Source organism: Bifidobacterium leontopitheci (assembly GCF_009193355.1).
GTDB classification, from domain to species: Bacteria; Actinomycetota; Actinomycetes; order Actinomycetales; family Bifidobacteriaceae; genus Bifidobacterium; species Bifidobacterium leontopitheci.
On the sequence record NZ_WBVT01000001.1, the window covers coordinates 57,424 to 115,094 of the forward strand.

At 67.2% G+C, this 57,671-nt stretch carries 49 protein-coding genes and 1 riboswitch (2 of these 50 only partly in view); of the genes, 30 read left to right on the plus strand and 19 right to left on the minus strand.

Features of this window, described 5'->3' with window-relative positions; translation table 11 throughout:
• The 3 genes in view from F7D09_RS00250 to F7D09_RS00260 are tightly spaced (at most 19 nt apart) and all read left to right on the plus strand, a layout consistent with a single transcriptional unit that may run on beyond the window.
• Positions 1–369: the end of an ABC transporter permease gene (locus F7D09_RS00250; protein WP_152233440.1), read on the plus strand. Its footprint begins 558 nt before the window's first position; the window shows 369 of its 927 coding nt (coding positions 559–927); the start codon falls outside the window, past its left edge; its stop codon occupies positions 367–369.
• 19 nt (positions 370–388) lie between these two features.
• Positions 389–1,378 carry an ABC transporter permease gene (locus tag F7D09_RS00255; protein WP_152233441.1) on the plus strand — a complete coding sequence of 330 codons (990 nt, stop codon included), beginning with the start codon at positions 389–391 and terminating at the stop codon, positions 1,376–1,378.
• A gap of 15 nt (positions 1,379–1,393) precedes the next feature.
• Complete coding sequence (locus tag F7D09_RS00260; RefSeq protein WP_152233442.1) at positions 1,394–3,409, plus strand: dipeptide ABC transporter ATP-binding protein; 2,016 nt, start codon at positions 1,394–1,396, stop codon at positions 3,407–3,409.
• A gap of 117 nt (positions 3,410–3,526) precedes the next feature.
• Here F7D09_RS00260 and F7D09_RS00265 read toward each other — a convergent pair whose 3' ends face one another.
• A complete protein-coding gene (locus tag F7D09_RS00265; RefSeq protein ID WP_193312238.1) occupies positions 3,527–4,954 on the minus strand; it encodes a C1 family peptidase in 1,428 nt (475 codons plus the stop codon).
• A gap of 124 nt (positions 4,955–5,078) precedes the next feature.
• On the opposite strand from F7D09_RS00265, the gene F7D09_RS00270 reads away from it, so the two are divergent.
• The 7 genes from F7D09_RS00270 to acnA all read left to right on the plus strand — a co-directional run bounded on the left by F7D09_RS00270 (position 5,079) and on the right by acnA (position 15,026).
• A complete protein-coding gene (locus F7D09_RS00270; RefSeq protein ID WP_152233443.1) occupies positions 5,079–5,936 on the plus strand; it encodes an exodeoxyribonuclease III in 858 nt (285 codons plus the stop codon).
• A 114-nt stretch (positions 5,937–6,050) separates the two neighbouring features.
• The gene (locus F7D09_RS00275) at positions 6,051–6,920 is read left to right on the plus strand and encodes a DUF3710 domain-containing protein (RefSeq protein ID WP_152233444.1); all 870 of its coding nucleotides are present in this window, start codon (positions 6,051–6,053) and stop codon (positions 6,918–6,920) included.
• Between the two features lie 28 nt (positions 6,921–6,948).
• Positions 6,949–7,701 (plus strand): DUF3159 domain-containing protein, encoded by a 753-nt coding sequence (locus F7D09_RS00280; protein ID WP_152233445.1) that lies wholly within the window; start codon positions 6,949–6,951, stop codon positions 7,699–7,701.
• 76 nt (positions 7,702–7,777) lie between these two features.
• Positions 7,778–9,043 (plus strand): class I SAM-dependent RNA methyltransferase, encoded by a 1,266-nt coding sequence (locus F7D09_RS00285; protein ID WP_152233446.1) that lies wholly within the window; start codon positions 7,778–7,780, stop codon positions 9,041–9,043.
• A gap of 66 nt (positions 9,044–9,109) precedes the next feature.
• Positions 9,110–9,676, plus strand: a complete 567-nt coding sequence (locus F7D09_RS00290) for a type 1 periplasmic-binding domain-containing protein (RefSeq protein ID WP_152233447.1) — start codon at positions 9,110–9,112, stop codon at positions 9,674–9,676.
• A gap of 88 nt (positions 9,677–9,764) precedes the next feature.
• Positions 9,765–12,257 carry an HAD-IC family P-type ATPase gene (locus F7D09_RS00295; protein ID WP_152233448.1) on the plus strand — a complete coding sequence of 831 codons (2,493 nt, stop codon included), beginning with the start codon at positions 9,765–9,767 and terminating at the stop codon, positions 12,255–12,257.
• A gap of 69 nt (positions 12,258–12,326) precedes the next feature.
• Entirely contained in the window at positions 12,327–15,026 is a 2,700-nt protein-coding gene (acnA, locus tag F7D09_RS00300; protein WP_152233449.1) for an aconitate hydratase AcnA, read from the plus strand.
• A gap of 144 nt (positions 15,027–15,170) precedes the next feature.
• On the opposite strand, the gene ilvD is transcribed toward acnA, so the two are convergent.
• The 4 genes from ilvD to F7D09_RS00320 form a co-directional block, all read right to left on the minus strand.
• The gene (gene ilvD, locus F7D09_RS00305) at positions 15,171–17,036 is read right to left on the minus strand and encodes a dihydroxy-acid dehydratase (RefSeq protein WP_152233450.1); all 1,866 of its coding nucleotides are present in this window, start codon (positions 17,034–17,036) and stop codon (positions 15,171–15,173) included.
• 103 nt (positions 17,037–17,139) lie between these two features.
• On the minus strand, positions 17,140–18,207 hold the full coding sequence (locus tag F7D09_RS00310) for a Fic family protein (RefSeq protein WP_152233539.1): 1,068 nt from the start codon (positions 18,205–18,207) through the stop codon (positions 17,140–17,142).
• Positions 18,208–18,319: 112 nt separating this feature from the next.
• On the minus strand, positions 18,320–18,994 hold the full coding sequence (locus F7D09_RS00315) for a YczE/YyaS/YitT family protein (protein ID WP_152233451.1): 675 nt from the start codon (positions 18,992–18,994) through the stop codon (positions 18,320–18,322).
• 1 nt (position 18,995) lies between these two features.
• Positions 18,996–19,466 (minus strand): MarR family winged helix-turn-helix transcriptional regulator, encoded by a 471-nt coding sequence (locus tag F7D09_RS00320; RefSeq protein ID WP_193312239.1) that lies wholly within the window; start codon positions 19,464–19,466, stop codon positions 18,996–18,998.
• 99 nt (positions 19,467–19,565) lie between these two features.
• Here F7D09_RS00320 and F7D09_RS00325 point away from each other — a divergent pair, with 99 nt between their 5' ends.
• The 6 genes from F7D09_RS00325 to fmt all read left to right on the plus strand — a co-directional run bounded on the left by F7D09_RS00325 (position 19,566) and on the right by fmt (position 27,039).
• Positions 19,566–20,774: a glycerate kinase family protein gene (locus tag F7D09_RS00325; protein WP_152233453.1), complete on the plus strand. Its 1,209-nt coding sequence runs from the start codon at positions 19,566–19,568 to the stop codon at positions 20,772–20,774.
• Positions 20,775–20,918: 144 nt separating this feature from the next.
• A complete protein-coding gene (gene rpoZ / locus F7D09_RS00330; protein WP_152233454.1) occupies positions 20,919–21,242 on the plus strand; it encodes a DNA-directed RNA polymerase subunit omega in 324 nt (107 codons plus the stop codon).
• A 170-nt stretch (positions 21,243–21,412) separates the two neighbouring features.
• Positions 21,413–21,474: riboswitch (SAM riboswitch) on the plus strand.
• Positions 21,470–22,711, plus strand: coding sequence for a methionine adenosyltransferase (gene metK / locus F7D09_RS00335; protein ID WP_152233455.1), 1,242 nt, complete (start codon positions 21,470–21,472; stop codon positions 22,709–22,711). (Overlaps the previous riboswitch by 5 nt.)
• Positions 22,712–22,820: 109 nt before the next feature.
• Positions 22,821–25,148, plus strand: a complete 2,328-nt coding sequence (locus F7D09_RS00340; RefSeq protein WP_152233456.1) for a primosomal protein N' family DNA-binding protein — start codon at positions 22,821–22,823, stop codon at positions 25,146–25,148.
• Positions 25,149–25,300: 152 nt separating this feature from the next.
• Positions 25,301–26,005 (plus strand): HAD family hydrolase, encoded by a 705-nt coding sequence (locus tag F7D09_RS00345; protein WP_152233540.1) that lies wholly within the window; start codon positions 25,301–25,303, stop codon positions 26,003–26,005.
• A gap of 59 nt (positions 26,006–26,064) precedes the next feature.
• On the plus strand, positions 26,065–27,039 hold the full coding sequence (fmt, locus tag F7D09_RS00350) for a methionyl-tRNA formyltransferase (protein ID WP_152233457.1): 975 nt from the start codon (positions 26,065–26,067) through the stop codon (positions 27,037–27,039).
• Positions 27,040–27,302: 263 nt separating this feature from the next.
• Here the strand turns inward: fmt and serB are convergent, their stop codons facing one another.
• Positions 27,303–27,911 (minus strand): phosphoserine phosphatase SerB, encoded by a 609-nt coding sequence (serB, locus tag F7D09_RS00355; protein WP_264371962.1) that lies wholly within the window; start codon positions 27,909–27,911, stop codon positions 27,303–27,305.
• A gap of 203 nt (positions 27,912–28,114) precedes the next feature.
• Here serB and F7D09_RS00360 point away from each other — a divergent pair, with 203 nt between their 5' ends.
• The 6 genes from F7D09_RS00360 (at position 28,115) to F7D09_RS00385 (ending at position 34,951) form a co-directional block, all read left to right on the plus strand.
• Entirely contained in the window at positions 28,115–28,816 is a 702-nt protein-coding gene (locus F7D09_RS00360) for a DedA family protein (RefSeq protein ID WP_152233459.1), read from the plus strand.
• A 5-nt stretch (positions 28,817–28,821) separates the two neighbouring features.
• Positions 28,822–30,468 carry a proteasome ATPase gene (gene arc / locus F7D09_RS00365; RefSeq protein WP_193312240.1) on the plus strand — a complete coding sequence of 549 codons (1,647 nt, stop codon included), beginning with the start codon at positions 28,822–28,824 and terminating at the stop codon, positions 30,466–30,468.
• Positions 30,469–30,560: 92 nt separating this feature from the next.
• Positions 30,561–32,183 carry a depupylase/deamidase Dop gene (gene dop, locus F7D09_RS00370; protein ID WP_152233541.1) on the plus strand — a complete coding sequence of 541 codons (1,623 nt, stop codon included), beginning with the start codon at positions 30,561–30,563 and terminating at the stop codon, positions 32,181–32,183.
• A 143-nt stretch (positions 32,184–32,326) separates the two neighbouring features.
• Entirely contained in the window at positions 32,327–33,160 is an 834-nt protein-coding gene (locus F7D09_RS00375; RefSeq protein ID WP_193312241.1) for an inositol monophosphatase family protein, read from the plus strand.
• A gap of 67 nt (positions 33,161–33,227) precedes the next feature.
• On the plus strand, positions 33,228–33,425 hold the full coding sequence (locus F7D09_RS00380; protein ID WP_152233462.1) for a ubiquitin-like protein Pup: 198 nt from the start codon (positions 33,228–33,230) through the stop codon (positions 33,423–33,425).
• Positions 33,425–34,951: a proteasome accessory factor PafA2 family protein gene (locus F7D09_RS00385; protein ID WP_152233463.1), complete on the plus strand. Its 1,527-nt coding sequence runs from the start codon at positions 33,425–33,427 to the stop codon at positions 34,949–34,951. The genes F7D09_RS00380 and F7D09_RS00385 overlap by 1 nt, the downstream gene beginning before the upstream one ends.
• Positions 34,952–35,096: 145 nt before the next feature.
• Here the strand turns inward: F7D09_RS00385 and F7D09_RS00390 are convergent, their stop codons facing one another.
• The 12 genes from F7D09_RS00390 to F7D09_RS00445 all read right to left on the minus strand — a co-directional run bounded on the left by F7D09_RS00390 (position 35,097) and on the right by F7D09_RS00445 (position 48,164).
• A complete protein-coding gene (locus F7D09_RS00390) occupies positions 35,097–35,378 on the minus strand; it encodes an HU family DNA-binding protein (protein ID WP_003812492.1) in 282 nt (93 codons plus the stop codon).
• Positions 35,379–35,635: 257 nt separating this feature from the next.
• On the minus strand, positions 35,636–38,242 hold the full coding sequence (locus F7D09_RS00395) for a lysylphosphatidylglycerol synthase transmembrane domain-containing protein (protein WP_376863619.1): 2,607 nt from the start codon (positions 38,240–38,242) through the stop codon (positions 35,636–35,638).
• A gap of 174 nt (positions 38,243–38,416) precedes the next feature.
• Positions 38,417–39,853 (minus strand): adenylosuccinate lyase, encoded by a 1,437-nt coding sequence (purB, locus tag F7D09_RS00400; protein WP_152233464.1) that lies wholly within the window; start codon positions 39,851–39,853, stop codon positions 38,417–38,419.
• A 69-nt stretch (positions 39,854–39,922) separates the two neighbouring features.
• Entirely contained in the window at positions 39,923–41,455 is a 1,533-nt protein-coding gene (locus F7D09_RS00405; RefSeq protein ID WP_152233465.1) for a PGAP1-like alpha/beta domain-containing protein, read from the minus strand.
• Positions 41,452–41,835 carry a hypothetical protein gene (locus F7D09_RS00410; RefSeq protein WP_152233466.1) on the minus strand — a complete coding sequence of 128 codons (384 nt, stop codon included), beginning with the start codon at positions 41,833–41,835 and terminating at the stop codon, positions 41,452–41,454. Before F7D09_RS00410 ends, F7D09_RS00405 begins: the two co-directional genes overlap by 4 nt.
• Positions 41,836–41,994: 159 nt before the next feature.
• A complete protein-coding gene (locus tag F7D09_RS00415) occupies positions 41,995–42,624 on the minus strand; it encodes a DUF6466 family protein (RefSeq protein WP_152233467.1) in 630 nt (209 codons plus the stop codon).
• On the minus strand, positions 42,621–43,643 hold the full coding sequence (locus F7D09_RS00420) for a vWA domain-containing protein (protein ID WP_152233468.1): 1,023 nt from the start codon (positions 43,641–43,643) through the stop codon (positions 42,621–42,623). Before F7D09_RS00420 ends, F7D09_RS00415 begins: the two co-directional genes overlap by 4 nt.
• Complete coding sequence (locus F7D09_RS00425; RefSeq protein ID WP_152233469.1) at positions 43,640–44,707, minus strand: vWA domain-containing protein; 1,068 nt, start codon at positions 44,705–44,707, stop codon at positions 43,640–43,642. The genes F7D09_RS00420 and F7D09_RS00425 overlap by 4 nt, the downstream gene beginning before the upstream one ends.
• Positions 44,704–45,267 (minus strand): hypothetical protein, encoded by a 564-nt coding sequence (locus F7D09_RS00430; RefSeq protein ID WP_152233470.1) that lies wholly within the window; start codon positions 45,265–45,267, stop codon positions 44,704–44,706. Before F7D09_RS00430 ends, F7D09_RS00425 begins: the two co-directional genes overlap by 4 nt.
• A complete protein-coding gene (locus tag F7D09_RS00435; RefSeq protein ID WP_152233471.1) occupies positions 45,264–46,229 on the minus strand; it encodes a DUF58 domain-containing protein in 966 nt (321 codons plus the stop codon). Before F7D09_RS00435 ends, F7D09_RS00430 begins: the two co-directional genes overlap by 4 nt.
• Entirely contained in the window at positions 46,226–47,332 is a 1,107-nt protein-coding gene (locus F7D09_RS00440; protein ID WP_152233472.1) for an AAA family ATPase, read from the minus strand. Before F7D09_RS00440 ends, F7D09_RS00435 begins: the two co-directional genes overlap by 4 nt.
• A gap of 112 nt (positions 47,333–47,444) precedes the next feature.
• A complete protein-coding gene (locus tag F7D09_RS00445; RefSeq protein WP_152233473.1) occupies positions 47,445–48,164 on the minus strand; it encodes a uracil-DNA glycosylase in 720 nt (239 codons plus the stop codon).
• A gap of 121 nt (positions 48,165–48,285) precedes the next feature.
• Here F7D09_RS00445 and F7D09_RS00450 point away from each other — a divergent pair, with 121 nt between their 5' ends.
• The 3 genes from F7D09_RS00450 (at position 48,286) to groL (ending at position 51,685) form a co-directional block, all read left to right on the plus strand.
• On the plus strand, positions 48,286–49,050 hold the full coding sequence (locus F7D09_RS00450) for a LytR C-terminal domain-containing protein (protein ID WP_152233474.1): 765 nt from the start codon (positions 48,286–48,288) through the stop codon (positions 49,048–49,050).
• Positions 49,051–49,216: 166 nt separating this feature from the next.
• Positions 49,217–49,420, plus strand: coding sequence for a cold-shock protein (locus F7D09_RS00455; RefSeq protein ID WP_152233475.1), 204 nt, complete (start codon positions 49,217–49,219; stop codon positions 49,418–49,420).
• Positions 49,421–50,059: 639 nt separating this feature from the next.
• Positions 50,060–51,685 carry a chaperonin GroEL gene (groL, locus tag F7D09_RS00460; protein WP_152233476.1) on the plus strand — a complete coding sequence of 542 codons (1,626 nt, stop codon included), beginning with the start codon at positions 50,060–50,062 and terminating at the stop codon, positions 51,683–51,685.
• A 122-nt stretch (positions 51,686–51,807) separates the two neighbouring features.
• On the opposite strand, the gene F7D09_RS00465 is transcribed toward groL, so the two are convergent.
• Positions 51,808–52,101, minus strand: coding sequence for a WXG100 family type VII secretion target (locus F7D09_RS00465; RefSeq protein WP_152233477.1), 294 nt, complete (start codon positions 52,099–52,101; stop codon positions 51,808–51,810).
• A 243-nt stretch (positions 52,102–52,344) separates the two neighbouring features.
• Here F7D09_RS00465 and F7D09_RS00470 point away from each other — a divergent pair, with 243 nt between their 5' ends.
• The 5 genes from F7D09_RS00470 to F7D09_RS11265 all read left to right on the plus strand — a co-directional run.
• Positions 52,345–53,025 (plus strand): TPM domain-containing protein, encoded by a 681-nt coding sequence (locus F7D09_RS00470; protein WP_152233478.1) that lies wholly within the window; start codon positions 52,345–52,347, stop codon positions 53,023–53,025.
• Between the two features lie 186 nt (positions 53,026–53,211).
• Positions 53,212–53,949 carry a response regulator transcription factor gene (locus F7D09_RS00475; RefSeq protein WP_152233479.1) on the plus strand — a complete coding sequence of 246 codons (738 nt, stop codon included), beginning with the start codon at positions 53,212–53,214 and terminating at the stop codon, positions 53,947–53,949.
• Between the two features lie 8 nt (positions 53,950–53,957).
• Positions 53,958–55,856: a HAMP domain-containing sensor histidine kinase gene (locus tag F7D09_RS00480; protein WP_376863612.1), complete on the plus strand. Its 1,899-nt coding sequence runs from the start codon at positions 53,958–53,960 to the stop codon at positions 55,854–55,856.
• A gap of 102 nt (positions 55,857–55,958) precedes the next feature.
• Entirely contained in the window at positions 55,959–56,348 is a 390-nt protein-coding gene (locus F7D09_RS00485) for a cold-shock protein (RefSeq protein WP_152233480.1), read from the plus strand.
• A protein-coding gene (locus F7D09_RS11265; RefSeq protein WP_226835784.1) for a DUF3027 domain-containing protein crosses the window boundary here: on the plus strand, positions 56,345–57,671 show its 5' portion. It continues 47 nt past the right edge of the window; only the first 1,327 of its 1,374 coding nucleotides appear in the window; its start codon is at positions 56,345–56,347; its stop codon lies off the right edge, out of view. Before F7D09_RS00485 ends, F7D09_RS11265 begins: the two co-directional genes overlap by 4 nt.

A 57,671-nucleotide genomic window follows, 5' to 3' on the forward strand; every position in this document is an offset into this window, starting at 1 on the left:
ATGGCCTCGATCATTCGACTGTCCCGCACCGAGATCACCTCCAACATCGCCGAAGATTACGTGCGCACCGCGCGCGCCAAGGGCATGAGCAACAGCTCCGTGACCGTGCGCCACATCCTGCGCAACTCGCTGATCCCGGTCGTCACCTACCTGGGCGCCGACCTCGGCGCGCTCATGGGCGGTGCCATGATCTCCGAACGAATCTTCAACATCCAGGGCGTCGGCAACACGCTGTACCAGGCCATCCTGCGTGGCGAGGGCACGCTGGTCGTGTCCATTGTCACCATCATGGTCCTGATCTTCGTGGTGTGCAGCCTGTTCGTCGACCTGCTGTACGCCGTGCTCGATCCGCGAATCCGTTACGCGTGAGAGGTTTGGTGAATTACCTATGACAGATCAGAATTCCGCAATCGAAGAGCAGGGCAAGGAGCTCTTCGTCGATCCGCTGCCCGGTCAGGAGCGCTTCGTCGCACCTCTCGAGGAGACCCCGCTCAAGGAGGTCGACTACCTCGACGAGTCCGTGCCGCCGACCAGCATGTGGGCCGACGCATGGAAGGTGCTGCGAAAGAACCCGCTGTTCATCATCTCCTCCATCGTCGTGGTCTTCGTGTTCATCGTGGCGCTGTTCCCGCAGCTGTTCACCAAGGTCGACCCGCTCAACTGCGTGCTCGACAACTCCCTCGAGGGCGCACGCGCCGGCCACCCGCTCGGCTTCGACCTGCAGGGCTGCGACGTGTACGCGCACGTGATCTACGGCGCCCGCACCTCGGTGAGCATCGGCATCCTGACGACCATCATCGTCACGCTGCTCGGCGGCTTCATCGGCGCCATCGCCGGCTTCTTCGGCGGCTGGGTCGACGCGATCCTGAGCCGTATCACCGACATCTTCTTCGCCATCCCGTTCCTGCTTGGCGCCATCGTCGTGCTGCAGATGTTCCGCACCTCCTCCTCCATCTGGAAGGTCGTCTTCGCCCTGGCCATCTTCGGCTGGGTGAGCATGGCGCGTATCGTGCGTGGTTCCGTCCTCGAGGCGAAGAACCTCGAGTTCAACACCGCGTCGCTGGCCCTCGGCTCCTCGCCGATCCGCAACCTGTTCCAGCACATCATCCCGAACTCGCTCGCCCCTGCCATCGTCATGGCCACGATGTCGCTCGGCAGCTACATCGTCTCCGAGGCGACGCTGAGCTTCCTCGGTATCGGTCTGCCGTCGTCCGTCGTCAGCTGGGGCGGCGACATCAGCAACGCGCAGCCGCTGCTCACCACCAATCCGTCCGTGCTGTTCTGGCCGTCGCTCGCGCTGGCCATCACCGTGCTCGCCTTCATCATGCTGGGCGACTGCGTGAAGGACGCCTTGGATCCGAAGAGCCGTACGGCCTGAGCGTGAGGGGAAACAATGACTGAAACAACCAACATGAAGGAAAAGCTGGCCGAGATGCAGCGCGCCCAGGGCCCGCTGCTCGAGGTCAAGGACCTCAAGGTCGACTTCACCACCGACGACAAGCGTGCGGTGCACGCCGTGCGCGACGCTTCGTTCAGCGTGTACCCCGGCCAGTGGGTGGCCATCGTGGGCGAGTCCGGCTCCGGCAAGTCCACGTCCGCCATGGCCGTGCTCGGCCTGCTGCCCGGCACCGGCAAGGTAGTCGGCGGCTCCATCAAGCTCGAAGGCCAGGAGATCGCCGGCCTCAAGCCGAAGGACTACCAGAAGCTGCGCGGCAGCAAGATGGGCCTCGTCCCGCAGGACCCGATGAGCAACCTCAACCCGGTGTGGCGCATCGGCACCCAGGTCAAGGAGGCGCTCAAGGCCAACGGCATGGACGTCGCCCATGAGAAGCGCTCCGCCCTCGCCAAGGCCCTTGCCGGCGATGAGGTCGCCGTCAAGACCAACGACGACGAGACCTTCATCGGCTCCCAGGAGCTTCCGGCCCTCTTCGATGCCGCCAAGGTCGCGCTCAAGGCTGCCGGCAAGAGCGACGAGAAGATCGCCAAGCTCATGGAGCGCTTCAAGGAGGAGTGGGTCCCCGGATCCGAGACCCGTTGGCGTGTCGCCGACGACCTCATCAAGGCCGGCGTGAAGGACGATGACGCGTGGGTCGTCGCCAAGGAGCACGTCACCGGTTCCACGATGAACGACCGTATCGCAGGCCTGCTTTCCGAAGCCGGCCTGCCCGACGCCGCCACCCGCGCCCGCCAGTTCCCGCACGAGTTCTCCGGCGGTATGCGCCAGCGCGCGCTCATCGCCATCGGCCTGGCATGCCGCCCCGACCTGCTCATCGCCGACGAGCCGACGTCCGCACTGGACGTGACCGTGCAGAAGAAGATCCTCGACCACCTGCACATGCTCACCGACAACCTCGGCACCGCCGTGCTGTTCATCACCCACGATCTGGGTCTGGCCGCCGAACGCGCCCAGCACATCGTCGTGATGTACAAGGGCCAGGTCGTCGAGTCCGGCCCGAGCCTCGAGGTGCTCCAGCACCCGCAGCACCCGTACACCAAGCGTCTGGTCGCCGCGGCACCCTCCCTGGCCTCCCAGCGCATCATCTCCGCGCACGAGCGCGGCGAGGACGCGAAGGCGCTCATGGAGCACCAGGTCAAGGGCGAGGACGCGCTCAAGAAGAGCGAGCACATCATCACCGTCGAGCACCTGACCCGCGAGTTCAAGCTGCCGCGCAAGAAGGAGCTGTTCAAGGCGGTCGACGACGTGTCGTTCTCCGTCAAGCGCGGCACCACGCTGGCCATCGTGGGCGAGTCCGGTTCCGGCAAGTCCACCGTCGCCAACATGATCCTCAAGCTGCTGGAGCCGACCTCCGGCAAGGTGATCTACGAGGGCCAGGACATCGCCGGCTTCAAGGGCCGCCAGCTGCTGGACTTCCGCCGTCACGTGCAGCCGGTCTTCCAGAACCCGTACGGTTCGCTTGACCCGATGTACTCCATCTACCGTTCGATCGAGGAGCCGCTGCGCATCCACAAGATCGGCGACAAGAAGAGCCGCGAGAAGCGCGTGCGCGAGCTGCTCGACATGGTCGAGATGCCCGAGTCCGTGATGACCCGTTACCCCAACGAGCTGTCCGGCGGCCAGCGCCAGCGCATCGCCATCGCGCGAGCCATGGCGCTTGACCCGGACGTGATTATCTGCGACGAGGCCGTGTCCGCACTGGACGTGCTCGTGCAGGATCAGGTGCTCCGCCTCCTCAACGACCTGCAGGCCGAAAAGGGACTGAGCTACCTGTTCATCACCCACGATCTCGCCGTCGTGCGTCAGATCGCCGACGAGGTGGTCGTCATGCAGCACGGCAAGCTCGTCGAGCACGCGACCACGGATGAGGTCTTCGACCATCCGAAGATGCAGTACACCCGTGACCTGCTTGACGCCATCCCCGGCGGCAAGCTGCAGCTGGGGCTGGACTGATCCAGCGCATCAGCCGATAACGATTGAGGCCCCGACGAACCTAGTGTTCGTCGGGGCCTCAATCGTTATCGGCTGCGACGTCACGTGACGTCCATAACGTGACGTCGGCGGCCGACGTCAGCGGCAGATCCTCGAAATCGGCTGCCACGGCTGCAGCGTCACCGGCTCGCCGGCAAGCGCCGCCAGCGTCCGCTCGTCCAGGAACTCCTTGCGGATGATGATCTCCTGCGTGTACCGGTCGAACCACGGAGCCGAGGCGACGAAGTAGCCGTCACGGCCGTTGTCCTTGCCCCAGCTGTTCTCGATCTTCCACCGGTCAGGCTGCCCGTCGGCGCCGATGTTCACGCCGGTCAGCGTCATCGCATGGTTGCTGGGGGAGTCGCCGTACTCCAGGCCGTGCGCCTTGTCGGACGTGAACTCGGTGCCGAACAGCTCGTCGACGCGCACGCTCGCACGGTCGAACACGCCCTCCTTGCGCAGCGCGAACTGCATGCAGTCGCATGCGAACCAAATCGGGTGACCGGCGGACAGCTGGTCCACGGCCGCCTTGCGGAACACGTCCAGCGGCACGTTGACGAACTGCATGAGGCCGGCTTCCGCCACATTGCCCTCGTAGTCGATCTGGTAGCGGCGGTAGTACGGGGTGGAGGCGAGCGGGGAGTTCGTCAGGCAGATGAAATCGTCCAGGTCGACGCCCACATAGCGTTTGTAGAAGTCCTGCGGCGTGATGCCGCGCTCCACAATCTGCTTGCGGCCGTCGATGCCGGAGTGCGCGGCGGACTGCGGCTTGTCGACGTTGTCCGTCTTGCCGTCCGTCTTGTCGTCGTCGTCCTTGACCTTGAGCAGCAGGTCGAACGTGGCCGGCGGCTCGCCCATGGACACGGCGCAGATGCGGTAGACCGTCGCCATCTGCTCGTCCTTCATCGCGCGCAGCTCGTCGATCGTGCGGCCGGACTTGTGCGCGTCGCGCAGCTTGGCGGCGAACTCGCGCAGTTTCGTGTTCAGATACTGGGCGAAGGCGTCCGAATCGCGCGAGTTCGCCGACTCCGGGTACGCCTCCTTGGACACCAGGCCGTACTTCTTCACCAGCGGCACGAACATCTGCCACCAGCCGCCGTCGTCTGCCGGCGACTCGTTGATCGCCTGGAAGACGCGGCCGTCGGTCGGCTCGTCCAGCGTTGCCAGCACGTTCTCCAGATAATGGTTCGACTTCTCCAGCTTGTCGTAGAAGAACAGGTAGCTTTCCGAGAACTCGAAATCCTCGAGGTTCCAACGGTGCATGAGCTCATAGCGCAGCGTGTTGAGCGACGCGAACATCCAGCAGCGGCCCGAACGTTCCTGATTGGTGATCGTGCCCTGCTTGAGCTCCACAGAGAAGGTGCGTGGCAGCTCGCGAAGGCCGCGATACGAGGTCGCGGCCTTCAGCACGCCGCCTGACACCGCGGCGTTGGCCGCCACCAGGTTCGCACGGTCGCCGTTGAATCGCGTCGAGTACTCATGAAGACGTTCCGGGGTCAGACCCCGCTCTGACTGGCTTTCGGCCATATGAAGTCGTCCTTTCGTGACGGTGTGCATGAATGACACCGCAAGTCTACTCCCGCGCCACCATCGTCATGCCGTTGCCGCCGGCATAACCGTCGCGGGCGTGTCGGCGGCTATCATGGCAGCCATGATCACCATCACCACAACGAACGTCAACGGCATCCGCGCGGCGAAACGCAAGGGCCTGCCAGACTGGGCGTACGACAACGCCCCCGATGTCTGGTGCATGCAGGAGGTGCGTGCGCCCCAGCCGGATGTCGACGCCATCATGGGCGAGCTCGCCGAGCGGTACGTCGAAGCGGACGCTGCCGCCGGTCCCGACGACGTCACCGCCATGAACGAGGTGTGCCGCGTCAAAGGGCGCGCCGGCGTCGCACTGCTCGCCGACCTGCCCGTCACCGCACGCCGGTACGGCCTGCCCGGCCTCGGCGAGGATGTCGACTCCGGACGTTGGATCGAGGCCGACGTGCGTACGCCGCAAGGCTACGAGATCACCGTCGCCAGCGTGTACGTGCACTCGGGCAACGCCGACGATCCGGTCAAGATGCGGCAGAAGTATCGGTTCCTCGACGCGATGAACGAACGGCTGGCGGCGCTTCGTGACGAGGCGGCTCGCGGCGGCCGGCAGTCGGTGCTGTGCGGCGACTACAACATCGCGCACACGCCGCTCGACATCAAAAACGCGAAGGCGAACGTCAAGCACGCCGGATTCCTGCCTGAGGAGCGCGCCTACATGGACCATTGGCTTGGCGACCTGGAGTTCGTCGACGTGATGCGCGCGCTCGCCGGCGACATCGACGGCCCGTACACGTGGTGGAGCCAACGTGGCCGCGCTTTCGACAACAACGTCGGCTGGAGGATTGACTACCAGCTCGCCACCCCGGAACTGGCCGAAACCGCGCGCGGGTTCGTCATCGACAAGGCGCCCAGCTACGACGCGCGATGGTCCGACCATGCGCCGCTGACGATTCGCTACGACGTGTGAGCGCGGCCGTTCCCAGCGAAACGCAAGGGCAGGTGCTACGCTAGTCGCTAGTCACGGATGCGCCGGCACCGGCGCCCGTCACCGAAGCAACGTCACAACGAAACGAGGATACCCATGGGACTGTTCGGATTCGGCAAGAAGAAGCGTGAGCGCGAGGCCGAGGAGGCCGCCGCGAAGGCCGAGGAGGAGAGCGCGAAGGCCGCCGAAGCCTCGCAGTCCGAGGATGAGGACGACGAGTCCGGGGACGCCGCCGCCGAGGCCGCGCCGACCGTCGCCCGCGACACCTATGAGGGCCGCGGCGAGACGTGGGGCCCGTGGGACGTCGACGACGAGGACGTGCCCGACTACGACGACTACCTCGACATGGGTTCCTATTATCTGCCGTATCTGCCGGGCCTGCAGCTGCGCATCAAGGCGAACCGCGCCACCCAGGAGGTGCTGGGCACGACCATCACCTACGGCGCATCCAGCCTGGAGATCGAGGCGTTCGCCGCGCCCAAGACGCTCGGCCTGTGGGACGACGTGCGCGCCGACTTGATTGAAGGCAACGAGAACGCCGAGGAGCAGCCCGGCGTGTTCGGCACCGAGCTGCAGCTGCCGGTCACGCTCAAGGGCGGCCGCACCCTGCGCACGCGCATCGTCGGCGTCGACGGCCCGCGCTGGATGCTGCGTGGCATCTTTTCAGGCAAGGCGGCGACCGATCCGGACGCCGACGAGACCAAGGCGCTGAACAAGTACTTCGCTGACATCGTGGTCGAGCGCGGCGAGGAGCCGCTCGCCCCGCGCGACCTCATCCCCATGCACCCGCCCGTCACCCCCGCCCAGCGCAAGGCCGCCGAGGAGATGGCCGCGGCCGACGAGACGGAAGGCAAGGAGCATCTCAAGGACATTCCGAACAAGCCCGACGGCCCGTTCGACTCCGACCAGCAGACCGAAGTGAAGACCACGCTGGCCCGCGGCCCGATGTTCTCCGAAGTGCGGTGACGGCGGACCCGGCAATCAAGGGAGAACGATGGCCGAAGGCAAGGACCAGCGCAGGCGCACCGGCATGGCGGCGCTCGCACAGGCGGGGGAGGACGACGACTTCTCCGTCATCGATGCGATCGGAGGACCGCGTGGCGTCGTCGAATCGATGCTTCCCGGCGTCCTGTTCGTCGTGCTGTTCGTCGTCACGAACAACCTCAACCTCACCATCGGGGTGTCGGCCGCGCTGGCCGCGCTGCAGGTGATCGTCAGGCTCGTGCAGCGGCAGTCGGTGATGGGTGCGCTCAGCGGCCTGCTGGCCGTGGGCATCTGCCTGGTCTGGGCATGGAAAAGCCACGAGGCGCGCAACTACTATATGTTCGGCTTCCTGACCAACGCCGTGTACCTGGTGCTGCTGTCGCTGTCGCTGGCCGTGCGCGTGCCGGGGCTGGGCCTGATGGTCGAGTTCATCCGCAGCCTGCCCACGGAACGGTTCCGTGCATGGTTCGATGACTGGATGGGCGACCGGGCGCTCAAACGCGCCTACATGCGCGCGACCGCACTGTGGATCGGCGTGTTCGCGCTGCGTCTGGCGGTGCAGGTGCCGTTGTACCTCACCGACAACGTGGTGTGGCTGGGCACGACCCGTCTGCTCATGGGCATCCCGTTCTGGGCGTTGGCGATCTGGGTGTCGTACCTGATCATCGCCACGCCGCTGCACCGGCACAAGGCCGCGGCGAAGGCGGCCGCGCAGGACGTTGCTGTGAAGGACGCCGCCGCTCCCACAGACAGCAGGAAGTGACGGACCACATGCCGGCGGTCGCCCATGACGGACCGTGCCGGCGCCGATAAGCCAAGCGAAAGGAACAACAACCCCCATGGATGTTCGCATGCGCATCGAACGATACGCCGATCAGGGACGTTGCGTCGGCCACATCGACGGCCGTGTCGTGTTCGTACGGTTCGCGCTGCCCGGCGAGCTGGTCGACGTCCGTCTCGACGAGCCGCATGACCGCGACGACCGCTACTGGACCGGCGAGGTCGTCAACGTGCTGGAGGCAGGCGACGACCGCGTGGAGCCCGCATGGCCGCTTGCCGGCCCGCTCGCCATGGGTGGGGGAGTCGGCGGCGCCGACCTCGTGCACGTCAGCCTCGACGGGCAGCTGCGCTGGAAGACGGCGACGATCAACGAGCAGATGAGCCGACTCGGCCATGTGACCACGGACGTGACGGTCGACCGCATGCCCGGCGACGAACAGTCCGGCGGACTGCACTGGCGCACCCGCATCGAGATGATCGCCGACGAGGACGGCCGCCCCTCCATGCGCCGCCGCGGCACCCATGTGCGCGTGCCGCTGGACACCATGCCGCTCGCCTCCCGTGAGCTGCTCGATGTCGCCGACGCCGAGCATGTCTGGGATGGCGGATTCGAGCCGGGCGCGCAGATCAGGCTGTCCGTCCCCGAGCCGCGCGAGAACGGCAAATCCGACGACAACTATGCGGTGCTCGTGGACGGCCGTCTGCGGGCGGGCCGTCAGGAGCTGACCGAAACCGTCACCGTCGCCGGCCGCGCGTTCCATTATCAGGTCGACGCCAACGGCTTCTGGCAGGTGCACCGGCAGGCGCCGCTGGCGCTCACCGGCCACGTGATCGACCTCGCGCGCCGGCAGATCGGCGACGCGGCGTCCGCATGCGTGTGGGACCTGTTCTCAGGCTCCGGACTGTTCACCCTGCCGCTGGCCACCCTGACCAGCCCCCGTACGCGCATGCTCAGCGTCGAAGGCGGCAAACGGGCCGTGCACCACGCGCAACGCAACCTGCGCGCGCTGGACCTCGCCGACGTCGACGCGCGATGCGGCGACGTGGCGGCCACGCTCGCCCAGGTGCCCGCCAACCTGGCACGGCCCGATCTGGTCGTGCTCGACCCGCCTCGCGCCGGAGCGCATGCCAAGGTGTGCCGCCAGATCGCCGCGGCAGGCGCCCGCTCGGTCATCTACATCGCCTGCGACCCGACCAGCCTCGCCCGCGACACCGCCACGCTTGTCGCCGAAGGATACACGCTGCGTGACATTCACGCGTTCGACATCTACCCGATGACCCACCACGTCGAGACGGTCGCGCTGTTCGTCCGGGAAGGCCGCTGACCGATGGGCGCGCGCAGGCGACATCCGCACCGGGCCAGGACCGCCGCGTGGGGAGTGCACCACGTCATGCGCAGGATCGCCGCCATCCTGTGCACGCTGGCCGCCGTCAGCTCGCTCGCCGGCTGCGTCCCCCAAGGCAAGGCGGTCGGCGACACGCAGGAGCGCGAGCCGGCGGTGGCGCACGAGGGCATCGAACAGCCCGACATGATCATCGGCGTCATCGGCTCGAAGGACACCGACGTCGACGCGCTCGTGCTCGACGCCTTCCACGACGCCGACCTGCAGGCGCCCTACATCTCGACCAACGCCGTCACCGACCCCGTCAAGGCCGCCTGCCAGGGGGTGGAGACGATGACCGTGCGCAAGGTGAGCGTCATCATGGTCAGCGGCATCGACGTCACCGACGCCGACCGCGACGACTGGGACATGGCGCTGACCGGTGCGCGCGAGGCCGGCATCCCGGTCGTGCTGCTCAACCCGGTCCATCCGCCAATCGACGATACGCTGTTCGCCGCAACGTTCGTCATCAACGACCGCGACGCCGAGGCGACGCCGCTGAACGAGGCCATCGCCACCATCATCGACGACAAGCCGCATCCGCGGCAGGTCACCGTCTCCACGATCGTCTCCTGACCCGTTCCGTTCCAGCTGACAGGTCGGCGGGCGATATCATCCGCGCGCCTGATGCTGCCGGCCGATACCCGCGGCTATGGTGGAGACCATGAGCGAACAGCTGAACCTCCCACACGTCGAAGAGACCGGCCTGACCGACGCGCAGGCGCAGATGGCCGTCGAAGCGGGCCGCGCCAACACGGTCAGGCAGACCACATCCCGTTCCATCGCCGACATCGTGCGCGCGAACGTGTTCACGCTGTTCAACGGCATCATCGTCGCCGCGATGATCCTCGTGCTGCTCGCCGGATCATGGAAGGACGCCGTCTTCGGCTTCGTCATCATCATCAACACCGGCATCGGCATCGTCACCGAGCTCAAGGCCAAGCGTACGCTCGACCGGCTGTCGATCCTCGTCGCATCCGACTATGTGGTGCGACGTTCGGGACGCGACACGCGGGTGCCGTCCGCTGGCATCGTGCTCGACGACCTGCTGTGGGTGCGCTCCGGCGAGCAGGTGCCCGCCGACGCCCGCGTCGTGCGCACGTGGGGACTGGAGCTCGACGAGTCCATGCTCACCGGAGAGTCGCGCACCGTGCGCAAGCGTGAGGGCGACGAGGTGTATTCCGGCTCGGCCGCGGTCTCCGGAGTCGCGCTCGTCCACGTCAACGCGGTCGGCGAGCACAGCTATGCGGCCACGCTCACCGCCCGCGCCAAGGTGTACAAGAAGACCGTCTCCGACCTGAACAAGGGCATCAACACGATTCTCAAGTTCATGACGTTCCTCGTCGTGCCGCTGTGTGCGCTGCTGATCTGGTCGCAGGTGCGCACGGTCGGCGGATGGGATTACGCCGTGGCCACAGGATCTTGGCGGCAGGCGGTCATCTCCGCCGTGGCCGGCGTGGTCGGCATGATCCCCGAAGGTCTCGTGCTGCTCACCTCGCTGAACTTCGCCGTCGCCGCGATGCGGCTCGCCCGCAAGAACACGCTCGTCCAGGAGCTGGAATCCGTGGAGACGCTCGCGCGCGTCGACTGCCTGAACCTTGACAAGACCGGCACCATCACCGACGGCGGCATCGCGTTCGACCGCATCGTGCCGCTCGACCGCGACGCACCGGTCTCGCCGCGGACCATGCAGGCCCTGTACGACCTTGCGGACGAGGGGCAGCCGAACGCCACCGGACGGGCGATCCTCGACGCGCTGGGCGCGCAGGGCGTCCTCTCCGGCGCGGTCGCCGCGCGCGTGCCGTTCTCCTCCGCCCGCAAGTGGAGCGCCATCGCCTATGGTCCGTCGGCCGACGAGCCGTCGCAGGGCGGCGCCGGTGTATGGTACATGGGCGCGCCCGAGGTGCTGCTCGCCGCGCTGCCCGGCGACCATGCTGCCGTGCTCGCGCAGGTGAACGATCATGCGGCGGAAGGCAGCCGCGTCGTCCTGCTCGCCCGCGCCGACGGCCCGGCGCCGCAGGATTTCGCCGACGATCCGAGCCTGCTGGCCGATGCGCGGCCCGTCGCGCTCGTCCTGTGCTCGGAACGGATCCGCGACGACGCGCAGCCGACGCTCGCCTGGTTCCGCGACCAGGGGGTTCGCTGCCGCATCATCTCCGGCGACAACCCCGTCACCGTCGGCGCGATCGCCGCTAAGGTGCGGCTCACCGGCTCGCGCAAGCCGGTCGCCATGGACGCCCGCAAGCTTCCTGAGGACGTGGACGAGCTGGCGCGCGTGCTCGAGGACGTCGACGTGATCGGCCGCGTGCTGCCCGACCAGAAGAAGGCCATCGTCGACGCGCTGCACGTCGGCGGGCACGTGGTGGCGATGACCGGCGACGGCGTCAACGACGCGCTCGCCATCAAGGAGGCGGACCTCGGCATCGCCATGGGCAACGCCGCTCCGGCCACCAAGGCCGTCGCGCAGGTCGTGCTCGTCGACTCGAAGTTCTCCCACCTGCCCGACGTCGTCGCCCGCGGCCGTCAGGTCATGGCCAACATGGAGCGCGTCGCCAGCCTGTTCCTCGTCAAGACCGTCTATTCGGCGCTCATCTCGCTCGGCGTGGTGCTCACCGCGATACCGTTCCCGTATCTGCCCCGGCACATCACGTACGTGGGCGCGCTGACCATCGGCATGCCGGCGTTCATCCTCGCGCTCGCGCCGAACACGCGGCGCTACATCCCCGGGTTCCTTTCGCGTGTGATCCGGTTCGCGCTGCCCGGCGGCGTGGCCATCGCCCTGTCGGTGCTGCTGTCGTCCTGGCTGCTGCCGGACATCATGGGGTGGGACGTGTCCCGGCCCGCCGATCTCGCGGCGCTGCGCACCACCTGCGCGATCATCGTGTTCGCGCTCGGCGTGTTCGTGCTCGCCCGCGTGGCCCGGCCGCTCAGCTCGTGGCGCGGCATACTGGTGGCCCTGTTCGCGGCGGCCGGCGTGATCGGGCTGTTCATCCCGTTCGTCGCCCGGTTCTTCGCGCTGAGCCTGCCGACCGGCCGCGTGCTGACCGCTACGCTGATCGCACTGCTGCTGGCGGCGCTGCTGTTCGGCGTCTGCCACGTGGCGATCGGGTTCGTGGGGCGAATTTTCTCACATGACAAGCCGACACGCCAGAGCTGAAGTAACGTATCGTTATCGTTGTGCATGGATAATCACCCGTATAAGCGATTTCTCAAGCTCGGAGGAAGCATGTCTGTGCGCGACGACCAGCTGGCGACGTTATCCGCCGCCGGCAAGGACTATGACTATTACCGTATCGCCGACCTGCCCGGCGTCGACCACCTGCCGTACTCGCTCAAGGTCCTCGTCGAGAACCTCGTGCGCAACATCGACGGCGCGAACATCACCGACGACCATGTGAAGGCGTTGCTGGACTGGGACCCGGCCGCACAGCCGAGCCACGAGATCCAGTTCACGCCGAGCCGCGTCGTCATGCAGGACTTCACCGGCGTGCCCTGCATCGTCGACCTCGCCACCATGCGCGACGCCGTGAAGTCGCTCGGCGGAGACCCGGAGGTCATCAACCCGCAGGTCCAGTCCGACATGGTCATCGACCATTCCGTGCAGATCGACAAGTACGCGCTGCCCAACGCGGTCGAACTCAACATGGACATCGAATACCAGCGCAACGGCGAACGCTACCAGTTCCTGCGCTGGGGACAGCAGGCGTTCCGCAACTTCCGCGTCGTGCCGCCGGGAACCGGCATCATCCATCAGGTCAACATCGAATACCTCGCCAAGGTCGTCATGACCAAGGCGGGGGAGCGCGGCCGCCAGCTCGCCTACCTCGACTCGTGCGTCGGCACCGACTCGCACACCACCACCGAAAACGGCCTCGGCGTGCTCGGCTGGGGCGTCGGCGGCATCGAGGCGGAGGCCGCGATGCTCGGCCAGCCGATCTCCATGCTCGTGCCGCGCGTCGTCGGCTTCAAGCTCACCGGCTCCATTCCCGAAGGCGTCACCGCAACCGACGTGGTGCTCACCATCACCGACATGCTGCGCAAGCACGGCGTCGTCGGCAAGTTCGTCGAGTTCTACGGCGAGGGCATCGCCTCCGTGCCGCTCGCCAACCGTGCCACCATCGGCAACATGAGCCCCGAATTCGGCTCCACGTGCGGCATCTTCCCGATCGACCAGGTCACCCTCGACTATCTGCGGCTCACCGGTCGCAGCGACGAGCAGGTCGCGCTCGTCGAAGCCTACGCCAAGGCCAACAAGCTCTGGGGCGACGCCAAGGACCCGGAGTATGTGGAGCCGCAGTACTCCGAATACATGGAGCTCGACCTCGGCGACGTGGTGCCATCCATCGCAGGCCCCAAGCGCCCTCAGGACCGCATCGTGCTGTCCGAATCCAAGAAGACGTTCGAGGACACGCTGCCCGCCTATGAGACGCCGAAGACCGTCAAGGAGCCCGTGGCCGTGTCCACCGACTTCCGCGGCGACTTCGACCTGACCAACGGCGACGTGGCCATCGCGAGCATCACGTCCTGCACCAACACCTCCAACCCGTCCGTGATGATCGCGGCCGGCCTCATCGCCCGCAACGCGCACGCGAAGGGACTCAGCCCCAAGCCGTGGGTCAAGACCTCGCTCGCCCCCGGTTCGCAGGTCGTCGCCGACTACCTCAAGGCGGCCGGGCTGCAGGACGACCTCGACGCGCTCGGCTACGAGCTCGTCGGCTTTGGCTGCGCCACCTGCATCGGCAACTCTGGCCCGCTGCTGCCCGAGATCAGCGAGGCCATCAACGCGAACGACCTGACCGTGACCGCCGTGCTGAGCGGCAATCGCAACTTCGAGGGCCGCATCAGCCCGGACGTCAAGATGAACTACCTCGCCTCGCCGCCGCTCGTCATCGCCTACGCGCTCGCCGGCACGATGGACTTCGACTTCGCCACGCAGCCGCTCGGCACCGACAAGGACGGCAACGACGTGTACCTCAAGGACATCTGGCCGACCAACGAGGAGGTCGCCGCCGTGGTGAACGGCACCGTCAGCCGCGAGATGTTCCTCAAGGACTATGCCAGCGTCTTCGAGGGAGACCGCCGCTGGAAGGGCCTCGACGTGCCCGAAGGCGAGCTGTTCGCCTGGGATCCGAAGTCCACGTACGTGCGTCGTCAGACGTTCTTCGACGGCATGAGCGCCATGCCCGATCCGGTCAAGGACATCCACGGTGCCCGCGTGCTCGCGCTGCTCGGCGACTCCGTGACCACCGACCACATCTCGCCCGCGGGCGCGTTCAAGGCGTCCAGCCCGGCGGGCAAATACCTGACCGAGCGCGGCGTCGAGCCGAAGAACTTCAACTCGTACGGCTCGCGTCGAGGCAACCACGAGGTCATGGTGCGCGGCACGTTCGGCAACATCCGCCTGCGCAACCAGCTGCTCGCTTCCACCGGCAACGAGGTGACTCCGGGCGGCTACACCTACGACTTCACGACCGGCAAGCCGTCGACGATCTTCGACGCGTCGCTCAACTACAAGGCCGCGGATATTCCCCTGGTGGTGCTCGCAGGCAAGGAGTACGGCACCGGATCCTCGCGCGACTGGGCGGCAAAGGGCACGCTGATGCTTGGCGTGAAGGCCGTGATCACCGAGAGCTTCGAGCGCATCCACCGCAGCAACCTCATCGGCATGGGCGTGCTGCCGCTGCAGTTCCCGGCCGGCGAATCGTACGAGTCGCTCGGCCTCGACGGCACGGAGGTCTACGACATCGCCGGCGTCGAGCAGCTCAACGAGGGTGAAACCCCCAAGACAGTGCACGTCACCGCCACGCACAAGGACGGCACGACGACTGAGTTCGATGCGGTCGTGCGCATCGACACCCCCGGCGAGGCGGACTACTACCGCAACGGCGGCATCCTCCAGTACGTGCTGCGCAACCTCATGAAGTAAGGGATATGAGCGGCTGAGGCCCCTCGGCCATCATCGCCGAGGGGCCTCTCGCGTTTGTGGATGCCTGCTGGATATCGAAACAGGCCGTTCCATCGCGTGGCTTGCGGTGGAACGGCCTGTTATGTCGTTCTAGGGGAGTCCCAATCAGGCGAGGCCCGAGAGCTTATTGATAAGCTCCGGGTCGCGCGTAGCGCCCTTGTCGGCGGAGCGGGCGAAGGCGGCGTAGGCCTTGAGCGCCTGGCTCACCTTGCGGTCGCGGTGCGCCACGTAGCCGTCGCCGGCTTCGAGCTCGGCGCGGCGCTCGGCCAGCTGTTCGTCGGTCAGCTCGACGTTCACCTGACGCGCTTCGATGTCGATGTTGATGATGTCGCCGTTCTTGATCAACGCGATCGGTCCCTTGTTGGCCGCTTCGGGGGCGATGTGGCCGATGGCCAGGCCCGAGGAGCCGCCGGAGTAGCGGCCGTCGGTGAGCATGGCGACCTGCTTGCCGATGCCCTTGCCCTTGACGAAGGAGGTCGGGTAGAGCATCTCCTGCATGCCCGGGCCGCCCTTCGGGCCCTCGTAGCGGATCACGAGCGCCATGCCGGGCTTGAGCGTGTCGTCGAGGATGACCTTGATGGCCTCCTCCTGCGATTCGACGACCAAAGCCGGTCCGCGGAACTTCCAGATCTCCTGCGGCACGCCGGCGGTCTTCACCACGCAGCCGTCGGGCGCGAGGTTGCCGCGCAGCACGGCGAGGCCGCCCTCGTGAATCTCCGGGTGGTCGATGTCGTGGATCGCGCCGTGCTCGCGGTCCGTGTCGAGCGCGTCGAACAGCGTGGTGTGCGTCCACGGTTCGGGGGAGATGATGTGGCCCGGGGCAGCCTTGTACATCTGCTTGGCTTCCTCGGTGCAGGTGGGGCGCATGATGTCCCAGTCGTCGAGCTTGTCCTCGAGCTTGCGGTAGTCGATGGAGTGCACGTCGCGGTGCAGCTTGCCGGCACGGTCGAGCTCGCCGAGGATGCCCGTGATGCCGCCGGCGCGATGCACGTCGGAGATCTCCCACTTGCCGGAAGGGCTGGCCTTGCAGATGCACGGCACGGTGTGGCTGATGCGTTCGATGTCGTCGAGCGTGAAGTCCACGTCGGCCGACTGGGCCATCGCGAGGATGTGCAGCACGGTGTTGGTGGAGCCGCCCATGGCCACGTCCATGGTCATGGCGTTCTCGAACGCGTGCTTGGTGGCGATGGAGCGCGGCAGCACGGAGTCGTCGGAATCGTGGTAGTACTGGTTCGCGATCTTGACGACCTGCTGCGCGGCGCGCTTGAACAGGTCCTTGCGGTAGGAGTGCGAGGCGAGGATCGTGCCGTTGCCGGGCAGGGCAAGGCCGATCGCCTCCGTGAGGCAGTTCATCGAGTTGGCGGTGAACATGCCGGCGCAGGAGCCGCAGGTCGGGCACACGGTCTTCTCGTAGTTGAGCAGGTCCTCCTCGGAGACGTTGTCGTCGGCGGAGGCGTACATCACGGAGATGAGGTCGGTGTTCTTCTTCACGGTGCCGTCGGCGAGCACCGTGGTGCCGGCCTCCATCGGGCCGCCGGAGACGAACACGGTCGGGATGTTCAGTCGCAGCGCGGCCATGAGCATGCCGGGGACGACCTTGTCGCAGTTCGGGATGCAGATCAGGGCGTCGGCGCAGTGCGCGTTCACCTGGTATTCCACGGTGTCGGCGATGATGTCGCGGCTGGGCAGCGAGTAGAGCATACCGGTGTGGCCCATGGCGATGCCGTCGTCGACGGCCATGGTGTTGAACTCGCGCGGGATGCCGCCGGCCTCCTTGATGGCCTCAGAGACGATGCGGCCGACCTTGTTGAGGTGGACGTGGCCGGGAAGGAACTCGTCGAAGGAGTTCGCGATGGCGATGATGGGCTTGCGGCCCATGTCGTCGCCGCTGACGCCGGCGGCGCGGTAGAGGGCGCGTGCGCCTGCGAAGACGCGGCCGGACATGAGTTTTGCAGATCGCATTTCAGTCATGGTTCTATTGAAGCCCTTGCAAGGGACACCCGTTTTGTCAAGAGTCAATATGTGGAATTCACACGGATGTTACGTTCGCCACGGCCTGAGTCGGATGCCTCGCTCAACGTCGTCTTGCGTAACGGGTGGCGCGCCCTGAACCGATTTTCATGATGACGCCGTCGTCCTGCAGCGCTTTCAGCGTGCGTTCGACCGTGGTGACGCTGATGTCGGGCAGCTTGGCGATGATGTCGGCTTTGGACAGAGGGGCCAGCGTATTGTCGATCAGGCGCGCAATGCGCTGCGCCTTGGTCGGGCGACTGCCGTCCGACGTATGGCCGGGGCCGGATGCGATGGAGATGCGCGTGTCGAACTCCTTGTATGCGGCGAGGATCACGCCCAGCAGGTAATTGGCGAACGGGGCGTAGTCGTTCGTGCCGTCGTTCCAACCCGTGGTGCTTGCCGCCAATGCCTCGTAATAGGTGTCCTTGCTCTTCTCGATGAGATGCTCCACGCTGATGTACTTGCCGACGTCGTATCCGTTGCGGTAGAGCAGCAGCAGCGTCAGCAGGCGGCTCATGCGTCCGTTGCCGTCGTTGAACGGATGGATGCAGGTGAAATCGAGGGTGAACATGGCCGTGACGAGCAGCGAGTCGGTATGCGCGTCCCGGAGCGCTTCGGCGTAGGCGTCGCAGATGCGCGAGACCAGCTCCGGGGTCGCCAGCGCCGACAGCGGTGCGAACCGGACGCGGCTTTCGCCGGTGGCGTCGCGTTCGACGATGATGTTATCGGTGTCCTTGAACCGTCCTGCGAAAGCCAGCGGGGTGTGGCGGAATAGGTCACGGTGAAACTGCAGGATGACGTTCGGGGTGGGTGGAATGTAGTCATGGCTTTCGTGGATGACCGCGAGCACGTCACGGTATCCGGCGATCTCCTCTTCCGCCCGATTGCGGGGGGTGACTTTGTCTGCCACGATTGCGTCGAGCCGCCTGTCGCTTGTCGAGATTCCCTCGATGCGGTTGGATGTGTCGATACTCTGGACGCGTGCGACCGTGGTAAGCGTCGCCAGGATGTCCGGACGAACCGATTGCGTGTTCCGGCGTCCCTTTTCTTCGTGGATCGCGGTCAGCAGGCTTGTCGTGCGCGGGGTGAGCAGGCTCGCCGCCGAAGCGATGTAATCGAATCCTCTCAATGGCGTGGCTCTCCGTTTCTGCATCATCGTCACGTTTTCTGCATCATATAGTTTTTAATGATGCAGAAAACGTGACGATGATGCAGAAACGGGCGTGAGTCTCGTCCGGCTGTCACACGCTCGCCTTCACAGTGCCGGCTGCGGCTGCGTGCGGGTCGACGGGCTGGACGAAGCGGCAGTGGCGGTTGATGAGGTTGACGAACACCCCGGTGATGGCCGCCGCGACGACCGTGCCGACGCCGAGGCCTCTGATTTCACCGAAGAAGATGAACGACAGGATGCCCGCGGTGACGATGAGCGTCACGTCGAAGCAGACCTTGAGCGTGCCGAACCGGATCCTGGTCACGATGGCGAGCGCCTTCACGACGCCTTCGCCGGGCACCATGATGAGCCCCGGGGCGACCTCCATGCAGATGCCGAGCGCCAGGGTCGCGATGCCGAGCAGCAGTCCGACGCCCTGCTCCCACCAGGTGGCCGGGCGGAACCAGCCGAGCAGCAGCATGCTTGCGTCGAGGGTCGCGGCGAACCAGAACGTGACCGCCAGCTGCAGGTACTGCGCTGGTTTGAAGTCGCGGCGCAGCAACGCCACCTCGATGGCGACGAACAGCGCGTTCACCACGAACGCGGTCACGCCGAAGCTGATCTGCGGCCACCTGAGCGTCACCACCCACGCGATGCTCGAAATCGGCGAGGTGCCGAGCTCGCTCTTGGTGATGAGCGCGATGCCGAATGATTCGACGGCGAGACCGGCGAGCAGACAGATGACGCGTTTGATGAAGTACGGCATGTCAGCCCTCCTTCTCGGCGTCTTGTTCGGCGGCGTCTTGCTCAACCGCGTCGGCGACCTCCAGGTTGGCGATGACCTGGCGCAGGGCGGTGTTCAGGGCCACGGCTTCGACCGGAGCCATGCCGCGCGTCGCCTGGGCGTCGGCGTCTTGCATGATGGCCGCGATGCGTGCGGCGTAGTCGCGTCCAAGCTTGGTCAGAAAGACCCGGTATGAGCGTCTGTCGGTCTCGCTCGCCTCGCGTCTGACGAGCCCGCGCGTCTCCATGCGTTTCAGCAGGCCGGTCATCGTGGATTTGTCGAGGATGCACCGCGTGCAGATCTCCTTGGCGGTGAGGCCGTCCTGCTCGGCCAGGCATTCGATGATCTTCGGCTGCCCGGGCAGGAGCCCGATGCGGCGGATCGCCGCGTCGATACGGCGGTTCGAGTGGTTGAATGCCTTGAGCAGCAGGAAGTGCAGTTCGTCATCCAGCATGTGGCCCCCTTGTGACATCACCGACCATACCACATAGTTTGCATACAAACTAAAAAGTGTGGGGCGTTTCACGGATGGCGTGATGATTATGCTGAAGCCATGACACGATACGTTTGCGCCCCCGATTCGTTCAAGGAAAGCCTGACCGCGCCGCAGGCCGCGCAGGCCATGGCCGAAGGCATCCGCAGGGGCGACCCCGCCGCCGAGATCCGTCTGAAACCGATGGCCGACGGCGGCGAGGGCACGGCACGGGCGCTCGTCGACGCCACGCATGGCGTGATGCGCTCCGTGACGGTCCGGGACCCGCTCGGCCGGCCGGTGCGCGGCGAGTACGGACTGCTTGGCGATGGGGAAGACGTTGCCGGCGGTGACGTTGCCGGCGCAGCCGCCGGACGGACCGCCGTGGTCGAAACCGCCAGCGCGAGCGGTCTGTCGCGGCTCGCCGCCGATGAGCGTGATCCGCTCGTCGCCTCGTCATACGGCACCGGCGAGCTCATCCGCGCCGCCGCCCATGCCGGCGCGACGCGCATCATCGTCGGACTCGGCGGCTCGGCCACCAACGACGCGGGAAGCGGCCTGCTCGCCGCCCTCGGCGTACGGCTGCTCGACGGCTCCGGCCGCCCGCTCGCCCCCGGCGGCGCGGCGCTCGCTGACCTTGCGACGATCGACATGAGCGGCCTCGACGAGGCCGTGCAGCAGGCCGAGATCGTCGCCGCGTGCGACGTGACCAATCCGTTGACCGGGCCGCATGGAGCCAGCGCCGTGTTCGGCCCGCAGAAAGGCGCGTCCCCGGCCGACGTCGAACGGCTCGACGATGCGCTCGCCCGGTTCGCGCGCATCGCGTCGGCCACGCCGGGACTGGCTCCGGCGCTTGGCGAGGCGACGGATTTCGCGGCGTCGCCGGGTGCGGGCGCGGCGGGCGGCATCGGCTTCGCGCTGCTGGCGTTCCTCGGGGCGAAGTTCCGTCCCGGCGTCGATCTGGTCGTCGAGCAATCCGGGCTTGACGCTGCCGTGCGATGGGCCGATGTCGTGCTCACCGGCGAGGGTTCCGTCGACGCGCAGACCGCGTTCGGCAAGACGCCGGCCGGCGTCGCCTCGGTGGCGAAACGGCACGGCAAACCGGTGGTGGCGCTGGCCGGGCATGTCGGCGACGGCATCGACGGCCTGTACGGGCTTGGCGTTGATGCCGTCTTCGGCATCGCGCCGGGGGCGTCGGACCTGCAGACGCTGTTGCATGGCGCCGCGGGCAACGTGTCACGCACGTGCGAGCAGGTCGCGCGGCTGGTCGCGCGCGTTCGGCATGGGTGAGATCTGCACGCGGCCGTCATCATCGCCGGCATCTGCCCGTACGCATGTCGGTTCGCATCCTCCCGCTCGGCAAGTCGCCGTGTTTCGCTATACTTGCTGCGGTTGAGATAGATTTCCATCGTTCTGATTTGGAGACTTGTGAATATGGCAGAAGATACCAAGGATACCGAGGTCAAGGGCAACGAGGAGTTCGGCACCGCCCCCGTTCCCGAGGGTTTCGCGAACCCGCCGATCGACGACCTGATGAAGCACGCCGATTCCAAGTACGCGCTGGCCATCTTCGCCGCCAAGCGTGCTCGTCAGATCAACTCGTACTTCACCCAGCTCAACGAGGGCCTGCTGCAGAACGTCGGCCCGCTCGTCGAGTACCAGAACAACGAGAAGCCGCTGTCCATCGCCTTCCGCGAGATCAACGACGGCCTGCTCGAGGAGACCCTCGGCGAGGACGACCTGAGCGAGGGCAACTGATCGCCGGTTCGGCGATTGGCCGGCAATTCCGGCGACACGCTTGCCCCTGATGGCCCGAACGGGTACAACTGAACATCAGGAGCGAACAACCTGAGGCTCGCGCCGACCGTATGGTCAGCACGGGCCTTTTTCATGGCCGGAGTCGGTCCTTACAGCAGAAAACAACCAACCGTATCATTGTGCCAGGCCGGTGACGAGCCTGGCGATAAGTCCGAAAGAGGGATGATATGACCACTCAGGAGCGCAAGCTCATCTCCGCAGAATCCGTGACCGAAGGGCACCCGGATAAGGTCTGCGACCAGATCTCCGATGAAATCCTCGACGAGCTGCTGCGGCAGGACCCGCAGTCGCACGTCGCCGTCGAAACGTCCGCGGCCACCGGGGTGTTCCTCGTCTTCGGCGAGGTGACCAGCGAAGGCTACGTCGACGTGCAGTCCAAAGTGCGTGAGACCTTGCGCCGCATCGGCTACACGTCCTCCGAGGTCGGCCTCGACGCCGACTCGTGCGGCGTGATCGTGGCCATCACCGGTCAGAGCGCCGAGATCAACCAGGGCGTGGCTCGTCTGAGCGGGGCCGAGGAGTCCGCCGCCAGCCGCGAACAGCGTTACGAGGCGCAGGGCGCCGGTGACCAGGGCGTCATGTTCGGCTACGCCACCGACGAGACCGACGTGCTCATGCCGCTGCCCATCTATCTGGCCCACCGTCTGGCCTTCCGTCTGGCCGAAGTGCGCAAGAGCGGCGAGGTGCCGCACCTGCGCCCTGACGGCAAGACCCAGGTGACCATCGAATACGACGAGAACGAGCATCCGCTGCGCGTCGACACCGTGCTCATCTCCACGCAGCACGACCCCGAGGTCACGCAGGACTGGCTGCGAGACCAGCTCAAGGCCCACGTCATCGACCCGGTGCTCGACGACGTGCTCGGCAAGGATGTGAACGGCGCCGCCGTCAAGCACGACGACTACCGTCAGCTCGTCAACCCGACCGGCTCGTTCGTGCTCGGCGGCCCCGCCGCCGACGCCGGCCTGACCGGGCGCAAGATCATCGTCGACACCTACGGCGGCGCCGCCCACCACGGCGGCGGCGCGTTCAGCGGCAAGGACCCGTCCAAGGTGGACCGTTCCGCCGCCTACGCGACGCGCTGGGTGGCGAAGAACATCGTCGCCGCCGGGCTCGCGCACCGCGTCGAACTGCAGGTCGCGTACGCGATCGGCGTGGCCGAGCCGGTGTCCGTGAACGTGGAGACGTTCGGCACCGAGATCGGCGGCGTGACCCGCGAGCAGATCCAGCAGGCGGTGCGCAAGGTGTTCGACCTGCGCCCGGCCGCCATCATCGATGAGCTCGACCTCAAGCGCCCGATCTACGCGAAGACCGCCGCATACGGCCACTTCGGCCGCGTGGACGTCGAATTCCCGTGGGAGCGCACCGACAAGGTGGACGAGCTGAAAGCCGCCGTCGCCGCGCTCTGACGACGCATACAGACGGCGTGTCGCGCGGCGGACCCGTGCGACACGCCGTCGCCGACAAGGACCGGTAGATATCTGCCGGTCCTTTTTTCATGCCGTTACCATGGTCGATATGAACGACATGAACGCACAGCAGCTGACGCTCGACGGGCTCGCGCCACGCAAGCGGAAACGCCGCGCGCCCGCGCAGCGCAAGGTCGCCGCCGAGAACCCGATCGCCCAGGTCGTGCTCGACGTCCAGGCGACGCATCTGGGAAGGTCGTTCGACTATCTGGTGGAGGAACGGTTCTCCGAGACCGCGCAGCCCGGCGTCATGGTGCGGGTGCGGTTCGGCGGGCGTCTGGTAGACGGCATCGTCTGGGGCAGGGTCGCGGCAAGCGACACGCCCAGGTCGGCCCTGCGGTTCATCGAACGTGTCGCCAGCCCGCACGTGCTGGTGAGCGCCGCGATGCGCGATGACGTCACACGCATCGCCGAAGCGTACGGCGGCACTCGCGCCAACATCCTGCGCCTCGCCGTTCCGCCGCGCGTCGCGCGGGTGGACGACGAGCAGCGGTTCGCCGCACGCGGGCGCTGGATCGGCTCGCACGGCACGCCGGCCATCCGGCAGCATTCGCTGGAGCAGGGGTTCGCCGCCATCCAGCGCGCCTATGACGGCTCCGCGGCGTTGCGGGCGGGCATCGAGGGGCGTGCGTTCGCCGCGTTCGTGATGGACGCGCGGCCCGGCGCCGCCGTCTGGGCCGACGACGCGGCATGGATGATCGCCGACGCCATCGCCGCGGGCAAGCCGTGCGCGGTGGTGCTGCCCGGCATGCGGCAATGTGACGACCTTGCGTCGGCACTGCAGCGCTACGGGCTGCGACGGTTCGCGCCGGACGGCTCCAGCCGCGGCGGATACTCCGGTGATTTCGTCGTGCTGGCCGCCGGACTGCCGCCTGCGGAACGCTACCGCGCCTATCTCGCCGCCGCCACCGGCCAGGTGGGCTGCGTGATCGGATTGCGCGCCGCCATGTATGCGCCGATCGAAAGCGCAGGATTGTTCATGGTGGTCGACGACGCCGCATACCAGCAGGCGGACGGCATGATGCCGTACGCGCAGGCCCGCGGCGTGATGCGGCTGAGGGCCGAAAGCCATCATGGCGTGTTCGTCGCGCTGTCGTTCGCGCGCAGTGCGCTCAGCCAGTGGGAGACCGGCGACGAGACGACGGTCACGCCGGTCAGCGGCCCCAGCATGGCGATGTCGTTGCTGCCGACGGCACGCCGCGACGACATGCCATGGATCCGGTGGCTCAACCGTGAGGAGCTGGCACGGCTCGCCGACCCGAGCATCGGCGCGCGCGTGCCGCATACGGCGGTCGCCACCCTGTCGGCGGCGTTGCAGACCGGACCGGTGCTGCTGTCCATTCCGGCCGACGGCATCAGTGAGGCGTTGAGCTGCGCGGCCTGCCACGCGCAGGCGAGGTGCGCGAAATGCACCGGCCCATTGGAACGTGTCGGCGACGGTGTGCCGCGATGCCGCTGGTGCGCCGCGGCCGCGGTCGGGTGGACCTGCCCGCACTGCGGTGGCGAACGCATGCGCGTGGTGCGGGTGGGCGCGGCAGGCACGGCCCGCGAGCTCGCCGGCCTGTTCCGCGGCGTGCCGGTCGTCATGTCGTCGCCAAGCCAGCCGCGCGGCATCGTCGAATTCGTGGACGACTCGCCGCGCATCGTCATCGCCACCCCCGGGGCGGAGCCGCGCGTCATCGCGACCCGCGCCGCACGCACGTCGCGGGCGCAACCGGAGCCGGCGGGCCCTGCGCCCGGCAGGAGCCCGGCGCATGAGCCGGACGCGGGGGAGCGGACGGCAGACATGCCGGAACGCGGCGAATACCGGGCAGTCGCCATACTCGACGCGTGGACGAGCCTGTACGCGCCGGGCGTGGACGCGCGCGCCGACACGCTGACCGCGTGGATGCGCGCGATGTCCCTGTGCGCGCCCCGCTCGCGCGGCGGGCAGGGACTGATCCTCGGGGAATGCGACCGGTATGTCGCCCAGGCGCTCATGCTGTGGGACTCCTCGTCTCTGGCCGCGCGCGAGCTGGCCGAGCGCCGAGAGACCGGCATGCCGCCCATATGCTCCGTAGCCTGCGTGTGGGGCCGGCGCGATGCGGTGATGGCCGCATTGGACGAGATCGGCGTGCTGCACGGCGACTGGGCCGAGCTGCAGATCGACGGCGAACCCATGCCCGGCCTGCTCGGGCCGGTGCCCATCCCGCCTCCGGTGACGGTCAGCGCCCGTGAGCTCGAAAGCACGGCGGATCGCGTCAAGGCGCTCGTGCGGGTGCCGGTGAAGCGGCGTGCCGAACTGGCCAGACGGCTGCAGACGACGGTGGCCAGGCATGTGGCGTCACGCCATCCCGGCGAACTGCGGTTCCAGGTCGACCCCAAGGACCTGATCTGACGTGTCGACGCCGTGCAGTCGCCCGGTTGCACTGGTCGGCGGCTGTGCCAATCGTCGTGATGGCATGGAACGATGGAACCGACAACCGCGAAGATGATGGCGGATGCGCCCTCAAGGCGTCGCATCCGCCACCGCGCAAGGATGGAGGCATCATGAAGGGTTGGCCGGGCGAACCGGATATGCAGCATGACGTGCTGGTGGCCGAAGGGCCGGCGGCCGCGGCGCAGGGCAAGCCGATCGAGAACGTGATCTTCGACTTCGGCAACGTCCTGATTTACTGGGATCCGTCTGCGGTGCTGCTGCCTCGGTACAAGCAGGAGACCATCGACCAGTTCCTCGACAACGACGTGTCCGGATTCTACGACGGCAACGACCTCATGGACGGCGGCCTGAGCCCCGCGGAGGGCGTCGCCTGGATGCGCAGGACCCACGGCGACAAGTGGGCCGACATGCTGCAGTACTATCTCGACAACTTCCAGGATTCCCTGGTCGGCATCGTGCCCGGCGCCCGCGTGCTCGTCAACGACCTGAAGGCCGCCGGCATCGGCGTGTGGGGCCTGTCGAACTGGGAGAAGGAGCTGTTTCCGATCGCCGAGAAGCAGTGCGCGATCCTCCAGGAGCTCGACGGCAAGGTCGTCTCCGGCTACGTGCACATGCGCAAGCCACACAAGGACATCTACGAGAAGGCGCTTGAGGAGTTCGGCATCAGCGCCGACACCAGCGTGTTCATCGACGACAAGGCGATGAACATCGTCGGCGCGAACCAGGCGGGCATCCGCGGCATCCGCTTCTCGGACTCCCGCAAGCTGCGCGAGATCCTCATCGGCCTCGGCGTCAACATCCCCGGCCTCAAGTAACGCCAGCCGGTAACGTCGCGCCAGTAAAGCCTCCAGAAGACCCAAGAAGAAAGGTGACCATGCTCAAGATCCTGTTCGCAGGCACGCCGGATGTCGCGGTGCCCTCGCTGCGCGCGCTCGTCGCCGACAGCGAGCACGTCGAGGTCGTGGCGGTGCTCACCCGCCCCGACGCGCCCACCGGACGCGGACGCCGGCTCACGCCCAGCCCCGTCAAGCAGGCGGCGCTGGAACTCGGCCTGCCCGTACTGGAATCCGACCCCGGCGAGCCGGCGTTCCTCGACGAGCTGGCCGCCACCGGAGCACAGGCCGCCGCGGTGATCGCCTACGGGCGCATCCTCAAGCAGTCCGTGCTCGACGCCCTGCCGTTCGGCTGGTACAACCTGCACTTCTCCCTGCTGCCGTATTGGAGGGGTGCGGCCCCCGTGCAACGCGCCATCTGGGCGGGCGACGCCACGACCGGCGTGAGCGTGTTCCGCATCACCCGCGCCATGGATGCCGGCCCGATCCTCCAACAGTCCGAAACGCCGATCGGCGAGCATGAGACCGCAGGCGACCTATTGGCCAGACTCGGCGAATCCGGCGCATTCGTCCTGCGGGACGCCCTGCGCACGGTCGAGGACGGCAGCGACGCGCCGGTCGAACAGGAACCGGGTACGTACCCGGTCGCCGACAAGATCCGCGTCGAGGACGCGCACATCGACTTCACCGCCGACGCCGCCGCGGTGGACCGCCAGATTCGCGCCTGCACGCCGAACCCGGGCGCGTGGGGGCGGCTGCATCCCGACGGCGAGAACGGGTCGGAAGATGCGCTGGTGCTGCACGTGCTGCGCGCGCAGCCGGCCGATCCGGCGAATCCGAACACGCCGCAGGAGCTGGCGTCGGGGTCGATCAAGGCCGGCAAACGCAACGTTTGGGTCGGCACCGGCAGTACGCCGTTGGAACTGCTTGAGGTCAAGGCCCAAGGCAAGAAGGCCATGCGTGCCGCCGACTGGGCGCGAGGCGCACGCCTGACCCCCGACGCCCTCTGCCGCTAAGCCGTACGGATGGGAGCGTCAGCGGCGAGACGGTGTTAGTCCTGACTCGGCCCCCGTCGGTGGAGGACGCCGTCAGCGTAGCTGACTGGGGGGAACGTCACTCGTCGACCGACCGTACTCGTGAGGGCTGCTAGAGTACGTTTTGTCAAAAATAATTGACCGACCGTACTCGTAGTCGTTCGTAGAGTACGGTTCGTTGTCCTGACTTGGCCCCCTCCACTGAGGGGGCCGAGTAGTCGGTGCCAAGTGGCAGGACCGTTCACTCAGCGCAGGAAGTCCAGCACCTTCGTCAGGTCGCGCTCGTTGATGGACTCGTGCGCCGCGAGCTGCGTCTTCGGCTTCGCGCAGAACGCGATGCCCAGCCCCGCCGCCTGGATCATCGGGATGTCGTTCGCGCCGTCGCCCACCGCGACGGTCTGCGAGGACGGCACGCCGCAGCGCTTCGCCCACGCCTGCAACGCGTGCAGCTTCACCGTCTTGCAGACGATGTCGCCGACAACGCGGCCCGTGAGCCGTCCGTCCTCGACCTCAAGCCGGTTCGCCAGCCAGAAATCCAGCTTGGCCTCCGCGGCCAGACGGTCCACCACCTCGTGGAATCCGCCGGAGACCACGCCCACCTTCCAGCCGTGACGGTGCAGCTCGTCGATGAGCGCAAGCGCGCCGTTCGTGAAATGCAGCCGGTCATGCACCGTGTCGAACACGGAGGCCGGCAGCCCCTTCAGCAGCGCCACACGGGCGCGCAGCGCCTCGCAGAACTCCAGTTCGCCGCGCATCGCGCGCTCTGTCACCTCGGCGATCTCGTCACCGCATCCCGCCGCGTCGCCGAGCTCGTCGATCACCTCCTCGTCAATCAGCGTGGAGTCCACGTCCATGACGAGCAGGCCGGGGCGCTCCAGCGTGGGGCACGCCGGCACGTCGGCCGCGTCCGCCTGCCAGTCGCTCGCGGCCGCGGCGGCGTCCACCTCGGCCGTGTCGAAGGAGCCGGCGCCGAGCCGATCACGGGATTCGTCAGAAGGTTGCAAAGTTTCGTCGACCATACCGTCGATTGTCTGAAATCACTGGGACAATGACCCCTATGCATGAAACCGTAATGTTCCTGGCCACCGCGTCCGACTCCGTCTGCCAGACCGGCGAAACCGGCATCATCGGCGCGATCACCGAATGGCTCGTCGACGTGATGGAGACCGTCGGCGGGCTCGGCGTGGCCTTCGCCATCGCCCTCGAATCGATCTTTCCCCCCATCCCCAGCGAGGTCATCCTCCCGCTCGCCGGCTTCACCGCGGCGCGAGGCGAACTCGGCTTGGTCGAAGCGGTCGTATGGGCCACCGTCGGCTCCGTGCTCGGCGCGTGGGCGCTGTACGGCATCTCCCGTCTCGTGGGCCTGCACCGCATCCACCGTGCGGCCGACGTCATCCCCGGCGTCAGCCGCAAGGACGTGGACAAGGCGAACCGGTGGTTCACCAAGTACGGCACATGGTCGGTGCTCATCGGTCGCGTGATCCCCGTCGTGCGTTCCCTGATCTCCATTCCGGCCGGATTCAACCGGATGGGCTTCCTGCGGTTCACCGGCTGGACGGCGCTTGGCTCGCTCGTGTGGAACACGGTCCTCGTGGGCACCGGCTACCTGCTCGGCGACCAGTGGTGCTCGATCCTCGGCGTGCTGAACGTGTTCGAGGATGTGGTGATCGTCGTCTTCGTCGTGGTCATCGTCGTCTTCGCCGTGCGATGGGCGCGTACTGTAATACAGGAACGGAGAACACGAGGAAACGAGGACTGACCGACATGCGGCAGGAGGATGACGCGGCCATCGCGAACGAGCGGCTCGCGGCCGACAACGACCGACTGATGGCCAAGAACCATGCGTTGGCGCAGGCGCTGACCCGCGCCGGCAAGGAGCTGACGAAGGCGAAGGCGCAGCTGGCGCAGATGGCGGCGCCTCCGAAGACCTATGCCACGATGGTGAAGGTCGACTCCTGCATCACCGACGAGCTGGGAGTGCAGCATGCCGGCGCCGAGATCATCAGCGGCGGACGCCGGCTCATCGTACCGGTCGCCGCGAACGTGAACGCCGCGCGGCTGGCGACCGGGGCCACCGTGCTGCTCAACGAGAACATGACGATCGTCGAACAGCGCGGCGCCGACACGCTCGGCTCGGTCCGCACCGTCAGGCAGGTGCTGGACGACGGCAGGCTCATCGTCGCCGACCAGGGCGGCAACGTGAGCGTGATCCGCGCCGGCAGCGCGATCGCACGCACCATGCCATCCGTCAGCCAGCGTGTGCTCGTCGACGCGTCGGGGCGCATCGCCCTTGAGACGCTGCCCGACGAGAACACCGCCGACCTGGTGCTCGAGGAGGTGCCCGACGTCACCTTCGCCGACATCGGCGGCCTCGACGACCAGATCGACCGCATCCGCGACGCCGTGCAGCTGCCGTTCCTGCACCGCGGCCTCTACGAGCGCTACGACCTCAAGGCGCCCAAGGGCGTGCTGCTGTACGGGCCTCCGGGCAACGGCAAGACGATGATCGCCAAGGCGGTCGCGCACGCGCTGTCCGAAGGGTTCGGCCATGGCTCCGGCGTGTTCCTGTCGGTCAAAGGCCCCGAACTGCTCAACAAGTTCGTGGGCGAATCCGAACGGCTCATCCGCCAGATCTTCAAACGAGCGCGCGAGCGCGCGGCCGACGGCAGCCCTGTCATCGTGTTCATCGACGAGATGGACTCCCTGCTGCGCACCCGCGGCACCGGCGTCTCCAGCGACATGGAGACGACGATCGTGCCCCAGTTCCTCGCCGAACTCGACGGCGTGGAAAGCCTCGACAACGTGATGGTGATCGGCGCGTCGAACCGCGTCGACATGATCGACCCCGCCGTGCTGCGCCCCGGACGGCTCGATGTGAAGATCCGCGTGGACCGCCCCGGTCCCGCGCAGGCCACGTCGATCATCCGGCACTATCTGACCGACGACCTGCCGCTGCAGCCCGGCCTTGACGCCGACGACCTGGCGCGCGTGCTGGTGCGCGACATCTACACGCGCTCCTCGCGCCGCCATCTGTGCGACGTGTGCGACGACCAGGGGCAATGGTCGGCGATCTTCCTCGCCGACGTGACCTCGGGCGCCATGCTGAAGAACATCGTCGACCGGGCGAAGACCAAGGCGGTGAAGGCGTCCATCATCAGCGGGGCGAGGGGCGGCGTTGTGAAAGACGTTGCCGTGAAAGACGTCGCGCTCGACGTGGACATGCTCGGCGAGGCCGTCGACGACGAATTCCAGGAGACCCGCGGCTCGGTCACCGACGTCGACCCAGTGCAGTGGTCGCGGATCAACGGCATGGACAGCGGCAGGGTGACCCGCATCCGCCCCGTCTCGCGCAAGGAGCGGGACAAGGCGGCCGAAGCCGCGGCACGTAGCCGCCAGGGAGGCATCGAATGAGCGAGAACATGGCGTCAACCGCAGCACAGTCAATCACGTCACCGGCATCCGCGGGCGCCGAACCGACCCGTCTGGACGGCGTCTGCCGTGTGATGGGCACCGAAACCGAATACGCGGTGTCGCTGCCCGGCGAAAGCCGCTACAACCCCGTCCGGCTGTCGTTCGACGTCATCGAAGGCGCCGCCGACCCGGACCGCGCGCACATCCGTTGGGACTACCGTCAGGAGGACCCGGTCAACGACGCGCGCGGCATGAGGCTCGAACGCGCCGCCGCCCGTCCGGACATGCTCACCGACGCGCCGCAGCTCAACATCACCAACGTCATCGCCCCCAACGGCGGCCGCATGTACGTCGACCATGCGCACCCCGAATACTCGGCGCCGGAGACCTGCGACCCGTTCGAGGCCGTACGCTACGACCGCGCCGGCGACCTGCTCATGCAGCAGGCCGCCGAACGCGCCGCCGCCAAACTCGGACGCCCCATCGCCATCCACCGCAACAACGTGGACGGCAAAGGCGCCAGCTGGGGCACCCACGAAAACTACATGATGCTGCGCAGCGTGCCGTTCGACACCGTCGCCGCGCTCATGACCGCCCACTTCGTCAGCCGCCAGATCTACACGGGGTCCGGCCGCGTCGGCATCGGCGAACACGACGACCAGGCCGGCTACCAGCTCAGCCAGCGCGCCGACTACGTGCACATGCGCATCGGCCTGCAGACCACGTTCGACCGGCCGATCATCAACACGCGCGACGAGCCGCACGCCGACGCCGACCATCGGCGCCTGCACGTGATCGTCGGCGACGCCAATCGCATGGACGTGCCGCAGACGCTCAAACTCGGCGTCACCTCCATGCTGCTGTGGCTCGCCGAACACGCCGAAACGGCCGGATACGACCTCGACGCCCTGCTGGCCACGCTCGAACTCGACGATCCGGTCGACGCCATGCATGCCGTCTCCCACGACCTGACGCTCGGCAGGGCGTTGCGTCTGGCCGACGGCACCGAGACCACCGCGTGGAACATGCAGGTGCGGCTGCGCGCCGCAGTCTACGAAGCAGCCGCCCTGACGTACGGCGTCGACACGCTCGGCGAGCCGCTGTGGCCGAACAAGCCCACCCGCGCGATCATGGCGATGTGGGGGCAGGCGCTCGCCGACGTCGCCGCGGTGCGGCACGCCGACGACGAGACACGCCTGACCATGCAGGCCGAGGCGTCACGGCTGGAATGGCTGATGAAATGGCAGCTGCTGGAACGGCTGCGGCGCCGGCTGAGGAGCGGCTGGGACGACATGCGGATCCGCGCGGTGAACCTGCGGTGGGCGGCCCTCGACCCGGCGCAGTCGGTCTTCGCGAAGGTGGAACGTTCGACGGAACGAACGGTGAGCGACGCTGACGTGCAGGCCGCCATGAGCCGGGCGCCGCTGGACACGCGGGCATGGCTGCGCGCCGCGGTCGTCGACCGGTATCCGGCCCAGGTCGTGGCCGCCTCATGGTCCCATCTGACGGTCCGGCGTCGCACCTCGGGCGACGAGCCGCCGGCGACATACGGCAACGCGAGCCGGACGGTGACCAGACCGTCCGACCTGTGCTCGCTGGACATGTCCGATCCGCTGGCGTTCACGGCCGCACGCATGGGACCGCTCACACAACGTTCACGAAACGCCGAGGAACTTATCGAGGAAATCACCGCGCAGCTGGCCGCCGACAGGTAGCCTGACGGGTAATATCGTAACCAATGGCCGATGCGCGTGGCTGCATCGGGGACATCGAACGAGCAGGACAACGACCGGCAGACGCTCCGCCACGACGGCGGACGGCGGCTGCCGGCATGGACGAACAAGGCAGTGTGACGGATATGGATTTGCGGGAACTGGCGCAGGCCGCCGCCCAGGTGGCCCAGAATGCGGGAAGGCATGCGCTGCAGGATCAGGTCAACCCCCACGACCTTTCCTGGGTGATGGTCTCGCCCGGCGAGACGAAGTTCACCGTCGAGGTCAACACGAGGCTCAGCCGCTACATCAGGACCAGGCTGAGCCAGATCGAACCGTTCAACGGCTTCTGGGACGAGCGGCCCGAACAATGCCGGCCGGGGGAGCGGTACTGGTGCGCCGGCAACATCGACGGCGCCATCAACTTCATCCGCAACATGGCCGAATGGACGGTGACCATCACCCTGTTCGAGTTCGACCAGAACTGCCATGCGTACCCCATCCTCGGCGTCGTCCACGCGCCGGCCCTGGGCATCACGTATCTGGCGGCGCAGGGGCGCGGTGCCATCCGCATCCGCCGCAACCCGATCGGCGGCGAGAAGCGCGAGAAGATCATGCCGTCGATGACGCGCACGCTGTCCGGCTCGGTCGTCAGCTACGGCATGTCGTACGTCTCCGAGGAGTCCAAGCGCGCCCTGTCCGTGGTCTCCGCCATCGCCGGCAAGCCGGCCGACATCAAGCGAGTGGGCCCCGCCTCCATGGACCTGTGCAAGGTGGCCGACGGCACGTATGACGCCTACTTCGAGCCGCACCTGCACAAATGGGACGTGCCGGCGGTGGCGGCGGGCGCCATCGTGGTCTGGGAGGCGCAGGGCAGGCTCAGCCAGTGGAACGGCGAGATGATCCACTGGCGTCGCGAGAACGATGTCGTCGCCTCGAACGGCCTGATCGATGACGAGTTGCGGCCGTACCTGATCTGACCGTTCCGGCATAACGGCGGCAGCCCGGCAGCACAGCACATTAGCAACAAAGGACGAGAGATACACCATGCCACAGCAGTTCATGCACGCACAGAACGAGGCCACGAACCAGCAGGACGACCAGTCGCATGAGACGGTACTGGCCCATGACACCGCCGCCGTACAGGACGACGCGCTCGACGCCGTGCTTGACGACATCGAATCCACGCTGGAGACCAACGCCGAAGACTATGTGAACAGCTTCGTGCAGAAGGGCGGCGAGTAATGCCGCAGCTGCGCGACAGCGGCGACCACGGTGCCACCCGGCAGTTCGGGATGTCGCCGCAGTTCGAGGGGTTCGCGCGCATCTTCGGCGTCGAGACCGAATACGGTGTATCCGTCACCGGCGCAGGCCAGCCGGTCGATGCGGCGCAGGTCGCCATGATGATGTTCCAGCCGGTCGTCTCGCGCGCCCGCTCCACGAACACCTATCTCGTCAACGGCTCGCGGCTGTACCTTGACGTCGGCTCGCACCCCGAGTACGCCACCGCCGAGGCGAGGGACCCCATGGACGCGCTCGCCCAGGACCTCGCCGGCGAGCTGGTCATGACCAGGCTGGCAGTGCAGGCGCAGCACCGCCTGCGCGAACGGTACGGCGACGGCGTGGCGGTGCACCTGTTCAAGAACAACGCCGACTCGGCCGGGCACTCGTTCGGCTGCCACGAGAACTATCTCGTGCGCCGGTACGTGCCGCTCGAGACCGTGGAGCACCAGCTGCTGCCGTTCCTCATCACCCGTCAGCTGTACACGGGGGCGGGGCGCGTCGTCGGCGACCGGTTCGAGATCACGCAGCGAGCGGATTTCCTCGACGAGGCGGTCTCCTCGGCGACGACGCGCTCGCGGCCCATGGTCAACACGCGCGACGAGCCGCACGCCGACCCCGACGAGTTCCGGCGCCTGCACGTCATCATCGGCGACTCCAACCGGTCGCAGTGGGCGACGTGGATGAAGCTCGCCGTCACGCATCTGGTCCTGTGCGTCATCGAGGAATCCGCCCGGCTGGGCGTCCCGTCCGGTCTGGAATGCTGCGCGCTTGCCGACCCCGGCGAGGCGAACCGGGCGGTCAGCCGTGACCTGACCTGCCGCACGGCGTTGCTGCGGCTCGCCGACGCGGACGGCTTGCGTCGGGCGGTACGGGCGGTCGACGACGATGACGCGTCTTCGATATCACCGTTGTCCGGCGACACCGCCGTGACCGCGCTGGCATTGCAACGGTACTATCTCGCCGTGGTCCGCCGTTTCATGCGCGAGCATGCCTCCGCCATGGACGCCGCCATGCCGGCCACCACGGCCACGCGCATCGTTGCCGAATGGCAGACCGTGCTCGACTCGCTCGAGCACGGCGACACGGCCGCGCTCGCCTCTCGCGTCGACTGGGCCGCCAAACGTCGCCTCTTCGACGCGCTGCGGCGACGCGACCCCGGCATCGCTGCCGCACAGCTGGAACGTCTCGACATGGACTACCACGATATCGTCAACGGCCGTCTGTACCCGTCGCTGGTCGCACGCGGCGTGATGACGACGCTGCTGGATGACGCAAGCATCAAGCGCGCGGCCGAGACCGCGCCCGCCGACACCCGTGCGGCCCTGCGCGGCGCGTTTGTCGCGCGGGCGCTCGAGCGGGGGAGCCGGTTCTCCTGCGACTGGACGAGGCTGACGCTCGGTGGCGACGCACATACGGAGGCCGTGCTCATCGACCCGTTCGACAGCGAGTCCACGCCGGAATACCGCAGGCTCATGGACCTGCTGTAACACCCGCCGCATGGCCGATCGTCTGCTGTCAGGAGTCGGCTGCCATTGAAAAACCCCTTGCACCGCGTCATGACGACGATTGGTGCAAGGGGTTTTTCAATGACGACGCCGACTGCGCGGCGTCACATGGCGGTCACGCCATGATTCACTCGGTCACAGCCTTCTTCAGCAGGGAGCCGGCGGAGATGCGAACGCCGTAGGTCGCCGGGATCTCGATGATCTCGCCGGTGCGCGGGTTGCGGCCGGTGCGGGCGGCGCGCTTGACGCGCTCAGCGGAGAACAGGCCAGTGAGCTTCAGTCCCTCGCCGGACTGCATGGCCTCGACGAACACATCCTGGAAAGCGTTGACGGCAGCTTCGGCCTGAGCCTTGGTCAGGTTGGACTTCTGAGCGATCTTGGAAACGAGATCGGACTTGTTGTATGCCATAAAGCATCCTTCTTTGTTCTGGGGGTGCCGTTTGCCGGCGACCCGGTTGGTTCATTCAATGATGATAGCGCATGATGGCGCCAAATACCGCATTTTCAAAGGGTTTCCATAACTTTTTACCGTACTTTTGCGACTCTCCGGCGCATTGGCGGCCTCCGGGAGTCGCCGGGAGGCGAATCGCGCGCCGTCCCGCACGATTCCGCCGTTCGCCGCATGTTCCGGGCCTCTGCAGGCCCATTCCGACGGCCGGCCGCACGTCAGATGAGGTCGTGGCGGTCCAGCCACCGCATGGCGAGGGCGCCGAGCGGGATGCGCAGCCAGTAGAACAGCGCGCGGTAGAGCAGCGTGGCCGACAACGCCACGCCCGCGGGCACGCCCACGGCGCCGAACGAGAACGTGAGCGCCGCCTCCACGCCGCCCAGGCCGCCGGGCGTGGGCACTGCCGAGCCGACCGCGTTGGCGACGAGGAAGATGAACAGGGTCTCCATCGGATTGGTCATCTGCCCGAAGGCGAGCAGCGCCGCCCAGAACTCCAGTCCGGTGGCCACGTTGAGGATGAGCATGCCGAGCACGCTGAACGTGAGCTCCTTCGGATTGGTGAGCACGTCGATGAGCTGGCGCGCGTAGGATTTCGCGAGCGGCAGCAGCCTGTCGGAGACCAGGTGCCGCACCGGCGGGATCATCATGGCGATGGCGAACACCAGCAGCACCACGCCGACGATGGTGATCAGCGTGTTCGTCGGGATCATGCCGCGCAGCGCGTCGCTGCCGGTGAAGATGCCGATGATGAGCAGCATGAGCACGGTGCCGCCGTAATACACGGTCAGCACGGCGGTCATGATGGCCGTTGCCGTGGTGTTGCGGTAGCCGCTCTTGCGCAGGAACTGCAGGTTGATGACGGCCGGGCCGACGCCGGCGGGCATCGAGACGACGGCGAAGCCCTGCGCCACCTGCGACATGAAGATGCCGAGCGGCTTGCGCCGGTCACGGTCGATGAACGCGCCGAGCTCCACCGACGAGCCGACGATGGCCACCACCTCGAAGACCAGGCAGACGATGGCCATGACCGGGTTGGCGTTGCGCACTGCGGCGATGACCTCGTTCGGCTTGAGCTGGGTGAACACGACGACGACGGCCACCAGCAGCAGGGCCGTGCCGAGGAACGACCTGAGACTGAAGCGTGCCAGATGCACCGGCGCCGCAGGTTCGGGCGCCGCGGTTTCGGGCGTCAGCGCCGTGATCTTTGAGCGCAGGTCGGTCATGATGTGTTTGTCCCAGCCCGGCAGCGCACGCGTATCGGCCGGAATGGCGGCCTTCTGGACGAACGGCGCCAGCGCGATCACGGTCTCGTCGCCGAGGATCTCACGTGTCGCGGCCAGTGCGCGGTCCGAGCCGATCAGCACGGCGAGCAGCGTGAGCAGCTGCACCTGGTCGAGCGCGACGTTCGCGGGGGAGCTGGCGTCGTCGCCGTTCTGCCATCCGGCGATGATCGGCGTACCGGATTCCAGCCGGGCGAGCGTCGAGGGGGTGATGCGGCGGTGCGTGTAGCCGCGGCGGTTCGCCACGGACAGGAACCGCATGAGCGCCACGGCGTCGTCGTCGCTCAACGTGTTGAGGTTGCATTCCTGCATGACGTCCTCGCCCTGCAGGACGAGGACCGACGTCTCGCCGGTGTCGGCCACGCCGTACACCTGCGGGGTCGGCAGGCCGGCGTTGCGCAGGCCCAGCAGCATGGCCATGTGGTGCTGGGTGGCGTCGCGCGGGGAGCGGTCGCGTCTGGAGGCGACGCCGGTGAGCCGGATCCACCTCCACAGCTGTTTGAAATAGCCGGCGGTGTGCACCTGGCTGTCCAACGCCGAGACGATGAACCGGCGTCCGCGATAGTCCTGCGCCTCATACAGTCGCGACCCCTCCACCAGGTCGTCGTCTAGGCTCGCGCCGAGCGTGCCGTGGACGGATTCGAAGTCCATGCGCCGCTCGAGCGAGGTGACGTCGATGCCGATGCCGCCGAGCGCCTGGACCAGGTCGTTGCCCCACGCGCCCTGGTTCTTCGTGCCGATGATGAATCGCAGCAGCATGCCGACGGTTCGGCCGGCGGCGAACGAGACGATGACGCCGACCACGGAGTTGACGGACAGCAGGATCAGCACCGCGGAGACGATGTAGAGGATGTTCCAGCCCCATTTCACCATCGATCGGGTGCGGCGGGGCCCGGCGACCGTCAGCAGCGCGGCGCCGGCGGCGTAGAAGTCGGGCAGCAGCCGCGCCCCCATGGACGAGCTGGGGGAGCTGAGCGCCGAAATCAGCGTCATGTTGTCGATGTGCGAGACGGCCATCGAAATGCCCCACACGGCGGCGAGCCCGCCGAACATGGCGAGGATCGACAACGCCGACTGCACCCATTCTCGGTCGATGAGCAGCTGGACGATCACCATGGCGACGATCGATACGATGGCCAGCTGCTGCAGCATGGAGGTGGGCAGGTCGACCATCCAGTTGAGCGCCTGGCCGGCGGTGTGCGCGTCCGACTCGACGCCGGTGACGAACCCGGACAGGTACGTGGCCGACAGGATCGCCACCGCCGCGAGCAGCACCGCGGCGCACGCGTGGAACAGGTCGCCGAAGTCGTGGATGCGCCGCGGGGACACGTCGTCGACGTGGGGGGTGTCGCCGTCGTCGCCGTCCAGCATGAGCATGTCGGCGGGCTGTGTTGCGGAGACAGGCTGTGCTTCGGCGGCGGATCGCGTCTCGGCGGCCGGCTTCGTCTCATGCTGCGCCGGAGTCGGTTCGGGCGTCGTCGCGGCGTCGTCGGGCCTTGCCGTGGTCTTGCCGTCGGATGCTTCCACGTTGATCTGATCGGTCATCGTCATTCCCCCTATGCTGTCCCCATTGCACGGGTGTGCAGTGTGCCGCAACGGTGTTCCGTCGCGGCGGCAACGATATGTTCGCCCCGAACGGATGACTCCGTTCGGGGCGGGATGGTGGGCGGTGCCGCAGGCTGGACCATGCGGCACCGCGGAAACGGGTGGGATAGGATGTCAGCGGTCGAAGTCGACGAGCTTCGACGCCAGACCGGTGTACGTGGCGGGGGTGAGCGCCTTGAGTCGTGTCGCGGTCTCGGGGTCGAAGGACTGCTGGTCGATGAACGCCTCGACCTGCTCCTGGCTGATCGTGTGGCCGCGCATCAGCTCCTTGACCTTCTCGTACGGCTTGTCCATGCCGGGCATGCCCTTGAGCTCGCAGGCGCGCATCGCGGTCTGGATCGGCTCTCCGAGCACCTCCCAGTTGGTGTCGAGCTCATGCTTGATGACGTGCTCGTTCGGGTGGATGGACTTGAGCCCGCCCATGAGGTTGTGCAGGGCGAGCAGCGAGTAGCCGAGCGCCGAGCCGATGTTGCGCTGCGTGGTCGAATCGGTCAGGTCGCGCTGCCAGCGGGACTCCACCAGCGTGGCGGACAGGGTGTCGAGCAGCGAGCAGGACAGCTCGAAGTTGGCCTCCGCGTTCTCGAAGCGGATCGGGTTGACCTTGTGCGGCATCGTGGACGAGCCGGTCGCGCCCTTGACCGGCACCTGCGCGAACACGCCGCGAGAGATGTACATCCACACGTCCACGCACAGGTTGTGCATGATGCGGTTCGCGTGGGAGACGGTCGAGTACAGCTCGGCCTGCCAGTCGTGGGATTCGATCTGCGTGGTCAGCGGGTTCCAGGTCAGGCCCATGCGGTTGGTGACGAACTCGCGGGAGACGGCGATCCAGTCGACGTCCGGGCAGGCGGCCAGATGCGCGCCGAACGTGCCGGTCGCGCCGTTGATCTTGCCCAGGTATTCCTGCGCCGTGAGGTGCTTGAGCTGGCGGTTCAGGCGGTAGACGTACACGGCGAGCTCCTTGCCGAGCGTGGTCGGCGTGGCCGGCTGACCGTGCGTGAGGCTCAGCAGCGGCATGTCGCGGAACTCGTCGGCCTTGGCGGCGAGATGGTCGACGATCTCGCGGAACGCCGGCAGCCAGACCTGCTCCATCGCGTTCTTCACGCAGCGGGCGATCGACAGGTTGTTGATGTCCTCGGAGGTGCAGGCGAAGTGGACGAGCGTCTTGAGCGCGTCGTTGATGTTGGTCAGCTCGGCCGGGGCCTTGTCGATCTGGTCGTCGATGTAGTACTCGACGGCCTTCACGTCATGATGGGTGACGGCCTCGTGCGCGGCGTGCGCCTTGATGCCCTCGGCGCCGAAATCCTCGGGGATGGCGCGCAGGAACGCCTTCTCTGCCTCGGTGAACGGCTGCACGCCGTCGATGACCGGCTGGTTGCCGTTGCCCTCGAAGCCGTTGGCCAGCAGGATCATCCATTCGACCTCGACACGCATGCGCTCGCGGTTGAGGGCCGGCTCGCTCAGGTATTCGACGAGCGGGGCGGTGGCGGAGTGGTAGCGGCCGTCGAGCGGCGTCAATGCGATTGCGGGGGAAATATCGGTAAGCTTCATAATCTCCTAGGGTACTTCCAGCCGTAAACCGCCCCGCCGTGTGTCGCGGCGGGGCGGCTGCGCGCCGGCTCATCGGGACATGCGCCCCTCGTAGTAGCGGGTGTCCACCAGCTCGCCGTCGATGATCCGGCTGAAATGGCGTTCGTGCTCGTCCACCGCCGCCGAACCGAGGTCGCTTGCGTCGCGGTAGGCCGCCTGATGGTATTTCAGCCAGTGGGTCAGCTCCTTCTCGACCGCGGCGCCCTCGACCAGCGCACCGGACGAATAGTCGTTGCGGGTGCCGTCCAGGACCGTTCCCGGTACGCACGAGCCGTCATCCCGCACCTGCGGCAGGCTTTCGCCGGTGGCCTGCCGCACGTCGCCCTGGATCGTCAGCCAATGGTCGGTCGCGGGGTTGCTGTTGCCGTCGAGGGCCGCGATGACCTCGTCCTTGATCTCGATGCTGGTCACCCAGGTCTTGGACGGTATCGGATGGTTGGCGATCGGCGAGCCTGCGGTGACCACATGCTCGATGGAGTACCGGTCGCCGAGATCCGCCGCGAGCGACGCCGCCACGATGCCTCCCTGCGAATGCCCGACCAGTGCCACCGGCTCGTCGGCGCCGATGCCCGCCTGCCGCATCGCCTCCTCGACCATGCGGAAGCTGTCCGCCTGACGCCGGTGTTCGGGGTCCGCGCTCATGAGCTCCAGGTTCTGCGCCCAGCCGAACGGCGAATCGAACTTGCCGTCGGTTCCGGGGATGAGCACCAGCCAGCCCGAGGTGCCGTCCTCGCGCCGGTACTCCTGGATGGCGACGGTCGCGTAGTCGAGGCCGCTGTCAAGGTCGATCTTGCCGAGACGCTCCTCCGCCAGCCGTCGCAGGTTCTCCAGGCTCGAGGCGACCGAATGGGACGCGCGCGCGACCTCGGTGCGCGACGTCACCTCACGCACCGTCAGCGTGTCGCCCTGCGCCAGGTTCTTGAGCCGTGACGAGTACTGTGCGATCATCTCGGCGGCGCCGGCCACTTCGGCGCCCTTGTGCTGCCCGTCCTGGCCGATCGTCATCCAGCCGGCCAATGAGGAGACCAGCTCCTCGTCGATCACCTGCAGGCCGTCCGTGGCCCGGGCGAGGTTCGGCTTGCCGTCCTTGACGGAGCCGACCATGAACGAGCTGGTGGCCATCAGCAGCGCGGCCAGTCCCGCGGATCCCGGCGCCACCTTGTCGACGATGCTCACGAGGCGTCGGAAGCCTTGCGTCGCCTTCGACTCGGCCTGCGAGTACAGGCTGTGCGCACGGGCGATCAGCGAGGCCATCCGCTCGAGCTCGTCGCCGATCGCCCGGCATTCGCGTGCATGGTCGGCGCAGCGTTCGAACACACGCGCGTAGGGGAATGCGACGTGGCCTGCGGGCGCGGTGCCGCCGCCGGCACCATGGGCCTGCATCGCCGCTGCGGTCTTGGGGTCGCTTTGCAGCACCTGCCGTACCGTCTGCCATGATGACGCCTCTCGGCGCAGGGCGGAGGCCCGGTCGCGTAATGCTGTCACGGCGGCGGCGTACTGCTCGCGTGTCGCCGCAGAATAGGAGGAGCCTCCGTGAATCGTCGAGGTGACACGCCAGTTCATGATGCGCCTCCCGTATGGGTCAGCCGCGTCGTTTCGCGAAGCCGGTCGTCAAGGCCGGTCATGGAACGGGCGCAGGCGTCGAGCGCGTCCCGGCATCGGCTCGCCGCGTTGCCGGTCCAGTCGATGCGTTTCGCCGTGGCGATTGCCGCATGAGCCTGGGCGAGCGCGGTGGAGGTGGACTGCCTTCGCGCGCCGATGAAGCCGCCGGCGCGTTGCGCTTCGCCGGTGCACAGGCATGGCGTTCGCAGCAGTGAGGTCAGGGCGCCGCCGAAGCCGGAGAGCGTGTCGGCGGCGAGCGCGGCGGCGGCCGGGGTGGCCGCCGCGGTGGTCATGGAGGCCATGTTCATGGTGGTGCTGTTCATGGAAGTGTTGGTGTTCATGCCTCCATGAACGCACGCGTCCGGGGTCCGCCACAACCCGGACGCGGTCATGTGGTCGGAGCTTCGCGGTTATCCACATCCCGGGCGTGTCGTCCACAATCGCCGGGGATAAACGGCAGAGGTTCCGGCATCACAGCGACGACGTTGCCAACGCCGCCGTCACCAGGGCTTCGGCGTCGAGTTGCCGTCGCCGGTGCCGGACTTGCCGCTCGAGGAATCGTCTCCCGACTGCTGCTTGTTGCCGGCCGCCTTGCGGTTCGCCTCCAGCAGCTGGTTGACCTTGTCCCGCTGTTCCTTGGTCAGCCCCTGCGTCTGAGCGCCCTGCGCGGACGAGCTGTTCGCCTGCTGGCCCGCCTTGCTTGCCGACTGCTGTTTGAGGGCGTTCGCGATACGCTTCGACAGTTCGCGGGAGACCTGTGCGTTGGCCGCGATGGATTGCCGGACCTGGGGGAGCAGGAGGGGAGACCAGGCTCCGGCGTCGGCGAACTGGTTGTCGGTCTGCTGCTGCTGGACGGCGAGCAGCGTGAGATCGGCGTCCTGGCGGGATGCCGTCTTCAGGTTGGCCTCCAGTTGGACAGTGGCGCCTCGCAGCGTCGACAATGCCACGAGATTCGCCCCGGCGCACAGGCCCGCCGCCGCGCACAGGACGGCGAGCGCCGCCAGGCACAGGCGCACCGGCAACGACGCGCGAGCACGGCGTCGGCGCTGCGTGGGCTTGGACTGTGGCGTTGTGGACAGCGGCGTTGTGGACAGCGGCGTTGTGGACAGCACTGTTGCGGATCGTCTCATAGCATCCTCCTTGACGTGGCTATCCATGCGCCGAGCTCCCAAGTGAGCAGCAGCAGCGTCGCCGTGGCGAACGGCCAGACCAGCGGTATTGTCCGGGTGCGGCGTTTCGGCGTCTCGGCGAGCCGCCATTGCCCCGAGGCCTTCGAGGAGACGGCCTGCGCGACCGTGTGGGTCGCGTCGGCGTGCAGGTAGGCGCCGCCCATCTCGTCGGCGATGGCTTTCAGCGTCTGCTCGTCGAGCTTGGAGACGCCGGGCTTGCCGGTCGTCGGGTCGATGACCCACGATTCGGTGCCGTCGGACTGCGTGCCGCCGGACAGGTCGGGGACGTTGCCGCCCTTGGCCGAGCCGACGCCGATGGCGAAGGCGTCGTCCACGTAGCGGCGCAGCACGGAATAGCTGCGCCTGGTCGTGGTCGACGTCTGCTCGCCATCCGTGATGAGGTACAGGATGACCGTATCGTCCGGATGCTGGTCGCGAATCGACTTGAGCGACAGCATCAGCTGGTCGAGCGGCGTGTCCAGGCTTGACCCCGCGGACGTCGTGGTCGCCTCGGGCGCGAGCGCGTCGGCCCAGGTCTGCACGGCCGAGGAATCGGGGGTGAGCGGCAGGTCGAGCGTGCCGCTGGCGCCGAACCGCAGCGCCGCATAGCTGGAGTCCGGATACGCGGCCGTGACGTCCTGGACTATCCGCTTCGCCGCGTCCAGACGGCTGATCGCGGTCTGTGAGCCGTATTCGGCGTCCTTGACCGCCATCGATCCGGTGACGTCCACCGCCACCATCACATCGGTGCCGCGTATGGCACGGCTCGTCGTCGTCGAGACGGTCGCCGGGGTGAGCACCATGACGGCGGCCAGCAGACAGGTCAGCGTGCGTCGCACGCATGCCGCGACGGTCTCGTCCGTGGCGCCGTGGCGCCGCACATGCACGACGACCTCGGCCACGGCGAAGGCGAGCAGCAGCGCCGCGACGCATCCGGCGGCGAGCCAGCCCAGCGCGGGTGCGAAGGTGAATCCGTTCATCGTCTCAACCTCCATGCGACGGCCATCCAGACCATGACGACCACGGCCAGGGCGAGCACCCACCATCCGGGGGCGTCGATCATCGCCGACAGCGCCGAACTGCGGTTCTCGCTGTACCGGCGGCTGTCGATCTGCCGGGCGAGCTCGTTGATGTCGTCGGCGCTTGAGCCGGCGAGGAACATGCCGCCATGGGATTCGATCTGGGTGCGCATCGCGGTGGTCGTCGCCTCTGCGCGGCTTTGCTGCGGACCGGCGAACAGGCCGTCGACGGTGATGCCCGTCGACGACGCCATGTCGAGCGCCTGGGCGAGCGTGTAGGTGGGCTTGCCCGAGGCGACGTTATCGGTGGCGAGCACGATCGACGCGTCGCGGCGCGAGGATTGCGCGCTCCCGTACGAGAATCCGGGCAGCATGGCGGCGCAGCCCACCAGGCCGTCGCCGATCAGCGACGTCGAGTTCTTGCGGTTCTGCGTGCCGTCAAGCCAATCCGAGATCTTCTGATAGTCGCTGTCGCTCATCTTGTCGATGTCGTCCTGCGATTCCACGCCGTGCAGCGCGTCGGCCGCCTCGGCCAGCTGGCGGGACACCAGGTCGTAGTCGTCGGTCAGGGGGAAGACGGTGCGCGACGTCGAGTTGAAGATGCTCATGCCGATGCGCTCGCCCTGGAAGTTGCGGATCAGGTCGCGGTACGTCTCGATGATCTGGCGGTCGTAAGGCAGCGTCGAGCCGGACACGTCCAGGCACAGCACGATGTCGCGGGTGTTGGAACGTTCGGCGTCGCGGTCGATCGTCGCCGGACGCGCGGCCAGCACCGCGCCCAACGCGACGGCGAGCGCCAGCAGGGCGAGCGCCAGACGGCCCAGCGCACGCCACAGCCGCAGCAGCCGTGAGGCGTGCTCGGTGGCGAGGTCGTCGTCCAGACTGAACACCGGCATGCCGTCTCGCGGCGGGCGGCGGCGACGCGTCGCCCACAGGACGGCCGCGATGACGACGGCCGCCAGCAGCGCGCCGGCAGCCCCGGCCCACGGCCAGACCCACTGGACGTTTGGCCACTGGAAGTTCATCGACGCCACCTTTCCACAAGATTCGACACCCATGCGGCGGCCTGCTTGACCGTGGTCTCGCGGGCCTGCCGGTTGAACTGCCCGTCGGCGAATTCCGGCGGGTAGAGGGCGGCGATCGTCTGGCGCAGCAGCGTGAAGCCATGGGTTCCGGACTTGCCGACCTCGCCGCCGTGCGACCTCGAGCCGATCTCGTGCAGGGTCGACGTGCCCAGTTCGGCGTCGCTCGCCTCGGACGCGAAGTCGCGCGCCACGGCCGCCAGACGGGTGAACGCCTCCTCGCGGGAGATGTCGCCGGATCGTTCGGCGGCGACGATCGCGTCGATGCGCTCATGCCAGACGGCCAGCGGCGACGACTCGCGGTGCGCGCCGTGCGGCGTCCGGTCACCGGACGTGCGGCGACGCGGCAGCGACAGCACCACGGTCAGCACGACCAATGCGACCGTCGCGGCCGCGCAGACGACCGCCGCGACGGCCAGCCATGAGAGGTCGGGCAGAGCGGAGGTCGTGAGGTCGTGGACGTCGAGGGCGGTCGGGGATGCGATGATGGCGGTCTGGCTCATCGTCCCACCTCCATCGCAGCGCCCAGGGTGGGGGAGACGCGCAGCTGGTTGCGGATCGACCGGGACAGCGAACGGGAGACGAGCCGCACGAACGAGTCGAACATCATGTCGCTTGACGCGGCGCGCACCACCCATGATCCGCGCCGGGACAGCTCATGATCCAGTGCGGCGGCCACATAGCGGCGGTGCAGGTCCACGTCCTCGGCCGCGCGTGCGGAGCGAAGCATCGCCGGGACGCGCCGGCCGGTGGAGCCGTCGTACAGGCCCCTTGCCGCGCCGGCCGGGTCGAACGGGTTGGCGAGCGAGACACTGATCAGCACGACGGGGTGGGTCGCCGCGAGCGCGGCCATCGCCTGGATGTGGCGTTTGCCGAAGGCCAGCTCGTCGGTGGCGATCACGATGAGCGCCTGACGGTCGCGGATGCGCCGCGCATAGTCGAGCAGCGCGTCGATGTTGCGCCCATGGGACCAGTCACGGTCAAGCGCAGCATCCAGCGTCCGCTCGAACTGCGCGAACCCTCCGTGGAACGGCAGCCGGGTGATGCTCTTCGCGTCGCCGAACACCAGCGAGACCTCGTCGCTGCGGCGCAACGACAACGCGGCGAACATGCGTAGCCCGTTGGCCGCCACCTGCCATGCCGTCTCGTCGCCGCGCGCGCATCCCGCGGTCATCTCTCGGCCCACGTCGCACAACAGCCAGACGCGGCTGGTCGCCGACCTGGCGTGCGAGGTCACCATCGGACGGCCCATGCGCGCGCTCGACTTCCAGTCGATCAGCCGGGCCTCGTCCCCGGGCTCGTAGACGCGCACGTCCATCGGATCGTCGCTGCCGCCGCGGCGTGTGGAGGAATGCTCGCCCTCCAGCACGCCGAGCGCCTTGCGCACGGTCGGCAGGCTCAGCGAGGACCCCAGGGCCTCGATGCGGCGGCGGACCGAATCGTCCTTCGCGCGTGAACGGATCATGGCACGCGGACCGTTTCGACGATGCGGTCGACCACTTGGTCGCTGGTGACGCCGTCCGCCAGCGCCTCGAACGTGAGGATCACACGGTGGCGCAGCACCTCATGGGCAATCGCCTTCATGTCCTCGGGAATCACGTAGTCGCGTCCGGCGAGCAGCGCGTTCGCCTGGCCGCAGCGCATCAGCGCGATCGAGGCGCGCGGGCTCGCGCCCAGCCGCACCAGCGAGCTCAGGCCCTTGATCGGCGTCGAGCCGCCGCCGCGCGACGTGGCCGCCAGGTCAACCGCATACCGCATGATCGCGTCCGAGACGTGCACGCGGCGCGCGCCGGAACGCAGGAACTCCACGTCCTGGATCGACAGCACGTCATGCGAGATCGCCTGCGGGTCGAGCATGTCGGTCCCGCGCCGGGTGAGCATCGCCAGCATGGCGGTCTCCTCCTCGGGCTTGGGATAGGTCATGACCGCCTTCATCATGAAACGGTCCATCTGCGCTTCGGGAAGGTTGAACGTGCCCTCCTCCTCGACGGGGTTCTCCGTGGCGATCACCATGAACGGCTTCGGCAGGGCGATGCGTTCGCCGCCGATCGTCGTGGCGCCCTCCGCCATGGCCTCAAGCATGGCCGACTGCGTTTTCGCGTTGGAGCGGTTGATCTCGTCGAGCAGCACGAAATTGGCATGGATGGGGCCGATCTGCGTCGTGAACCGCTGCGTGGAGAAGTCGAAGACCTGCGTGCCCACCAGGTCGGAAGGCATGAGGTCGGGCGTGCACTGCACGCGTTTGAACGTGCCGGACACCGACGTGGCGAGGGTCTGCGCGGCCGTGGTCTTCGCCAGGCCGGGCACCGACTCGATGAGGATGTGGCCGCCGGCGACGAGCGTGAGGATGAGGGACTCGCGAAGGTTCGTCTGCCCGATCAGCGTCTGCGAGAACCGTGCGCGTATGCGGTCGGCGAGCTGACGGGCGCGGCCGAGGTCGTCCTGGGTCAGGGCCGCCGATGCCGGCGCGGGCATGGGGCGTGCCGGCGCGCCCATGGCCGCGGTCATCCGGTCGGCTGTGGGCGCGGTGTTCTGAGGCAATGAAAGCTTGGACGGGAATAAGGTCATGGGGAACACTGTACTGTCATTGGTCTACCGGCGGCTCCCGCCATGATCCTGTTCGCCGGCGGCGAACCCCTCGCGCCTGCTTGGCGGCGTCGCCGGCGAACAGCGCACGCCGCTACTGCACGTCCTGGTCGGCCAGGCTCCAGTCCACGGGCTCCGCGCCCATCGCGGCCAGCGCCTCGTTGGCGCGGGAGAACGGGTGTGAGCCGAAGAAGCCGCGCGAGGCGGACAGCGGGCTGGGATGCGGCGACTTGATGATGGCCGCGTTGGTGAGCAGCGGCTCGAGCGTCTGCGCGTTGCGTCCCCACAGGATCGCCACCAGCGGTTTCGGCCTGCCCTGCCCGTCGGTGCGCGCGTTGAGCGCCCGGATCGCCGCCTCGGTGATCGGCTCCCAGCCTTTGCCCTGATGGCTGTTGGGGCGGCCCACGCCGACGGTCAGGCACCTGTTGAGCAGCATTACGCCGCGGCGGGTCCACGGGGTCAGGTCGCCGCTGCGCGGCATGGGGACGTGGACGTCATCGACCAGCTCGCGGTAGATGTTGACCAGGCTCTTCGGCAGCGGACGCACGTCGGGGGCCACGCAGAAGCTCAGGCCCACGGGGTGGCCCGGCGTCGGGTACGGGTCCTGGCCGACGATGAGCACCTTGATGTCGTCGAACGGGATGGTGAACGCCCGAAGGATGTTGTGGCTCGCCGGCAGATACCGACGCCCGGCACGAAGCTCGCCGCGCAGGAAATCGCCCATGGCGTGGATCTGCGGCTCGACATCGGCGAGCGCGGCCGCCCACCCCGGCTCCACCAGCTGCGACAGTGGCTTGACTGCATGTTCGTTCATGCCCACTACTGTAGAACAGGACGTGTCGAAGCTGTGTACATCCGCCCGTCGACGTGCCGGACGGCGCCGCTTGGGGCAGTATGCCGGTAGACTGCTGACGATAGGTATATGGAGGGTGATTATGGCCAAGGACAAGGAAACGTACGATTCGTATCCCAAGGATATGTTCGACAACCCGCCGGCCGGGCCGGTCGGCGTGCATCGCGGGGCAAGATCCGCCGGGGCTCGCATGACGCCCTTCATCGTGGTGCTGCTCGTCGTGGCGCTCGCCGGCGTGGCGGCATGGGGCGTGTTCTCCGGCTCGTTCGCCGACATGCTCGGCATGGGTGGCTCGCAGTCGAGCTCCGAGGCCGCTGCCGGCAGCTCCTCCGGCAAGTCGTCCGAAACGTCGACCAGCAAGTCGTCCTCCGGCAGCAAGTCCACGGACACCGCTTCGGGCGACGACAAGTCCTCCGACTCACAGTCGACGTCCACCGACGGCACGGCGGCGGGCAGCGGCTCGTCCTCCTCCTCGTCGTCTTCGTCGTCTGGTACGTCGACCGACGACCAGTCGCAGTCGTCTGACTCCAACACGTCCACCGACCAGAACTCCGGTGAAACCCAGCCCGCCGAGGCCACGGCGAACAAAGCCACCTCCGTGCGCGTCGTCAACGGCACGAAGATCTCCGGCCATGCCGCCAGCAAGGCGTACGTGCTCAAGCAGGCCGGGTACACCAACGTGACGGCGACCAACCCGCAGGGCACGCTGCCCAGCGCGTCGGTCGTCTGGTACCAGAACGAGACGGACCTGGTCACCGCCAAGGACGTGGCCGCCACCCTCGGCATCACCAACGTCCGCCAGGTCACCGGCATCGCGGCCCCGGTCGTCGTGGTGCTCATGCAGTGAGGCGCTCAGGCTCGATTTTGCGCGCCGCTGCGCCGTTTTTCCGCTTCGGCTTGATATTGTCCCATATATTCGTACAATGATATGGAGTCGCGAAGTGGGGGATGCGGTGTGGTTTTGAGTTCTCTTCCGCTTGTTCGCGGCATAGGAACAAGGGAAAGAAATAACAATGGCACAGGGAACTGTGAAGTTCTTCAGCGCTGGAAAGGGTTACGGATTCATCACCCCGGATGGTGGTGGGGATGATGTCTTCGTGCACTACTCGGTGATTCAAGCCGATGGTTTCAAGACGCTGAACGAAGGCGATAAGGTCGAGTACGAGGCCGAGCGTGGGCCAAAAGGCACCCAGGCCACGAAAGTGGTCAAGCTCTGAGCTCGTCGGCACCGCCGCACAGTACGGTCCCGGCATCTGAACGGATGCCGGGACCGTTTTTTATCCCCGGCAGGGCGGGGGTAAGGATCAACATGTGTGTCTTATCCGGGTGTGTCGTCGGCGTGTCCTCCGATCTGTCGCGTCCGGCCGGTGATTTCGATGCCGTGTGTGGGACGCGGCGGCAAAATCGCCTGTTTTCGCACCGCGTCCCAATGGGCTGTGGGACGCGAGGCTCAGAACGGCGTTTTTGGCGCCGCGTCCCGATCGTGAGCCGATACAGCGAGGAATTGCACGGTGGTCGTGCGGAGGTTCGATGAGCGGAGCATCCGGCGGCGATATCTGCACTCAGCCGGGCCGACGCCCGGAACACCGGCCGCGCCACGACGCGCAGGACGCCGGCAGTCCCAGCACCGGATTCAGGACACACTGTTCTGCACTTAACCCGTCCGGCGAATCGTGCGACGGAAGATTTTCAAGCCAAGAGCGCAATCGCGCGCCCAATGTTGGCACTCGGGCACCGAGAGTGCTAATCTCCCAATTAGCACTCGGGGCTGGAGAGTGACAGCCGGCAGCTGACGGTCGGCGGCTTGAGCCCCAAGTGGGAACCAGTACCGGAAGCCATTTGGAGGATAGACAACCATGGCAAAGATCATTGCATATGATGAGGAAGCTCGTCAGGGCATGCTCGCGGGCCTCGACAAGCTCGCGAACACCGTGAAGGTCACGCTTGGCCCGAAGGGCCGCAACGTCGTGCTCGACAAGTCCTATGGCGCGCCGACCATCACCAACGATGGCGTCTCCATCGCCAAGGAAATCGATCTCGAGGATCCGTACGAGCGCATCGGCGCCGAGCTGGTCAAGGAAGTCGCCAAGAAGACCGATGACGTCGCAGGCGACGGCACCACGACCGCGACCGTGCTCGCCCAGTCCCTCGTGCATGAGGGCCTGAAGAACGTCGTCGCCGGCTCCAACCCGATCGCGTTGCGCCGCGGCATCGAGAAGGCCACGGACACCATCGTCAAGGAACTGGTCGCCGCCGCAAAGGACGTGGAGACCAAGGACCAGATCGCCGCGACCGCCACGATCTCCGCCGCCGACCCCGAGGTCGGCGAGAAGATCGCCGAGGCTCTCGACAAGGTCGGCCAGGATGGCGTCGTGACCGTCGAGGACAACAACCGCTTCGGCCTGGACCTCGAGTTCACCGAGGGCATGCGCTTCGACAAGGGCTACATCGCCCCGTACTTCGTGACCAACGCCGACGACCAGACCGCGGTGCTCGAGGATCCGTACATCCTCCTCACCTCCGGCAAGGTCTCCAGCCAGCAGGATGTCGTGCACATCGCCGAGCTGGTCATGAAGACCGGCAAGCCGCTGCTGATCATCGCCGAGGATGTGGACGGCGAGGCGCTGCCCACCCTGATCCTCAACAAGATCCGCGGCACCTTCAACTCGTGCGCCGTCAAGGCCCCGGGCTTCGGCGACCGCCGCAAGGCCATGCTGCAGGACATGGCCATCCTCACCGGCGCTCAGGTCGTCTCCGATGAGCTGGGCCTCAAGCTCGACTCCATCGACATGTCCGTGCTCGGCACCGCCAAGAAGGTCATCGTCTCCAAGGACGAGACGACGATCGTCTCCGGTGGCGGCGACAAGGAGGACGTGGCCGCCCGCGTCGCCCAGATCCGCGCCGAGATCGAGAAGACCGACTCCGACTACGACCGCGAGAAGCTGCAGGAGCGTCTCGCCAAGCTGGCCGGCGGCGTCGCCGTCATCAAGGTCGGTGCCGCCACCGAGGTCGAGGCCAAGGAGCGCAAGCACCGCATCGAGGACGCCGTGCGCAATGCGAAGGCCGCCATCGAAGAGGGCCTGCTGCCCGGCGGTGGCGTCGCCCTCGTCCAGGCCGCCAAGAAGGCCGAGACCGCCGAGGCCATCACTTCGCTGACCGGCGAAGAGGCCACCGGCGCCGCCATCGTCTTCCGCGCCATCGAGGCCCCGATCAAGCAGATCGCCGAGAACTCCGGCGTGTCCGGTGACGTGGTGTTCAACAAGGTCCGCGAGCTGCCGGACGGCGAAGGCTTCAACGCCGCCACCGACACCTACGAGGACCTGCTGGCCGCCGGCGTCGCCGACCCGGTGAAGGTCACCCGTTCCGCGCTGCAGAACGCCGCTTCCATCGCCGGCCTGTTCCTGACCACCGAGGCCGTCGTCGCCAACAAGCCGGAGCCGAAGACCGCCGCCCCGGCCGCCGGCGCCGACATGGGCTACTGATCGGCACGCCGACAGCAAGCCGGCCGATAGGCTGACATGACCAAAGGGTCTTGGCCCTGCATGATCGCAGGGCCAAGACCCTTTTGTCGTTGGTGCCGGGCCTGTCACGACCCGCCAGGCGTTCAGCCGGCGGCGAACAGACGCGAGGCCTGAGCCTCGGCGTCGGCGTACACCGTCGACGCCTGGGTGAGCGCGTTCTGGATGGACTCAAGCGACGCCTCCATCTGCTGCTGGGCGGCACGCCACTGCGCGCTCAGCGAGGTGAACTGCGTCGCCGCGCCGCCTCGCCAGGCGTCCTGCAGGCCGTTGAGGTTCGTGTACATGCCGTTCACCGCCTGCCGGATCGAGGCGATCGAGGCGGACACCGCCGCCGACGAGGATCGGATGCGCTCGGAGTCTACTTGATACTGGGGCATGGTCTGGTCCTTTCTTGTCAGTGTCGATTTCGCCGGATGGCGCAATCAGGGTGTGCCGTCCGACGCCGGTGCGCCGGAACCGGTAAGGTGGAGCTTATGGCATTGCGAACGATGAGATACGAAAAAACAGGTCATGTGGTCGGAGCTTCGCCTCGACGGGGGGTCTTCGGCGTGTCGCGGTCCGAGTTATCCACATTCCGGCGTCTGGCAGCCCTGTTGTGCGCTCTGGTGTGCGTGCTGTCGATGACGGTCGCGGCGACCGCAGTCGCCAATGCGGCGGACGATGACCAAGCCACGTTCTCGCAGGACGTCACCGACCCCTTCAACGTGCTGGGCTCCAACCTCTCCAAGGTCACCGACGCCATCTCGCGCACCTACAAGTCGACCGGCGTGTCTGTGAAACTGTCGTACATGGAGCATTTCCAGGGTGCCGACGATCCGGACCAGTGGGCGCAGGAATCGCTGGACGCCACCAATCCCAAGCCGAACACCGTGCTGCTGGCCGCGGCGCTCAACGACGGCAAGATCGTCGTCGCGGTCTCCGGCAATTCCGAATCGTGGCTGCACAGCCGCCACGCCGCCGACGAGCTGCTGAAGAGCGCGTACACGCCGGTCAGCGGCAAGGACCCCGATTGGGCGGGCTCCGCCACGGCGCTCATGGACACCGTCGCCAGGCTCAAGACCGAATCGGAGAACGCCGCCCGCATGTGGATCTGGATCACCATCGGCGCGGTCGTCGTCGTCCTGGTCATCGCCATCGTGGTCGTGGTCATCATCGTCAGACGCCGTCGCGCAAGCGCCGCGGACCGCTGGAAGGCGGCAGCAGAGACGGTCGACTCCTCGCGTCCCGTGTCGCGCAGGGAACGGCGCGAGGCGTTGCGCAAGGGCAGGCGCCGCAAGTCCAAAGCCGCGTCGGGGGAGTGACGCCACGCAAGAGTGACGCCACGCAAGAGTGACGTTACACAAGAGCGACGTCACGCAAGAGCGACGCCGCGCAAGAGCGACGCCGCGCAAGAGCGACGCCGCGACAGCCCGGTTGACCGCTTACTGTCGAACAAGATGCAGAAGACATTCAGGAAACGTCAAGCCCGGCGTCGCACTCTTGGAAGTATGAGTAAGCCTATTGAAGCATCCATCGTCGTCGTCGACGACGAGCCGTCCATCCGCGAACTGCTTGTCGCGTCCCTTCATTTCGCCGGATTCGAGGTCGCCACGGCGGCCTCCGGCTCCGAGGCCATCGAGGTGATCGAGAAGACCCAGCCCGACCTCATCGTGCTGGACGTCATGCTGCCTGACATCGACGGGTTCACCGTGACCCGCCGCATCCGCCAGGAGGGCATCGGCGCGCCGGTCCTGTTCCTCACCGCACGTGACGACACGCAGGACAAGGTCATGGGCCTGACCGTCGGCGGCGACGACTACGTGACCAAGCCGTTCAGCCTCGAGGAGGTCGTGGCCCGCATCCGCGCGATCCTGCGCCGCACCCGCGAGCAGGTCGAGGACGATCCGATCATCCGTGTCGGCGACCTCGAGATCAACGAGGACTCCCACGACGTGACCCGCGCCGGCCAGCCCGTCGACCTGAGCCCCACCGAATACAAGCTGCTGCGCTACCTGATGGACAATGAAGGCCGCGTGCTGTCCAAGGCGCAGATCCTCGACCACGTCTGGCAGTACGACTGGGGCGGCGACGCCGCGATCGTCGAATCGTACATCTCGTACCTGCGCAAGAAGGTCGATGGCGTGATGGTCACCGGAGAGGACGGTGAGAAGCACAAGGTCACGCCGCTGATCGAGACCAAGCGCGGCATCGGCTACATGATCCGCGAACCCAAAGTCACGGCGTGAGGCAGTCCATGACCATGCAGACACCAACGTTGCAGCCGGCGCCAGTACCAGGGCAGGCGCCGGCCGCTCAGGGACAGCCCGGCGCCGCCATGCCGCCGTCAGGCCGGCAGCCGGAGCAGCGGCGCAAGGGCGCGTGGAACGCCTTGCGCTCGATGTTCGTCGGTCGGTTGGACGCCGTTCCGCTCGCCACCAAGATCGTGGCGTGCACGGTGGTCCTGCTCATTGTCGGCACGGTCAGCATCTCGTTCACACTGCGCCAGCTCGTCGGCAACTACATGCTGGAGAAGACCGACTCGCAGCTGCTGCGACAGGCGCAGCTCGTGCTCAACAGCATCGACACGGTACGCCAGTCCAACGATGACAACCGCAGCAACAGCCTGCTCGGCAGCTACTTCGTCCAGCGGCGCAACGAGAACAACGCCATCATGCCCGGCGAGATCGTCCCCGTGTTCAAGGACGGCGTCTCATCGAAGCCGCTGCTGCCCGAAAGCGGCTCGCGCGGCACGATACAGCTGCAGCAGCCGTTCACCACGAGCGCCGTCGTCTCGCTCAACGGCCGGGCGGTCGACCATTCGACGCTGACGACGGCCGAGTCGCCGTGGCGCGTGGTCGCGTTGGGCTGGAAGGACGAGTCCACAGGCAAGACCGGCATCTGCTATATCGGCCTGTCGCTCAGCGACCAGCTCGACACGGCCAGGACCCTGACCAGATACTGCATCATCGTCGGCTGCGCCATCGTGATCCTCGGCGCGCTGCTGGCCACGTTGGTGACTCAGCGCACACTCTCGCCGCTCAAACGCATCGAGAAGACCGCGGCCAAGATCGCGGCCGGTGACCTCAGCCAACGTGTGCCGTCCGCACCGGAGAACACGGAGGTCGGATCGCTCGCATCCTCGCTCAACGCCATGCTCACCCGCATCGAGCAGAGCTTCCGCGAGCAGGAGGAGACCACCGCGAAGATGAAGCGGTTCGTCTCCGACGCGAGCCACGAGCTGCGCACCCCGCTCGCCGCGATCCACGGCTATGCGGAGCTGTACAAGATGCAGCGTGACCTGCCGGGCGCGCTCGAACGCGCCGACGAGTCCATCGAACACATCGAATCGTCCAGCACGCGCATGACCATCCTCGTCGAGGACCTGCTGTCGCTGGCAAGACTGGACGAGGGGCGCGGCATCGACCTCACCCAGCAAGTGCCGCTCACCACGCTGGTCACCGACGCCACGGACGACCTGCACGCTCTTGACCCCGACCGCGCCATCCACCGCGGCACTCTGGCATTCCAGCCCAAGGACGGGGCCACGCCCTCGTCGCTGCGATTCAGCGACGGGCCGATGCCGGAGGTCATGCTCAAGGGCGACGGTTCCAGGCTTCGCCAGGTCGTCACGAACATCGTCGGCAACATCCACCGCTATACGCCGTCCGATTCCCCCGTGGAGATCTCGATCGGCGTCATGCCGGCATCCATCAGCCCCGAATCCCTGTCGCGCATGCCCGCCACCGAGACCTCGCTGCATCACTTCACCGAAGCCGTCGACGTGAGCCGCTCGATGCAGATGGGCATGAAATACGCGGTCATTCGCTTCAGCGACCACGGCCCCGGCGTGCCTGCCGATTCGCGTTCGAAGATCTTCGAACGGTTCTACACCGCCGACCCGTCGCGCGCCCGCCTCAAGGGCGGCACCGGACTGGGCATGGCCATCGCGCAGTCGGTGGTCAAGGCCCACCGCGGATTCATCTGCGCCAGCGAGTCCGACGGCGGCGGCCTGACGCTCACCGTCGTGCTGCCCATCGCGCCGATGGAGCCGAAGCCGCTGCAGCCCGTCGGCGAGACGCATGACGCGGGACGCGGCCGAAACGCCAAGTCCGGCGGCAAGACGGCCAAGGAGCGCCGTTCCCGCAAGGAATAGCCGGGTCCGCACACCTCGCGTTCATACGTTGAGGTAAGCTGATACTTTGATGTAATCAATGCAGACAGGTCGTCTGCGGTTCGACGAGTAGCGAGGTGTGCCATGCCCAGCGGACGCGTGCGGTGGTTCGACGCGAAAAAGGGATACGGGTTCATTACGGACGATGACGGCAAGGACGTGTTCCTTCCGGCAACGGCTCTGCCGAGCGGCACCACGACGCTGCGCAAGGGCGCTCGCGTGGAGTTCTCGGTGATCGAAGGCCGCAAGGGGCCGCAGGCCATGGGCGTGACCGTGGCCGCCGCGGTGCCGTCCCTGGTTAAGGCCACCCGTCCCAAGCCGGACGACATGGCCGCCATCGTGGAGGACCTGATCAAGCTGCTGGATTCCGCCGGCAACGAGCTGCGCCGTCACCGCTATCCGTCGAGCGCGGACAGCAGGAAGCTGGCAACGCTGTTGCGCGCGGTGGCCGACAATTTCGACGTTCAGGAATGACTGACGAGGTGATGATGCCGGAGACGACTATGGAGACCGGGGACGAGCGTCTCGACCCGCGCGAGCTTGCCCGCCGGATGGCGGTCGAGGCCGCTGAGGACGCCGATGGCGTAGGCGATTTTGTCGAGGCCATCGAAGCGGGGGATGGGGTCACCGACTTCCGGTTCGTCGCGCTGCTGCGCGGCTACGAGGGCTGGCAGTGGTCGGTCACGATGTTCCACGACGCCGAACTCGACCGTTGGACGGTGAACGAGTCCACGCTGGTGCCCACCGACCAGGCGCTGCGCCCGCCGCCATGGGTGCCGTGGAAGGACCGTCTGCTGCCGACCGACCTGTCGGTCACCGACTCCATCGGCACGCAGCCGGATGATCCGCGTCTGGAACCCGGCATGACCGCGGACGATATCGCCGCGATGTCGCAGCAGGGGAGTGCCGCAGACGATGCGGCGTCGCAGACCGTGACACCGGACGTTGCCGCTGAAGATGTTGCCACTGAAAACGCCGCCACGGAGACGGACGCTGTTGCTGAGGGCGAAACGGCTGCGTCGACGGGTGAGGCGGTCGCTTCCGCAGCGAACGATTCCGCAGCGAACGCTTCCGACACGACGGCCACCGAAACCGCCGACGACAATGGCGAGACGGGTGAGCCCGCCACGATTGAATCCAGCGCGGCCGAGACCGGCGCAGCCACGGCCAGCGCAGCCACGGCCGTCGAGAAGTCCGCCGACAGTAGTGTCGATGACGCGAGCGCGGATGTCGCAGAGCCGGGAACAGCCGACACGGTCGGCGCTGCTGACTCTGCCGACTCTGCCGACACTGGCTCCGCCGAAGCTGGCTCCGCGGCCGCCGATTCCGATCCGGCATCCACGTCTCCGCAGGATGTGGACGACGTGGTCAGCGAGTTCGACCTGTCGCGTCGGCACGTGCTCTCCCCGCTGGGGCGAGCCCAGACGGCGAAACGCTGGTATGAGGGTCCGCGCGGCCCGAAGTCCCTCTCCACGAAGACCGCCAGCGGCAACCTGTGCTCCACGTGCGGCTTCTTCGTGCCGATCAAGGGCGAGCTGGGCGACATGTTCGGCGTCTGCGCCAACAAGTGGAGCCCCGACGATGGCAAGGTCGTCTCGCTCGACCACGGGTGCGGCGAACACTCCGAAATCGACCCGCCACAGCCGAGCCATATCTGGATCCAGTCCAAACCGGCGTTCGACGACCTGCACATCGACATCGTGGCACAGGCCCCGCGTGACGAACGTGCGGACGTCGAACTCATCGAACAGGCCGGCGGCACGTCGCGCAAGCGTCGCAGGAAGCAGAACGGCGCCG

Excerpts from the sequence above, each read along its gene's own strand:
- F7D09_RS00475 (WP_152233479.1), top strand. The coding sequence starts at position 53,212 with ATGAGTAAGCCTATTGAAGCATCCATCGTCGTCGTCGACGACGAGCCG.
- F7D09_RS00405 (WP_152233465.1), bottom strand. The coding sequence starts at position 41,455 with ATGAACTGGCGTGTCACCTCGACGATTCACGGAGGCTCCTCCTATTCT.
- F7D09_RS00375 (WP_193312241.1), top strand. The coding sequence starts at position 32,327 with ATGGATTTGCGGGAACTGGCGCAGGCCGCCGCCCAGGTGGCCCAGAAT.
- F7D09_RS00450 (WP_152233474.1), top strand. The coding sequence starts at position 48,286 with ATGGCCAAGGACAAGGAAACGTACGATTCGTATCCCAAGGATATGTTC.
- F7D09_RS00380 (WP_152233462.1), top strand. The coding sequence starts at position 33,228 with ATGCCACAGCAGTTCATGCACGCACAGAACGAGGCCACGAACCAGCAG.
- F7D09_RS00265 (WP_193312238.1), bottom strand. The coding sequence starts at position 4,954 with ATGGCCGAAAGCCAGTCAGAGCGGGGTCTGACCCCGGAACGTCTTCAT.
- F7D09_RS00465 (WP_152233477.1), bottom strand. The coding sequence starts at position 52,101 with ATGCCCCAGTATCAAGTAGACTCCGAGCGCATCCGATCCTCGTCGGCG.
- F7D09_RS00395 (WP_376863619.1), bottom strand. The coding sequence starts at position 38,242 with ATGACCGATCAGATCAACGTGGAAGCATCCGACGGCAAGACCACGGCA.
- F7D09_RS00430 (WP_152233470.1), bottom strand. The coding sequence starts at position 45,267 with ATGAGCCAGACCGCCATCATCGCATCCCCGACCGCCCTCGACGTCCAC.
- F7D09_RS00275 (WP_152233444.1), top strand. The coding sequence starts at position 6,051 with ATGGGACTGTTCGGATTCGGCAAGAAGAAGCGTGAGCGCGAGGCCGAG.
- F7D09_RS00295 (WP_152233448.1), top strand. The coding sequence starts at position 9,765 with ATGAGCGAACAGCTGAACCTCCCACACGTCGAAGAGACCGGCCTGACC.
- arc (WP_193312240.1), top strand. The coding sequence starts at position 28,822 with ATGCGGCAGGAGGATGACGCGGCCATCGCGAACGAGCGGCTCGCGGCC.
- F7D09_RS00255 (WP_152233441.1), top strand. The coding sequence starts at position 389 with ATGACAGATCAGAATTCCGCAATCGAAGAGCAGGGCAAGGAGCTCTTC.
- F7D09_RS00410 (WP_152233466.1), bottom strand. The coding sequence starts at position 41,835 with ATGAACACCAACACTTCCATGAACAGCACCACCATGAACATGGCCTCC.
- F7D09_RS00280 (WP_152233445.1), top strand. The coding sequence starts at position 6,949 with ATGGCCGAAGGCAAGGACCAGCGCAGGCGCACCGGCATGGCGGCGCTC.
- F7D09_RS00470 (WP_152233478.1), top strand. The coding sequence starts at position 52,345 with ATGACGGTCGCGGCGACCGCAGTCGCCAATGCGGCGGACGATGACCAA.
- dop (WP_152233541.1), top strand. The coding sequence starts at position 30,561 with ATGGGCACCGAAACCGAATACGCGGTGTCGCTGCCCGGCGAAAGCCGC.
- F7D09_RS00285 (WP_152233446.1), top strand. The coding sequence starts at position 7,778 with ATGGATGTTCGCATGCGCATCGAACGATACGCCGATCAGGGACGTTGC.
- F7D09_RS00435 (WP_152233471.1), bottom strand. The coding sequence starts at position 46,229 with ATGATCCGTTCACGCGCGAAGGACGATTCGGTCCGCCGCCGCATCGAG.
- F7D09_RS00425 (WP_152233469.1), bottom strand. The coding sequence starts at position 44,707 with ATGAACTTCCAGTGGCCAAACGTCCAGTGGGTCTGGCCGTGGGCCGGG.
- F7D09_RS00385 (WP_152233463.1), top strand. The coding sequence starts at position 33,425 with ATGCCGCAGCTGCGCGACAGCGGCGACCACGGTGCCACCCGGCAGTTC.
- F7D09_RS00345 (WP_152233540.1), top strand. The coding sequence starts at position 25,301 with ATGAAGGGTTGGCCGGGCGAACCGGATATGCAGCATGACGTGCTGGTG.
- F7D09_RS00480 (WP_376863612.1), top strand. The coding sequence starts at position 53,958 with ATGACCATGCAGACACCAACGTTGCAGCCGGCGCCAGTACCAGGGCAG.
- groL (WP_152233476.1), top strand. The coding sequence starts at position 50,060 with ATGGCAAAGATCATTGCATATGATGAGGAAGCTCGTCAGGGCATGCTC.
- F7D09_RS00260 (WP_152233442.1), top strand. The coding sequence starts at position 1,394 with ATGACTGAAACAACCAACATGAAGGAAAAGCTGGCCGAGATGCAGCGC.
- acnA (WP_152233449.1), top strand. The coding sequence starts at position 12,327 with ATGTCTGTGCGCGACGACCAGCTGGCGACGTTATCCGCCGCCGGCAAG.
- F7D09_RS00315 (WP_152233451.1), bottom strand. The coding sequence starts at position 18,994 with ATGCCGTACTTCATCAAACGCGTCATCTGTCTGCTCGCCGGTCTCGCC.
- F7D09_RS00440 (WP_152233472.1), bottom strand. The coding sequence starts at position 47,332 with ATGACCTTATTCCCGTCCAAGCTTTCATTGCCTCAGAACACCGCGCCC.
- F7D09_RS00420 (WP_152233468.1), bottom strand. The coding sequence starts at position 43,643 with ATGAACGGATTCACCTTCGCACCCGCGCTGGGCTGGCTCGCCGCCGGA.
- F7D09_RS00390 (WP_003812492.1), bottom strand. The coding sequence starts at position 35,378 with ATGGCATACAACAAGTCCGATCTCGTTTCCAAGATCGCTCAGAAGTCC.
- F7D09_RS00340 (WP_152233456.1), top strand. The coding sequence starts at position 22,821 with ATGAACGACATGAACGCACAGCAGCTGACGCTCGACGGGCTCGCGCCA.
- fmt (WP_152233457.1), top strand. The coding sequence starts at position 26,065 with ATGCTCAAGATCCTGTTCGCAGGCACGCCGGATGTCGCGGTGCCCTCG.
- F7D09_RS00445 (WP_152233473.1), bottom strand. The coding sequence starts at position 48,164 with ATGAACGAACATGCAGTCAAGCCACTGTCGCAGCTGGTGGAGCCGGGG.
- F7D09_RS00415 (WP_152233467.1), bottom strand. The coding sequence starts at position 42,624 with ATGAGACGATCCGCAACAGTGCTGTCCACAACGCCGCTGTCCACAACG.
- ilvD (WP_152233450.1), bottom strand. The coding sequence starts at position 17,036 with ATGACTGAAATGCGATCTGCAAAACTCATGTCCGGCCGCGTCTTCGCA.
- metK (WP_152233455.1), top strand. The coding sequence starts at position 21,470 with ATGACCACTCAGGAGCGCAAGCTCATCTCCGCAGAATCCGTGACCGAA.
- F7D09_RS00325 (WP_152233453.1), top strand. The coding sequence starts at position 19,566 with ATGACACGATACGTTTGCGCCCCCGATTCGTTCAAGGAAAGCCTGACC.
- rpoZ (WP_152233454.1), top strand. The coding sequence starts at position 20,919 with ATGGCAGAAGATACCAAGGATACCGAGGTCAAGGGCAACGAGGAGTTC.
- F7D09_RS00290 (WP_152233447.1), top strand. The coding sequence starts at position 9,110 with ATGCGCAGGATCGCCGCCATCCTGTGCACGCTGGCCGCCGTCAGCTCG.
- F7D09_RS00485 (WP_152233480.1), top strand. The coding sequence starts at position 55,959 with ATGCCCAGCGGACGCGTGCGGTGGTTCGACGCGAAAAAGGGATACGGG.
- F7D09_RS00270 (WP_152233443.1), top strand. The coding sequence starts at position 5,079 with ATGATCACCATCACCACAACGAACGTCAACGGCATCCGCGCGGCGAAA.
- F7D09_RS00360 (WP_152233459.1), top strand. The coding sequence starts at position 28,115 with ATGCATGAAACCGTAATGTTCCTGGCCACCGCGTCCGACTCCGTCTGC.
- F7D09_RS00320 (WP_193312239.1), bottom strand. The coding sequence starts at position 19,466 with ATGCTGGATGACGAACTGCACTTCCTGCTGCTCAAGGCATTCAACCAC.
- serB (WP_264371962.1), bottom strand. The coding sequence starts at position 27,911 with ATGGACGTGGACTCCACGCTGATTGACGAGGAGGTGATCGACGAGCTC.
- purB (WP_152233464.1), bottom strand. The coding sequence starts at position 39,853 with ATGAAGCTTACCGATATTTCCCCCGCAATCGCATTGACGCCGCTCGAC.
- F7D09_RS00455 (WP_152233475.1), top strand. The coding sequence starts at position 49,217 with ATGGCACAGGGAACTGTGAAGTTCTTCAGCGCTGGAAAGGGTTACGGA.